The sequence below is a fragment of the Rhodobacter sp. CZR27 genome, from assembly GCF_002407205.1.
Classification (GTDB): Bacteria; Pseudomonadota; Alphaproteobacteria; order Rhodobacterales; family Rhodobacteraceae; genus Cereibacter_A.
This window is the reverse complement of the sequence record NZ_CP023548.1, coordinates 3100001-3155584: the sequence shown is the minus strand read 5'-3', so window position 1 is coordinate 3155584 and position 55584 is coordinate 3100001. Positions and strand designations below refer to the sequence as shown.

57 protein-coding genes, 2 tRNA genes and 1 riboswitch (2 of these 60 only partly in view) are annotated in these 55584 nt (G+C 68.5%); of the genes, 36 read left to right on the top strand and 23 right to left on the bottom strand.

Going from position 1 to position 55584, the window contains the following annotated elements:
• On the bottom strand, positions 1–330 hold the beginning of the coding sequence (locus CK951_RS15325; RefSeq protein WP_096786941.1) for an ABC transporter permease. It extends 492 nt beyond the left edge of the window; 330 of the gene's 822 nt are visible here — the first part of the coding sequence; the start codon lies at positions 328–330; its stop codon lies off the left edge, out of view.
• Between the two features lie 123 nt (positions 331–453).
• Here CK951_RS15325 and cysQ point away from each other — a divergent pair, with 123 nt between their 5' ends.
• The 8 genes from cysQ to CK951_RS15285 all read left to right on the top strand — a co-directional run bounded on the left by cysQ (position 454) and on the right by CK951_RS15285 (position 9657).
• On the top strand, positions 454–1248 hold the full coding sequence (cysQ, locus tag CK951_RS15320) for a 3'(2'),5'-bisphosphate nucleotidase CysQ (RefSeq protein WP_096786940.1): 795 nt from the start codon (positions 454–456) through the stop codon (positions 1246–1248).
• A 3-nt stretch (positions 1249–1251) separates the two neighbouring features.
• Entirely contained in the window at positions 1252–2049 is a 798-nt protein-coding gene (locus CK951_RS15315; RefSeq protein WP_096786939.1) for a 3-deoxy-manno-octulosonate cytidylyltransferase, read from the top strand.
• The gene (locus CK951_RS15310; protein WP_096786938.1) at positions 2046–3350 is read left to right on the top strand and encodes a glycosyltransferase family 2 protein; all 1305 of its coding nucleotides are present in this window, start codon (positions 2046–2048) and stop codon (positions 3348–3350) included. The genes CK951_RS15315 and CK951_RS15310 overlap by 4 nt, the downstream gene beginning before the upstream one ends.
• Before the next feature lie 47 nt (positions 3351–3397).
• Positions 3398–4291, top strand: a complete 894-nt coding sequence (galU, locus tag CK951_RS15305) for a UTP--glucose-1-phosphate uridylyltransferase GalU (protein WP_096786937.1) — start codon at positions 3398–3400, stop codon at positions 4289–4291.
• Between the two features lie 9 nt (positions 4292–4300).
• Entirely contained in the window at positions 4301–5497 is a 1197-nt protein-coding gene (locus CK951_RS15300; protein WP_096786936.1) for a glycosyltransferase, read from the top strand.
• A gap of 103 nt (positions 5498–5600) precedes the next feature.
• The gene (locus CK951_RS15295) at positions 5601–6551 is read left to right on the top strand and encodes a glycosyltransferase family 2 protein (RefSeq protein WP_198402458.1); all 951 of its coding nucleotides are present in this window, start codon (positions 5601–5603) and stop codon (positions 6549–6551) included.
• Between the two features lie 9 nt (positions 6552–6560).
• Positions 6561–8258, top strand: a complete 1698-nt coding sequence (locus CK951_RS15290; protein ID WP_096786934.1) for a beta-1,6-N-acetylglucosaminyltransferase — start codon at positions 6561–6563, stop codon at positions 8256–8258.
• Positions 8259–8265: 7 nt separating this feature from the next.
• The gene (locus tag CK951_RS15285; protein ID WP_332461069.1) at positions 8266–9657 is read left to right on the top strand and encodes a nodulation protein NodH; all 1392 of its coding nucleotides are present in this window, start codon (positions 8266–8268) and stop codon (positions 9655–9657) included.
• A 3-nt stretch (positions 9658–9660) separates the two neighbouring features.
• Here CK951_RS15285 and CK951_RS15280 read toward each other — a convergent pair whose 3' ends face one another.
• From CK951_RS15280 to CK951_RS15245, 8 genes are all read right to left on the bottom strand, one after another.
• A complete protein-coding gene (locus CK951_RS15280) occupies positions 9661–10125 on the bottom strand; it encodes a PTS sugar transporter subunit IIA (protein WP_096786933.1) in 465 nt (154 codons plus the stop codon).
• 33 nt (positions 10126–10158) lie between these two features.
• A complete protein-coding gene (gene hpf / locus CK951_RS15275; protein ID WP_096786932.1) occupies positions 10159–10734 on the bottom strand; it encodes a ribosome hibernation-promoting factor, HPF/YfiA family in 576 nt (191 codons plus the stop codon).
• A gap of 225 nt (positions 10735–10959) precedes the next feature.
• Positions 10960–11721: an LPS export ABC transporter ATP-binding protein gene (lptB, locus tag CK951_RS15270; RefSeq protein WP_096786931.1), complete on the bottom strand. Its 762-nt coding sequence runs from the start codon at positions 11719–11721 to the stop codon at positions 10960–10962.
• A complete protein-coding gene (gene lptA / locus CK951_RS15265) occupies positions 11718–12209 on the bottom strand; it encodes a lipopolysaccharide transport periplasmic protein LptA (RefSeq protein WP_096787292.1) in 492 nt (163 codons plus the stop codon). The genes lptB and lptA overlap by 4 nt, the downstream gene beginning before the upstream one ends.
• A 23-nt stretch (positions 12210–12232) precedes the next feature.
• Positions 12233–12844, bottom strand: a complete 612-nt coding sequence (locus CK951_RS15260) for a hypothetical protein (RefSeq protein WP_096786930.1) — start codon at positions 12842–12844, stop codon at positions 12233–12235.
• A gap of 3 nt (positions 12845–12847) precedes the next feature.
• Entirely contained in the window at positions 12848–13813 is a 966-nt protein-coding gene (locus CK951_RS15255) for an SIS domain-containing protein (RefSeq protein ID WP_096786929.1), read from the bottom strand.
• Positions 13794–14408, bottom strand: a complete 615-nt coding sequence (locus CK951_RS15250; protein ID WP_096786928.1) for a ribonuclease D — start codon at positions 14406–14408, stop codon at positions 13794–13796. The genes CK951_RS15255 and CK951_RS15250 overlap by 20 nt, the downstream gene beginning before the upstream one ends.
• A gap of 33 nt (positions 14409–14441) precedes the next feature.
• Positions 14442–14526, bottom strand: a tRNA-Leu gene (locus CK951_RS15245).
• 152 nt (positions 14527–14678) lie between these two features.
• On the opposite strand from CK951_RS15245, the gene CK951_RS15240 reads away from it, so the two are divergent.
• From CK951_RS15240 to CK951_RS15195, 10 genes are all read left to right on the top strand, one after another.
• Positions 14679–15665 carry a complex I NDUFA9 subunit family protein gene (locus CK951_RS15240; RefSeq protein ID WP_096786927.1) on the top strand — a complete coding sequence of 329 codons (987 nt, stop codon included), beginning with the start codon at positions 14679–14681 and terminating at the stop codon, positions 15663–15665.
• Positions 15666–15682: 17 nt separating this feature from the next.
• On the top strand, positions 15683–16501 hold the full coding sequence (locus CK951_RS15235; protein WP_096786926.1) for an undecaprenyl-diphosphate phosphatase: 819 nt from the start codon (positions 15683–15685) through the stop codon (positions 16499–16501).
• Positions 16502–16651: 150 nt separating this feature from the next.
• A complete protein-coding gene (locus CK951_RS15230; protein WP_096786925.1) occupies positions 16652–18082 on the top strand; it encodes an NAD(P)-dependent oxidoreductase in 1431 nt (476 codons plus the stop codon).
• A gap of 92 nt (positions 18083–18174) precedes the next feature.
• Positions 18175–18897, top strand: coding sequence for a hypothetical protein (locus tag CK951_RS15225; RefSeq protein ID WP_232520640.1), 723 nt, complete (start codon positions 18175–18177; stop codon positions 18895–18897).
• The gene (locus tag CK951_RS15220) at positions 18887–19324 is read left to right on the top strand and encodes a GFA family protein (RefSeq protein ID WP_096786924.1); all 438 of its coding nucleotides are present in this window, start codon (positions 18887–18889) and stop codon (positions 19322–19324) included. Before CK951_RS15225 ends, CK951_RS15220 begins: the two co-directional genes overlap by 11 nt.
• Before the next feature lie 3 nt (positions 19325–19327).
• On the top strand, positions 19328–23866 hold the full coding sequence (gene gltB, locus CK951_RS15215; protein ID WP_096786923.1) for a glutamate synthase large subunit: 4539 nt from the start codon (positions 19328–19330) through the stop codon (positions 23864–23866).
• Between the two features lie 97 nt (positions 23867–23963).
• Positions 23964–24704: a monofunctional biosynthetic peptidoglycan transglycosylase gene (mtgA, locus tag CK951_RS15210; protein WP_096786922.1), complete on the top strand. Its 741-nt coding sequence runs from the start codon at positions 23964–23966 to the stop codon at positions 24702–24704.
• 96 nt (positions 24705–24800) lie between these two features.
• Positions 24801–25466 (top strand): glutathione S-transferase family protein, encoded by a 666-nt coding sequence (locus CK951_RS15205; RefSeq protein WP_096786921.1) that lies wholly within the window; start codon positions 24801–24803, stop codon positions 25464–25466.
• A gap of 54 nt (positions 25467–25520) precedes the next feature.
• Positions 25521–26558, top strand: a complete 1038-nt coding sequence (gene queG / locus CK951_RS15200; protein ID WP_096786920.1) for a tRNA epoxyqueuosine(34) reductase QueG — start codon at positions 25521–25523, stop codon at positions 26556–26558.
• Between the two features lie 113 nt (positions 26559–26671).
• Positions 26672–26842 (top strand): hypothetical protein, encoded by a 171-nt coding sequence (locus tag CK951_RS15195; RefSeq protein ID WP_096786919.1) that lies wholly within the window; start codon positions 26672–26674, stop codon positions 26840–26842.
• Between the two features lie 53 nt (positions 26843–26895).
• On the opposite strand, the gene CK951_RS15190 is transcribed toward CK951_RS15195, so the two are convergent.
• Positions 26896–27762 carry a branched-chain amino acid aminotransferase gene (locus CK951_RS15190; protein WP_096786918.1) on the bottom strand — a complete coding sequence of 289 codons (867 nt, stop codon included), beginning with the start codon at positions 27760–27762 and terminating at the stop codon, positions 26896–26898.
• 151 nt (positions 27763–27913) lie between these two features.
• Between CK951_RS15190 and CK951_RS15185 the strand changes: the two genes are divergently transcribed.
• The 6 genes from CK951_RS15185 (at position 27914) to dxs (ending at position 33134) form a co-directional block, all read left to right on the top strand.
• Positions 27914–28423: a MarR family winged helix-turn-helix transcriptional regulator gene (locus CK951_RS15185; protein ID WP_096786917.1), complete on the top strand. Its 510-nt coding sequence runs from the start codon at positions 27914–27916 to the stop codon at positions 28421–28423.
• Positions 28420–29118, top strand: a complete 699-nt coding sequence (locus tag CK951_RS15180) for a response regulator (protein ID WP_096786916.1) — start codon at positions 28420–28422, stop codon at positions 29116–29118. Before CK951_RS15185 ends, CK951_RS15180 begins: the two co-directional genes overlap by 4 nt.
• A gap of 64 nt (positions 29119–29182) precedes the next feature.
• Entirely contained in the window at positions 29183–30109 is a 927-nt protein-coding gene (locus CK951_RS15175) for a histone deacetylase family protein (RefSeq protein WP_096786915.1), read from the top strand.
• Positions 30106–30345: an exodeoxyribonuclease VII small subunit gene (locus CK951_RS15170; RefSeq protein ID WP_096786914.1), complete on the top strand. Its 240-nt coding sequence runs from the start codon at positions 30106–30108 to the stop codon at positions 30343–30345. Before CK951_RS15175 ends, CK951_RS15170 begins: the two co-directional genes overlap by 4 nt.
• The gene (locus CK951_RS15165) at positions 30342–31211 is read left to right on the top strand and encodes a polyprenyl synthetase family protein (protein WP_096786913.1); all 870 of its coding nucleotides are present in this window, start codon (positions 30342–30344) and stop codon (positions 31209–31211) included. Before CK951_RS15170 ends, CK951_RS15165 begins: the two co-directional genes overlap by 4 nt.
• 9 nt (positions 31212–31220) lie before the next feature.
• Positions 31221–33134, top strand: a complete 1914-nt coding sequence (gene dxs / locus CK951_RS15160) for a 1-deoxy-D-xylulose-5-phosphate synthase (protein WP_096786912.1) — start codon at positions 31221–31223, stop codon at positions 33132–33134.
• Positions 33135–33177: 43 nt separating this feature from the next.
• Here dxs and CK951_RS15155 read toward each other — a convergent pair whose 3' ends face one another.
• Positions 33178–34017, bottom strand: coding sequence for an SDR family oxidoreductase (locus CK951_RS15155; protein WP_096786911.1), 840 nt, complete (start codon positions 34015–34017; stop codon positions 33178–33180).
• A gap of 107 nt (positions 34018–34124) precedes the next feature.
• Between CK951_RS15155 and CK951_RS15150 the strand changes: the two genes are divergently transcribed.
• From CK951_RS15150 to CK951_RS15140, 3 genes are all read left to right on the top strand, one after another.
• Positions 34125–35603, top strand: a complete 1479-nt coding sequence (locus CK951_RS15150) for an AMP nucleosidase (protein ID WP_096786910.1) — start codon at positions 34125–34127, stop codon at positions 35601–35603.
• Positions 35604–35732: 129 nt separating this feature from the next.
• Positions 35733–36020 (top strand): HU family DNA-binding protein, encoded by a 288-nt coding sequence (locus tag CK951_RS15145; RefSeq protein WP_096786909.1) that lies wholly within the window; start codon positions 35733–35735, stop codon positions 36018–36020.
• 76 nt (positions 36021–36096) lie between these two features.
• Positions 36097–36978 (top strand): DMT family transporter, encoded by an 882-nt coding sequence (locus CK951_RS15140; RefSeq protein ID WP_096786908.1) that lies wholly within the window; start codon positions 36097–36099, stop codon positions 36976–36978.
• Here the strand turns inward: CK951_RS15140 and aroC are convergent.
• Positions 36966–38075, bottom strand: coding sequence for a chorismate synthase (gene aroC / locus CK951_RS15135; RefSeq protein ID WP_096786907.1), 1110 nt, complete (start codon positions 38073–38075; stop codon positions 36966–36968). The two genes, CK951_RS15140 and aroC, sit on opposite strands and share 13 nt — an antisense overlap.
• Positions 38076–38188: 113 nt before the next feature.
• A riboswitch (TPP riboswitch) is annotated at positions 38189–38287 on the top strand.
• A gap of 34 nt (positions 38288–38321) precedes the next feature.
• Between aroC and thiB the strand changes: the two genes are divergently transcribed.
• From thiB to CK951_RS15120, 3 genes are read left to right on the top strand one after another with little or no spacing between them, the layout of a single operon-like run.
• A complete protein-coding gene (gene thiB, locus CK951_RS15130; protein ID WP_096786906.1) occupies positions 38322–39305 on the top strand; it encodes a thiamine ABC transporter substrate binding subunit in 984 nt (327 codons plus the stop codon).
• On the top strand, positions 39281–40798 hold the full coding sequence (locus tag CK951_RS15125; RefSeq protein WP_096786905.1) for a thiamine/thiamine pyrophosphate ABC transporter permease ThiP: 1518 nt from the start codon (positions 39281–39283) through the stop codon (positions 40796–40798). Before thiB ends, CK951_RS15125 begins: the two co-directional genes overlap by 25 nt.
• Positions 40785–41480 carry an ATP-binding cassette domain-containing protein gene (locus tag CK951_RS15120; protein WP_096787290.1) on the top strand — a complete coding sequence of 232 codons (696 nt, stop codon included), beginning with the start codon at positions 40785–40787 and terminating at the stop codon, positions 41478–41480. Before CK951_RS15125 ends, CK951_RS15120 begins: the two co-directional genes overlap by 14 nt.
• Before the next feature lie 65 nt (positions 41481–41545).
• Here CK951_RS15120 and petC read toward each other — a convergent pair whose 3' ends face one another.
• The 7 genes from petC to CK951_RS15085 all read right to left on the bottom strand — a co-directional run bounded on the left by petC (position 41546) and on the right by CK951_RS15085 (position 46194).
• Positions 41546–42400, bottom strand: coding sequence for a cytochrome c1 (gene petC, locus CK951_RS15115; RefSeq protein ID WP_096786904.1), 855 nt, complete (start codon positions 42398–42400; stop codon positions 41546–41548).
• Positions 42401–42417: 17 nt separating this feature from the next.
• Positions 42418–43755 carry a cytochrome b gene (gene petB, locus CK951_RS15110; RefSeq protein ID WP_096786903.1) on the bottom strand — a complete coding sequence of 446 codons (1338 nt, stop codon included), beginning with the start codon at positions 43753–43755 and terminating at the stop codon, positions 42418–42420.
• A gap of 12 nt (positions 43756–43767) precedes the next feature.
• A complete protein-coding gene (gene petA / locus CK951_RS15105) occupies positions 43768–44331 on the bottom strand; it encodes a ubiquinol-cytochrome c reductase iron-sulfur subunit (protein ID WP_096786902.1) in 564 nt (187 codons plus the stop codon).
• Positions 44332–44844: 513 nt separating this feature from the next.
• The gene (locus tag CK951_RS15100; RefSeq protein WP_096786901.1) at positions 44845–45453 is read right to left on the bottom strand and encodes a glutathione S-transferase; all 609 of its coding nucleotides are present in this window, start codon (positions 45451–45453) and stop codon (positions 44845–44847) included.
• A gap of 4 nt (positions 45454–45457) precedes the next feature.
• Positions 45458–45766 (bottom strand): hypothetical protein, encoded by a 309-nt coding sequence (locus tag CK951_RS15095; protein WP_096786900.1) that lies wholly within the window; start codon positions 45764–45766, stop codon positions 45458–45460.
• 157 nt (positions 45767–45923) lie between these two features.
• Positions 45924–46049, bottom strand: coding sequence for a type B 50S ribosomal protein L36 (gene ykgO, locus CK951_RS15090; protein ID WP_002722020.1), 126 nt, complete (start codon positions 46047–46049; stop codon positions 45924–45926).
• 70 nt (positions 46050–46119) lie between these two features.
• A tRNA-Val gene (locus CK951_RS15085) sits at positions 46120–46194 on the bottom strand.
• Between the two features lie 145 nt (positions 46195–46339).
• Here CK951_RS15085 and CK951_RS15080 point away from each other — a divergent pair.
• Complete coding sequence (locus tag CK951_RS15080; RefSeq protein WP_096786899.1) at positions 46340–47200, top strand: N-formylglutamate amidohydrolase; 861 nt, start codon at positions 46340–46342, stop codon at positions 47198–47200.
• Here the strand turns inward: CK951_RS15080 and CK951_RS15075 are convergent, their stop codons facing one another.
• Positions 47201–48454, bottom strand: a complete 1254-nt coding sequence (locus tag CK951_RS15075; RefSeq protein ID WP_096786898.1) for a DNA polymerase IV — start codon at positions 48452–48454, stop codon at positions 47201–47203. It lies immediately after the preceding gene.
• Between the two features lie 133 nt (positions 48455–48587).
• Here CK951_RS15075 and CK951_RS15070 point away from each other — a divergent pair, with 133 nt between their 5' ends.
• The 3 genes from CK951_RS15070 (at position 48588) to CK951_RS15060 (ending at position 50429) form a co-directional block, all read left to right on the top strand.
• A complete protein-coding gene (locus CK951_RS15070; protein ID WP_096786897.1) occupies positions 48588–49469 on the top strand; it encodes an SPFH domain-containing protein in 882 nt (293 codons plus the stop codon).
• Entirely contained in the window at positions 49466–49735 is a 270-nt protein-coding gene (locus CK951_RS15065) for an NfeD family protein (protein ID WP_096786896.1), read from the top strand. The genes CK951_RS15070 and CK951_RS15065 overlap by 4 nt, the downstream gene beginning before the upstream one ends.
• 394 nt (positions 49736–50129) lie before the next feature.
• Entirely contained in the window at positions 50130–50429 is a 300-nt protein-coding gene (locus CK951_RS15060; protein ID WP_096786895.1) for a hypothetical protein, read from the top strand.
• 4 nt (positions 50430–50433) lie between these two features.
• Here CK951_RS15060 and pyrF read toward each other — a convergent pair whose 3' ends face one another.
• Positions 50434–51132: an orotidine-5'-phosphate decarboxylase gene (gene pyrF, locus CK951_RS15055; RefSeq protein ID WP_096786894.1), complete on the bottom strand. Its 699-nt coding sequence runs from the start codon at positions 51130–51132 to the stop codon at positions 50434–50436.
• Positions 51133–51235: 103 nt separating this feature from the next.
• Between pyrF and CK951_RS15050 the strand changes: the two genes are divergently transcribed.
• The gene (locus CK951_RS15050; protein ID WP_096786893.1) at positions 51236–52123 is read left to right on the top strand and encodes an ROK family protein; all 888 of its coding nucleotides are present in this window, start codon (positions 51236–51238) and stop codon (positions 52121–52123) included.
• A 9-nt stretch (positions 52124–52132) separates the two neighbouring features.
• Here the strand turns inward: CK951_RS15050 and CK951_RS15045 are convergent, their stop codons facing one another.
• Positions 52133–52366 (bottom strand): hypothetical protein, encoded by a 234-nt coding sequence (locus CK951_RS15045; protein WP_096786892.1) that lies wholly within the window; start codon positions 52364–52366, stop codon positions 52133–52135.
• Positions 52367–52642: 276 nt separating this feature from the next.
• On the opposite strand from CK951_RS15045, the gene clpB reads away from it, so the two are divergent.
• The gene (clpB, locus tag CK951_RS15040; RefSeq protein ID WP_096786891.1) at positions 52643–55255 is read left to right on the top strand and encodes an ATP-dependent chaperone ClpB; all 2613 of its coding nucleotides are present in this window, start codon (positions 52643–52645) and stop codon (positions 55253–55255) included.
• 56 nt (positions 55256–55311) lie between these two features.
• Here the strand turns inward: clpB and CK951_RS15035 are convergent, their stop codons facing one another.
• Positions 55312–55584 carry the 3' portion of a fasciclin domain-containing protein gene (locus CK951_RS15035; RefSeq protein ID WP_096787289.1) on the bottom strand. 201 nt of this gene lie beyond the right edge of the window, so 273 of the gene's 474 nt are visible here — the last part of the coding sequence; the start codon falls outside the window, past its right edge — the gene reads right to left on this strand; it ends in the stop codon at positions 55312–55314.

Genomic DNA, 55584 nt, shown 5'->3' with positions numbered 1-55584 from the left:
GTTCATCGGCGCGTGCTTCATCATCGCCGAGGTCGGGCCATCCGCCTTGAGGACGGCGCCGATCGCCTTCACGTGGGTCATGTACATGAAGATGCCGGACATCATGAACAGCAGGTAGTTGCCGCGGATCGCGGCGCCCCGCAGGCCGACCATCTCGAAGATCAGGTAGAAGACGACGACCATCAGGATCGTCTGCGCCAGGTTGAGCAGCAGGCCAACCACGGCATTGCCGTGTGACTGCCGGATCGAGCGCACGGCGGAATGGAAGATCAGTTCGAGCAGGGCAAGGCCCGAGCCGATCGCCGTTGCACGTCTCTGCGACCGGAACATCGTCTACCCGAACCTCGCATGCCGACGGAGTTCCGTCGCTTCTGCCATGGAAACCTTGCCGTTTCCCTGCGGAGCGATGATAAGGACGCAGACGCCGCCAATCAACACGCGCGAGGGTGCCGCATGAATTACCAAGAGCTCGTCCCGCTGATTCGCCGTCTCGCGCTCGAAGCCGGCGACCGGATCATGGAGGTCTACAACGGCCCCGACTTCGAGGTGAAGGCAAAGTCGGACACAAGCCCGGTAACCGAGGCGGACGAGGCCGCGGACGCGCTGATCTCGGCCGGGCTGCGCGCGGCCTGTCCGGACATCCCGCTGATCACCGAGGAGCAGGCGGCCTCGCACGCGCTGCAGGCGAAGACCTTCCTGATCGTCGATCCGCTGGACGGAACCAAGGAATTCGTCCAGCGTCGCGGCGACTTCACCGTGAACATCGCCTATGTCGAGGAGGGCGTTCCGGTTCTGGGCGTGGTCTATGCCCCCGCAAAGGGCCGGCTGTTCTACACCCAGCCCGACGGCACCTCGGTCGAGGAGGCGGGCGCGCTCGACAAGCAGAAGCCGGGCAACCTGCGCCGCCTTTCGGTCTCGACGCCGGACAACGGGGCGCTGATGGTGGTTGCCTCGAAATCGCACCGCGACAAGGCGACCGACGACTACATCGCGAAATATGCCGTGAAGGACATGACGAGCGCGGGATCCAGCCTGAAGTTCTGCCTCGTGGCGAGCGGCGAGGCCGACCTTTATCCGAGACTCGGCCGGACGATGGAATGGGACACCGCGGCCGGCGATGCCGTCCTGCGCGGCGCCGGCGGCCATGTCGTGCGCTTCGACGACCACACGCCGCTCGGCTATGGCAAGCAGGGCTGGGACAACCCGTTCTTCATCGCCTACGCCCCCGGCGTCACGCTGAAGGCCTGAAGCATGTCCGTCCTGATCGCCATTCCCGCCCGCTATGCCTCGACCCGCTACCCCGGCAAGCCGCTCGTCACCCTGCGCGACCCGGACGGCACCGAGAAATCGCTGATCCGGCGCAGCTGGGAGGCCGCGATGGCCGTGCGCGGCGTTGACCGCGTGGTGGTCGCCACCGACGACGAGCGTATCCGCGCCGCGGCGGAAGGGTTCGGCGCCGAGGTGGTGATGACCTCGCAGGCCTGCCGCAACGGCACCGAACGCTGCGCCGAGGTGACCGCGCTGTTGCCGGGCCACGAGATCGTGGTCAACCTGCAGGGCGATGCGCCGCTGACCCCGCCGTGGTTCATCGAGGACCTTGTGGCGGGGCTGCGCGACGATCCCTCGGCCGATGTGGCGACGCCGGTGCTGCGCTGCGACGGGCGGGCGCTGAACGGCTTCCTCGCCGACCGCCGCGCCGGCCGGGTGGGTGGCACGACGGTGGTCTTCGGCGTGACGCGCCACGCTCTCTACTTCTCCAAGGAAGTGATTCCCTACACCGGCAGGACCCATGCCGACGACGAATGGACGCCGGTCTTCCACCACGTCGGCGTCTATGCCTACCGGCCCTCGACACTCTCGGTCTATCCGCAGTGGCCGGTCGGCCCGCTGGAGGAACTGGAGGGGCTGGAGCAGCTCCGCTTCCTCGAGAACGGCCGCCGCGTGCTCTGCGTCGAGGTCGAGGCCCGCGGCCGGCAGTTCTGGGAGCTGAACAACCCCGAGGACGTCGCACGCATCGAGGCGATGCTGGCCGAGATGCAGGCGGGATGAAAGCCAGCCTGATCGTGGTCAGCCGCGGCCGGCCCGATCTGCTGGCCCGCGCCGTCACCGCCATCAGGCAGCAGGATCATCCCTGCTTCGAACTGGTGGTCGTGGCGGACGCGCCGGGGCTGGCCGCGCTGCCCGACCTGCCGATCAAGCGGGTGGCCTTCGACGCGCCCAACATCTCGGCGGCGCGCAACGCGGGCATTGTCCGGTCGGCGGGCGAGGTGGTGGCCTTCCTCGACGACGATGCGGTGCCCGAGCCGACCTGGCTCTCGCGCCTCGTGGCGCCCTTCGAGAATGCGCGCGTTGTGGCCTCCGGCGGCTTCGTGCGCGGGCGGAACGGGATCTCGTTCCAGTGGCGCGCCGCGGCCGTGGATCGCTGCGGGATCGATCATCCTCTCGCCGTGGATCCGCAAGGCGTCACGCTCTGCGCCCCCCGTGGCGATCTCGTGCCGCGGGTGCAGGGCACCTGCGCCGCCTTCCGCCGCAAGAGCCTGCTGTCGGTTGGCGGGTTCGACCCGGCCTTCCGGTTCTATCTGGACGAGACGGATCTTTGCCGGCGACTTGGCCCCGCGGGCCTGACGGCCATCGTGCCGCTGGCGCAGGTCCATCATGGATTCGCCGCCGGGCCGCACCGCCGGGCCGACCGCGTCCCCGCCTCGCTCTTCGAGATCGGCGCGAGCAGCCTCGTCTTCCTGCGGCGCCATGCCGCGGTGTCGGATTGGCCCGAGGCGGTGGCGGCGCTGAGAACTTCCCAGCGCCTCCGTCTGGTCCGCCACATGGTTTCGGGCCGGCTGGAGCCCGGGGACGTCCGCCGCCTGATGCGGACCCTCGACGCCGGGCTGGAGGAGGGGCGGAGCCGTCCGCTGGCGCCACTCGCGCCGCTGCCCGACACCGGGCCGCCCTTCCTGCACTTTCCCGGCACGGGGCCGCGGCCGGGACGGGTTCTTGGCGGATCGCCCGTCCTGGGGCGCAAGCTGTTGGCGGAGGCGCGGAAAGCGGTGGCCGAGGGCTGCGTGGTCACCCTGTTCCTGCTGGACGCCACCGCCCGTCCGCACCGCCACGCCTTCCATCCCGATGGCTTCTGGCTGCAGTCCGGCGGCCTGTTCGGCCCAGCGCTGCGCGACGGGCCCCGCCTGCGCCTCCGGAGCCGCCGGCAGCGCATCGCGGAAGAGCAACTGCGCCTTTCCGAGACGAGACCCATCAATTTTTGCGGCAATCGGTCGAATTGCGGGAACTTTCCTTACCGGCACCAAATTGCCGACACATCGCCGCTGTATGGTGCGGCCCGTTCCAACTCCGTGTAGTTTGCACGGTGCCTGCGGATCAGGGCAGGCGAACCAGAGTGAGAGCTATGACAACAAAAAAGGTTACCAAGGCCGTCTTTCCAGTTGCGGGACTCGGGACGCGCTTTTTGCCGGCAACCAAGTCGATTCCGAAAGAGATCATGACGCTGGTCGACCGCCCCCTGATCCAATATGCGATCGACGAGGCGCGGGCGGCCGGCATCAAGGAATTCATCTTCGTCACCTCGCGCGGCAAGAGCGCGCTGGAGGATTACTTCGACAACGCCCCCGAGCTTGAGGCCGCCCTTCAGAAGCCCGGCAAGGAGCACCTGCTCGAGGTGCTCGAGCAGACGAACATGGAAAGCGGGGCCATCGCCTATGTGCGCCAGCACAAGCCGCTTGGCCTTGGCCATGCCGTCTGGTGTGCCCGCCGCCTGATCGGTGACGAGCCCTTCGCGGTCATGCTGCCCGACGACGTGATCGCGGCCGAGAAACCCTGCCTTCAGCAGATGGTCGAGGCCTACGAGCAGACCGGTGGCAACATGGTCGCCGCGATGGAGGTGCCGCCCGAGAAGGCCTCGGCCTATGGCGTGCTCTCGGTCGAGGAGGACATGGGCTCGATCGTCAAGGTCAACGGCATGGTCGAGAAGCCGAAGGTGAACCCGCCGTCGAACCTTGCCGTGATCGGTCGCTACATCCTGTCGCCCAAGATCCTGAACAACCTCAACCGCAAGAAGGAAGGCGTGGGGGGCGAGATCCAGCTGACCGACGCGATCGCGGAAGAGATCGAGGGCTCGGGCAAGGTCTACGGCTTCCGCTTCCGCGGCCAGCGTTACGACTGCGGCTCCAAGGCGGGCTTCCTGCAGGCGACGGTGGCCTTCGGGCTTGCGCGGCCGGACCTGCGCGACGAGTTCTCGGGCTATCTGCACGACATGATGGCGCTGGAGAAGGCGGCTCAGTAAACATCCGTCATGGCGCGGCTTCTCGACCTGACGCGGCTTGCGTCGCGCCATGGCCGGGGGCCGCTCACCGGGGTCGACCGCGTCGAGGCGGCCTATCTTGACGAACTGCTCGCGCGGGACGAGCCGGCCTTCGGCCTTCTGCGCGTGCCCCTCGGGTATCTCCTCATCGACCGTAGCGGCATGATCGCCCTGCGCGACCGAATGGGCGGGCGGCCCACCGGGCCGTCCGATATTCCGGGGCGGCTGCTGCGCCTGCGCCAGCCGGCCCGTGCGCGGCTCGAAGCCGATCTTCGTCGCCTTGCATTGGATGGCTGCCCGCCGTGGCGGCTCGCGTCGATGCTGCGCCGCCACCTGCCGCAGGGCGCGTCCTATCTCAATACCGGGCATTCGAACCTGACGGACAAGGGCCTCCGCCGGCTGCGGGCGGCCGGCGTTCGGATCGCGGTCTTCGTGCATGACGTCATCCCGCTGGATCATCCCGAATTTGCCCGGGCCGGAGTCCCGGCCGTCTTCGCGCGCAAGATCGCGGCGGTCTCGGCCCATGCCGATCTTGTGATCCACAGCACCGCGGACGCGCGCCGACGCACCGAGGCGCGCCTGCCACGGGTGCCGGCCGGGATCGTGGCGCCCCTGGGCGTAGGTCCCCTTCGCCCCGACCCCACATCCCTGCCGCCGGGCCTGCCGCCGCCGCGCCCCTACTTCGTGGCGCTCGGGACGCTGGAGCCGCGGAAGAACCATGCGCTGCTCCTCGATGTCTGGGACGCGCTGCATGCCCGCCTGCCCGAAGCCGATGTGCCCGCGCTGCTGATCCTCGGCACGCGCGGCTGGGCGGATCCGGCGCTGTTCCGCCGCCTCGATGCCGGACCCTGGCGCGGGCGTACCGTCTTCGAGTGGCCGGGCTTGGGCGACGGGGCGGTGGCCAGCCTTCTTGCCGGCGCGGAGGCGCTGCTGTTCCCGAGCTTCGCGGAAGGGTTCGGCCTTCCCCCCGTCGAGGCGGCGGCGCTGGGCGTGCCCGTCCTGAGCAGCCCGCTGCCGGCGATCCGCGAAACATTGAGCGACTATCCCGTTTACCTTGATCCGGCCGACCGGTATCTTTGGACCGAGACGATCGCGGCGTGGGGGCAACGGCGCCGCGGCCAGCGGGGACCGGGGCGGCCCGCGCCGACATGGGAGGATCATTTCCGGATGGTCTTCTCCTGCGTCTAGGGGCGCCTCGACGACGGGGCACAGGCTCCGGGACGAGGGGCGCTTGGGTATCATCACCACATACAGGCTGAGGCTCGCCCGCAGGACGCGGCTTCTGCGTGCAATGCGCCGGAGCTTCGAGTTGCGCCAGGTGACCTTCCGCGCCGGCGGGGTCAGGGGCGACGACATCCTGCTGTTCAGCACGCTGCGGAACGAGCGGATCCGTCTGCCGTGGTTTCTCCGCTACTACCGCGAGCAGGGCGTGAACCACTTTTTCATCGTGGACAACGACTCGACCGACGGCTCGCGCGAGTATCTGGCCGAACAACCGGACGTCTCGCTATGGCACACGGCGAAAAGCTACAAGCAGGCGCGGTTCGGCATGGACTGGCTCAACTGGCTGCTCCGCCGGCATGGCGACCGCCACTGGTGCCTGACGGTCGACCCGGACGAGTTCCTCGTCTTCCCGTTCTGCGACACGCGGCCGTTGCGGGCGCTGACCGACTGGCTGGAGGCCTCGTCGATCAAGTCCTTCAGCGCGATGCTGCTGGACATGTATCCCAAGGGTCCGATCGGCGCCCGCCCCTACCGCGAAGGTCAGGACCCGTTCGAGATCGCCTGCTGGTTCGACAGCGGCAACTACACCGTCTCGCGCAATGCGTTTTTCGGGAACCTGTGGATCCAGGGGGGGCCGCGCGCCCGGGCGTTCTTCGCTGACCGGCCGGGCCGGGCGCCCGCGCTGAACAAGATCCCGCTGGTGAAATGGAGCAGGCGCTACTGCTACGCCAGTTCCACCCACATGCTGCTGCCCCGGGGGCTCAATGCCGTCTTCGACGAATGGGGTGGCGAGAAGGCTTCGGGCGTGCTGCTCCACGCCAAGTTCCTCGACACCTTCGCTGCCAAGGCCGAGGAGGAGATGCAGCGCCGCCAGCACTTTGCCAACAGCCACGAATACCGCGCCTATCACGAGGGGCTGAGCCGCAGCCCCGACCTCTGGTGCAAGTGGAGCGAGAAATACCTGAACTGGCGCCAGCTCGAGATCCTCGGGCTGATGTCCAAGGGCAACTGGGCCTGAGGGGGCACAGTGGCCACGGGCTTCATCATGCTCTGCCACACCGCCTTCGACCGGGCGGCACAGGTCGCACGGCACTGGGCCCGGCACGGCTGCCCGGTCGTGATCCATGTCGACAGCCGCGTGCGCCCGCAGGGCCACGAGAAGCTGAAGCGCCTGCTGGCCGATGTGCCCGACATCCGCTTCTGCGCACGGCATCCCTGCGAATGGGGCTCATGGGGCCTCGTCGCGGCAACGCTCTCGGCGGCCGAGGTGATGCTGCGCGACTTCCCGCAGGTGAGCCATGTCTATCTTGCCTCCGGCTCGTGCCTGCCGTTGCGGCCGGTGGCGGAGCTTGTGCGCTATCTGGAAGAGCGTCCGCACACGGACTTCATCGAATCCGTGACGACCGGGGATGTCGGCTGGACGGTCGGCGGCCTCGACGCCGAGCGGTTCACGCTGCTCTTTCCATTCTCGTGGCGCAGGCGGCGCAAGCTGTTCGACAGCTTCGTCCGGCTGCAGCGGCGCATCGGCTTCCGCCGCCGCATCCCCGACGGGCTGGTGCCGCATCTGGGCAGCCAGTGGTGGTGCCTGACGCGGGCGACGCTGCAGGCCATCGTCGAGGACCCGCGGCGTCCGGTCTTCGACCGCTACTTCCGCCGCGTGTGGATCCCGGATGAAAGCTATTTCCAGACCCTGGTCCGCCTGCATTCCTCCCATGTCGAGAGCCGCTCGCTGACGCTGTCCAAGTTCGACTTCCAAGGCAAGCCGCACATGTTCTACGACGACCACCTGCAGCTTCTTCGCCGGTCGGACTGCTTCGTCGCCCGCAAGATCTGGCCGCAGGCGAACCGGCTTTACCGCAGTTTCCTGTCCGACGGTGCAGGCGTCCAGCCCGCGGCAGAGCCGAACCCGGCCAAGATCGACCGGCTGTTCTCGAAGGCGGCCGAGCGTCGGACCCGCGGGCGCGCCGGCCTCTACATGCAGAGCCGGTTTCCCAACCCCGAGTGGGAGAACGGCAAGACCGCCGCGCCCTATTCGGTCTTCGCGGGCTTTGCCGAGGTGTTCGAGAACTTCGAGCCCTGGCTGGGCAAGGTCGCAGGCACCCGGGTGCACGGCCACCTGTTCGCCCCCCTGCGCGCGGAATTCGCCGGCGGCGAGACCGTCTACAACGGCGCGCTGTCGGATTCGGCCGCGCTTCGGGATGCCAATCCCCGCAGCTTCCTCACCAACCTCATCTGGAACACCCGGGGCGAGCGGCAGTGCTTCCAGTTCGGCCCCGCCGACGGGCAGGAGATCCTGCCCTTCCTCGTCGGCGACCCGAATGCCCAGATATCGGTCATCTCGGGGGCATGGGCCGTGCCGCTGTCCCGGTCGCCGCGCGACTTCGCCGACATCCGGCGCGAGGCGGCGCGGCTTCAGAAGATCGAGAGCCATGCCCTCGGCATCTTGCGCGCGACATGGGCCAAGGCGCGGGTGCGGATCTGGACACTCGCCGATTTCGTCGAAAGCCCGGCCGAGCCGTTGCAGGCCATCATCGACGAGATCACGCCGCGCTCGGCGCGCCGGCTGGCCGAGGCGCCACGGCTGGCCGATCTGTCCGGCTTCGGCGAGTTCCTGCAGAAGCTGCGCAACGAGGGCATGCAGCCGGTGCTGATGGGCGACTTTCCGTCCTCGGCGGATGCCCTGCCGGCCGTCCCGCGCCGTGCGCGCCCCTATCTGGTGAAGTGAGACCCGCGTGTTCGACAGTTTCGTGATGCTTGCCGGGATGCGCACCGGCTCGAACTTCCTCGAGGCCAATCTCAATGCGCTGCCCGGCGTGCGCTGCCACGGCGAGCTGTTCAACCCGCATTTCATCGGCAGCAAGGACTGCACGGCGCTCTTCGGCCACGACCTGACGAGGCGCGAGGCCGATCCGCTTGGCTTTCTGGCGCGCGTGCGGGCCGAAACGCGCGGCCTCTCCGGCTTCCGCTACTTCCACGACCACGATCCGCGGGTGCTGCCCGCGGTGATGGAAGACCGCCGCTGCGCCAAGATCGTGCTGACGCGCAACCCCGCGGAAAGCTACGTCTCGCTGAAGATCGCGCGCGAGACCGGCCAGTGGAAGCTGACGGATGCGACGCGGCTGCGTGCGGCCACCGTCGTCTTCGACGCGGCCGAGTTCGAGGCGCATCTGGAGGCGGCGCAGGCGTTCCAGATGCAGGTGATGCGGGGGCTTCAGCTGTCCGGGCAGACCGCCTTCTACCTCGACTACGAGGACCTGTCCGAGGTCGAGGTGCTGAACGGCCTCGCCCGGTTCCTTGGCGTCGATGGCCGGCTTTCCGCGATCGACGGGACCCTGAAGAAGCAGAACCCCCAGCCGATCCGCGACAAGGTCGCCAACCCGGACGAGATGGCCGCGTCGCTGGCGCGGCTCGATCGTTTCAATCTCAGCCGGACGCCGAATTTCGAGCCTCGGCGGGGCGCCGGCGTGCCGGGCTTCGTCGCCGGCGGGCCGCTGCTCTACATGCCGGTCCGCGGCGGACCGGAAGGGGCGGTGCGGCGCTGGCTCGAGGGCTTCGGCGGCCCGCTGGCCGAGGAGTTCAGCCAGAAGACGTTGCGCCAGTGGAAGAAGGCGCACCCGGGGCACCGCAGCTTCACGGTGCTGCGTCATCCGCTGGCCCGCGCCCATGCGGGGTTCCGCGACCAGATCCTGACCGGCAGGCTGCCCGAGATCCGCCAGGCGCTGAACCGCATCCACAATCTGGACCTGCCGCCGCCGGACGCGGCCGGGGCGATGGAGGCGGCGGCCTTCCGTGAGGCCTTCCTTGGCTTCCTGCGCTTCCTCAGGCTGAACCTCTCGGGCCAGACCGGGATGCGCGTGAGCGCGCACTTCGCCTCGCAGGGCAATGTGCTGCAGGGCATGGCGCAGATCCAGGTGCCGGATCTGGTCGTGCGCGAGGAGCGGATGGGCGAGGCCCTGGCCTATCTGGCGGCAGAGGCCGGATGCGAGGCGCCCCCGGTTGCTCCGGAGGCCGATGCCGGGCCGCATCCGCTGGCGTCCATCTGGGGCCGCGATCTGGAGGATGCCGCGCGCGAAGCCTATGCGCGCGACTATGCGACCTTCGGCTTCGGCTGCTGGCGGGCCTGAGGCTCAGGCCGCCTGGGGCGCGCGGGTCTCGGTCAGGATGGCGTGCAGCTTTGCCGGGTCGGAGTTCGCCCGCAGCTTGGTGCAGACCGAGGCGTCTCGCATGGTGCGCGACACCAGGGCCAGCGCCTTCAGGTGATCGACCCCCGAATCCTTGGGCGCAAACAGCGCAAAGACCAGATCGACCGGCTGGCGGTCGACGCTGTCATAGTCGAGCGGTTTCTCGAGGCGCAGGAAGACCCCGACGATCCGGTCGAGGTCCTCGAGCCGCGCATGGGGCAACGCGATGCCGTGGCCCACGCCGGTGGGCCCGAGGCTCTCGCGCTCCTGCAACCCATCGATGGCGACGGCGGCGTTCAGGCCATAGGCAGAAGCGGCGAGCTCTCCCAGTTCCTGGAAGAGACGCTTCTTGCTGGTGATCTGACTCAGAACCCGAACGGCTTGCGGCATCAACAGTTTGGATAGTTCCATGGGCGGTCGCTTGTCCTGCGCCTCGGGCGCGCGCTATTTGCTGTTGCGCGGGTCGATCCAGCCGATGTTCCCGTCATCCCGACGGTAAACGACGTTCACCCCGCCATGACCTTCATTGCGGAAGACAAGCATGTTGTGGCCCGCAAGTTCCAGCTGCATCACGGCTTCGCCCACGGTGATCGAAGGAACCTTCGTCTCCATCTCGGCAATCACCATCGGCTGAAGCGTGTCGGGCTCTCCATCCTCGGCTCCCTCGGATCCGGCGAGGATATAGGAGGAACCCGGGCCGAATTCAACCGGCGCCGTTCGGTCACGGTGATGGTCCCGCAGGCGGCGCTTGTAGCGGCGCAGCTGCTTGTCCATCTTCTCGCGGCAGCTTTCGAAGGCGGCGTAGATCTCGGTCGCGCGGCCGGTCGCCTGCGCCGTCAGGCCGGTGGAAAGGTGGATGGTCGCCTCGCAGACATGTTCATGCGCAACGCGCGAAAAGACGACGGTCGACTCGGTCGGGCGCTGGGCATATTTTTCGATCACCTCGCCAAGCTCGGACTTGACGTGGGTCTGCAGCGCTTCACCGATGTCGATCTGTTTCCCGCTGATCTGGTATCGCATGATTCCTCCTATTGACGGCAAGGCCAGTCCGCCCCGTACCGGGGTGCCCGCCGATCTGCTATTGCGGATGCGCGCAAACGCCGGGACTTCAAGGGGCCGGGCCGGTACGCGGGGCCTCTGGAAAGCGGCGACGAGGGCGGGTTCTGCACGCATCAAGGCCAATTGGCTGCTTTTGAATTGCCATTGTCAACAGCAACTGCATCGCCCCGGCCGGAGGGGTGGGTGTCAGGAAATGCGGAAGTTCTGCCCGAGATAGACGCGCCTGACCATTTCGTCGCGGACGACCTCGTCCGTCGTGCCGCTCATCAGCACGGTGCCGTCGTGAAGGATGTAGGCGCGATCCACGATTTCCAGCGTTTCCCGCACGTTGTGATCGGTGATCAGCACGCCGATACCGCGGTTCTTCAGCGCGTGGACCAGCTGGCGGATCTCGCTCACCGCGATCGGATCGACGCCGGCGAAGGGTTCGTCCAGCAGCAGGTAGCGCGGATCTGCGGCAAGACAGCGCGCGATCTCGACCCGGCGCCGCTCGCCGCCCGACAGCGCCAGCGCCGGCGCCCGCCGCAGATGGGCGATGGAAAACTCCCCCAGAAGCTCCTCGAGCCGCTCGCGCCGGGTGTGGGGGTCCTTCTCGATGATCTCGAGGACAGCCAGGATGTTGTCCTCGACCGAGAGGCCGCGGAAGATCGAGACCTCCTGCGGCAGGTAGCCGATGCCCAGCCGCGCCCGGCGGTACATCGGCAGCGCGGTCACGTCGCGCCCCTCGATCAGCACCTGTCCGCCCTCGGGCGTGACCAGGCCGGCGATCGCGTAGAAGCAGGTCGTCTTGCCCGAGCCGTTGGGGCCGAGCAGCGCCACCACCTCGCCGCGGTCGAGATGCATCGTCACGTCGCGGATCACCGGGCGCCGGCGATAGCTTTTCCGCAGGCCCACGACCTGCAGGCCGGTCTCGCCACGGGTGACGACGAATTCGGGCTTCACGTTCATGGCGCCTTGCCCGGCTGGAAGACGGTCTGAACGCGGCCCTCCATCCGGCCGGTCCCGGCCTTGAGGTCGATGACGAGGCGCTGCCCGGTCAGGGTGTTCTGGCCCTGCGTCAGCAGGACGTTGCCGGTCATCACCACCTCGCCGCTGTCGATCGTATAGACCGCCTCGGCGGCCTCGGCCGCTTCGCGCTCGTTGGCAAGCGTCACCCCGCCCGAGGCGTGCAGCCGCCTGATCGCCCCGCCCTCGGGGGTGTATTCCACCCGCACCGATTGCGCGGCAAGGCGCATCGGACCCTGCGCCACGCGCACATTGCCCGAGAAGACGGCCGTGCCGTCGGCCTGATTGACCTGAAGCTGGTCGGATTCGATCTCGACGGGCAGCGAGGTGTCCTGCTTCAGCCCGCCGCCGAACGCCACCTCGGCCCCCTGCGCCAAGGCGGCCGCCGCCGGCAGCCAGACTGCCGCCGCCACCGCCAGAATCGTCCTCATCACGCCCATCGACATCGGGTCCATCACCTCTGCGGATCGTATACCAGCTTCACCCGATTCCCGAAGGTCAGCACATAGGTGCCGGGCGCCTCGGCGCTCTCGTTCAGCCGCATCGAGCCGGCGGCAATCTGGCCCAGCGGTCCCGTCGCGGCAAGGGCGCTGTCCGAGCGCACGTCGGTCTCGTCCAGCGCCGCCGTCAGTGCGTCGGTCGTGATGCGGTATCCGGTAGAGGTGTCGAATTCCACGCCACCGCCGAAACGCAGCAGCCGCGCCTCGCCGTCAAGCGCGCCGGTTCCCGCCACCATCCCGGCCGAGGCGCCGTCCGGCGTCTCCAGCCGCGCGCGGACCGAGACGGCGCGGCCTTCCTCGCCTTCGGCCTGTCCGGGACGCGCTTCGTCGGCCTCGACCGTCAGTGCCGCGCCGTCGCTCGTGGTTCCGGCCCAGGTCGGCGCCGTCATGCGCGGCTCGCGCACGCGGTCCTCGACGTCCACATCGGCATAGGGGATGGCGTCGGAGGGATCGATGGTGCGCGCGACCAGGAAAAGTGTCGACAAGATGGCCAGCGCAGCGAGCGGCAGGAGAATCTTCAGCCAGGCCACCAGCCGGGAATGAAGGTTGTCGTGCCGCGCGTTCATGGCTCAGGCCACCCCGGCGCGCAGGCAGTCGTGGATGTGGATGAGGCCCAAGGCCGCGCCGGTGCCCTCGGGATCGACGACGAAGAGCGAGGTGATCTTCTTCGCGTTCATCACCGCCACCGCCTTCTCGGCCAGCGCGTCGGGCGCGATGGTGCGCGGGTTGCGCGTCATCACCTCGTCAACGCTGTGCGAGAGCAGCCCGTCCAGATGCCGGCGAAGGTCGCCGTCGGTGATCACGCCCTCGAGCCGGCCGTCCGGGCCGGTCACGCCCAGCACACCGAAGCCCTTCTGGCTCATGGTGATCAGCGCCTCGCCCATCGGCGTGCCCGAGGGCACCAGCGGCAGGGTGCGGTGCATGAGGTCCGAGACCTTCGCCAGCCGCGCGCCGAGCTTGCCGCCGGGATGGAAGACGCGGAACTGGTCCGGCGTGAACTGGCGATGCTCCATCAGCGCGATGGCGAGCGCATCGCCGAGCGCCAGCGTCATGGTGGTGGAGGAGGTGGGAACGATGCCGTTGCCGCAGGCTTCGGGCGCGGCGGGCAGCACCAGCGCCACGTCCGCCTGCCGAAGCAGGGTGGACTGCGCCCGGCTCGCCACGCCGATCAGCGGAATGTCGAAGCGGCGGGTATGGGCGATGATGTCGGCCAGCTCCGGCGTCTCGCCCGAGTTCGACAGCACCAGCGCCACATCCTCGCGCGTCACCATGCCGAGGTCGCCGTGGCTCGCCTCGGCGGGGTGGACGAACTGCGCGGGCGTTCCGGTGCTGGCCAGCGTCGCCGTGATCTTCCGCCCGATATGGCCCGACTTGCCCATCCCCGAGACGATCACCCGGCCGCGGGCGCGCAGGATCGTGTCCACGGCATCGGCGAAGCTCTGCCCGAGGCTTTCGCCCAGCATGGTCAGCGCCTCGGTCTCGGCCGCGATCACCCGCCGCGCGGTGGCGAGGAAATCAGTGGTGGAAGAGGTCATTCGGTTCGTCCCAGCCCATCAGGTCCAGCTCTGCCCGCGTGGGCAGGAAATCGAAGCAGCGCTGCGCCAGCTCCATCCGGCCCTCGCGGCGCAGGCGGATCTCCAGCTCGTCCTTCAGCCGGTGAAGGTGAAGCACGTCGGAGGCCGCGTAATCCTTCTGCGCCTCGCTCAGTTCTGCAGCGCCCCAATCCGAGGTCTGCTGCTGCTTCGAGACGTCGACGCCCACCAGATCCATCAGCAGGTATTTCAACCCGTGGCGATCGGTAAAGGTCCGCACCATCTTCGAGGCGATCTTGGTGCACCAGACCGGCGCCGTCCGCACGCCGAAGGCCTGCTTCAGCGCGGCGATGTCGAAGCGGCCATAATGGAACAGCTTGATGGTCGCAGGATCGGTCAGCAACCGCTCGAGGTTCGGCGCGCTGGCCTGCCCGATGGCGATCTGCACCAGATGCGCGTTCCCGTCGCCCGAGGACAGCTGCACGAGGCAGAGCCGGTCGCGGCGGGGGTCGAGCCCCATCGTCTCGGTATCGATCGCGACAACAGGACCAAGGTCGAGCCCGTCCGGCAGGTCGTTCCGATAGAGATGGATTGTCACTGTCTGATCCCTCGAATTGGCACGAAGGATCGATGGTGCCCAGGAGAGGACTCGAACCTCCACGCCTTGCGGCACACGGACCTGAACCGTGCGCGTCTACCAATTCCGCCACCTGGGCCGGTGTCGTGGAGGGCGATTTACAGGGGGGATTCGGGAGTGTCAACAGGCTGTCACGAAAAATCGTGAACTTGATTGTCGCTTGTTCCAGCGGCCCCGGAAAGTTATGGGAGAGGGCAATCTTTGATGACCATGCCGGGGTGAGGACGGAAGATGAGCAAGCTCGTGACGATCTATGGCGGTTCTGGCTTCGTCGGTCGCTACATCGTCCGGCGGATGGCGAAAGAGGGCTGGCGCGTGCGCGTGGCCGTCCGCCGTCCGAACGATGCGCTGTTCGTGAAGCCCTATGGCGTCGTAGGCCAGGTGGAGCCGGTGTTCTGCAACATCCGCGACGACGCCTCGGTGCGCGCCGTGATGCATGGCGCGGATGCGGTCATCAACTGCGTTGGGATCCTTGCCGAGAGCGGCCGGAACCGCTTCCAGGCGGTGCAGGCCGAGGGTGCGGCGCGCATCGCCCGCCTTGCGGCCGAGCAGGGGGTTCAGAGCCTCGTCCACATTTCCGCGATCGGGGCGGATGCCGATGCGGCCAGCGTCTACTCCCGCACCAAGGCGGCAGGCGAGGCGGGCGTGCTCTCGGCCTTCCCGCGCGCCGTGATCCTGCGGCCCTCGGTGATCTTCGGACCCGAGGATGACTTTTTCAACCGCTTCGCGAAGATGGCCCGGTTCAGCCCGGTGCTGCCGGTCGTCGGTGGCGACACGAAGTTCCAGCCGGTCTTCGTCGATGACGTGGCGCAGGCCGCGGTGGCGGGCGCGACCGGCCGCGCCGCGCCGGGCATCTACGAACTGGGTGGACCCGATGTTGAACCCTTCCGCGACCTCATGAAGATGATGCTGCGGGTGATCGAGCGCCGGAAGCTGATCGTGAACGTGCCCTTCGGCGTGGCCCATCTGCTCGGCGGTGCGCTCGATCTGGTGCAGAAGCTGACGCTGGGGCTGATCTCGAACGGCACGCTGACCCGCGATCAGGTGCGCAACCTCGGCCGTGACAATGTCGTGGCGCCGGGCGCGCGGGGGCTGGCCGATCTCGGCATCCAGCCGACGGCGCTCGAGGCGGTCCTGCCGGAATATCTCTGGAGCTACCGGCCCTCCGGCCAGTATGCCTCGATCAAGGCCTCGGCCAAGAACTTGCGGAAGACCTGAAGAGCGGACAGGCGGCCATGGTGGAACCGACAACTTTGGTCGCCCTGTTTCTGGGGCTGCTGGAAGGGCTGACCGAGTTCATTCCGGTCTCCTCGACCGGGCACCTGCTGCTTGCCGGCCATTTCCTCGGCTTCCACAGCGCGGGACGGACCTTCGAGGTGGTGATCCAGCTTGGCGCGGTTCTCGCGGTGCTGACCGTCTATGCGGGGCGGCTGTTCTCGGTCGTCCGGGCGGCGCCGCGGGATCCGCTGGCCTTCCGGTTCCTGGTCGCGGTGCTGCTCGCCTTCCTTCCGGCCGTCGTCGTGGGCGTCCTCGCGCACGGGTTCATCAAGACCGTCCTGTTCGAGACGCCCATCCTGATCGCGGTGATGCTGGTCGTCGGCGGGATCATCCTGCTGTTCGCCGACCGCATGGCGCCGGCGCCGCGCTACAACGACGTGATGGAGCTGCCGCTGAACGTCGCGCTGAAGATCGGCCTGTTCCAGTGCCTCGCGATGATCCCCGGCGTGTCGCGCTCGGGTTCTACCATCGTGGGGGCGCTGCTTCTGGGCACCGGCAAGCGGGCGGCGGCCGAGTTCTCGTTCTTCCTGTCGATGCCGACGATGGCGGGCGCCTTCGCCTACGACCTCTACAAGAACCGCGACGTCCTCGACCCCGGGGCGCTGGGCGAGATCGCCGTGGGGTTCGCGGCCGCGTTCATCTCGGGCGTGGTGGTGGTGCGCTGGGTACTCGGCTATGTCAGCCGGCATGGCTACGCACTCTTCGGCTGGTGGCGAATCATCGTGGGTTCTCTCGCCCTTGCGGCGCTGACGGCGGGTTGGGCGGGCGTTAGGTAAGTCCTACTGACCTTTATGTGACAAAAAACATCCCACAGGTTCTCTCTACCGCGAAGAAACCGCCAAATAGGTCAGTCATGCTGACTTTTATCGCTCCGACCCCTGCTGTAATAGGTGCGCACCCGCAGACGGTCCGAGGGAGGGCGCAGCATGGCAAAAGAACGGATGCTCCAGTTCGTCAGCACGACGAGGGAGACACCCGAGAAACGTCCCGCCAACCTCCGGGCGCAGGACTTCCATGAGATCTATCGCGAATTCGCCGATGCCAAGGCCGCCGAGCAGTCGAGCCGCTGCAGCCAGTGCGGCGTGCCGTTCTGCCAGAGCCACTGCCCGCTGCACAACAACATCCCCGACTGGCTGCGCCTGACCGCGACGGGCCGGTTGCAGGAAGCCTACGAGCTCAGCCAGGCCACCAACACCTTCCCCGAGATCTGCGGCCGCATCTGCCCTCAGGATCGGCTGTGCGAAGGCAACTGCGTCATTGAGCAATCGGGGCACGGCACCGTCACCATCGGTGCGATCGAGAAATACATCACCGACACGGCATGGGAAAACGGTTGGGTCACGCCCGGTCGCCCGACGATCGAGCGTGCCGAATCCGTCGGCATCATCGGCGCGGGCCCGGGCGGCCTCGCCGCCGCCGATGCGCTGCGCCGCCGCGGCCTGCAGGTCACGGTCTATGACCGCTACGACCGCGCGGGCGGCCTGCTGACCTACGGCATCCCGGGCTTCAAGCTGGAAAAGGACGTCGTCCTGCGCCGGGTCGAGCAACTGGAACAGGCCGGCGTGCAGTTCGTGATGAACTGCAATGTCGGGGTGGACATCTCGTTCGACGCGATCCGCGGCCAGCATGACGCCGTTCTGATCGCCACGGGTGTCTACAAGCAGCGCGAGATCTCGGCTCCGGGCGTGGGGGCGGGCGGCGTCGTGCAGGCGCTCGACTACCTGACCGCCTCGAACCGCCGCGGCTTCGGCGACGAGATCGACGAGGCGGCCGGGCTCGATGCAAAGGGCAAGCGCGTGGTGGTCATCGGCGGCGGCGACACGGCGATGGACTGCGTCCGCACCGCGATCCGGCAGGGCGCGCAGAGCGTGAAGTGCCTCTATCGCCGCGACCGGGCGAACATGCCCGGCTCGCAGCGCGAGGTGGCGAATGCCGAGGAGGAAGGCGTCGAGTTCGTCTGGCTTGCCGCGCCGCGCGGCTTCACCGGCACGGGCAGCGTCGAGGGCGTGATGGTGCAGAAGATGCGCCTGGGCGAGCCGGATGCGTCGGGCCGCCAGATGCCCGAGGTGATCGAGGGCGCCGACTATGTCGAGCCGGCGGAACTTGCGATCATGGCGCTGGGCTTCGAGCCCGAGGATCTTCCGACGCTCTGGGGTGTTCCGGAGCTTGCGGTGACGCGCTGGGGCACGATCAAGGCGGACTTCCGCACCCATGCGACCAGCCTTCCCGGCGTCTATGCCGCGGGCGACATCGTGCGGGGCGCGAGCCTTGTCGTCTGGGCGATCCGCGACGGCCGCGAGGCCGCCGATGCGATCCTCGACTATCTGGCGCAGCCGGCCGTCGCGGCGGCGGAGTAACGCGGCGCAGCAAGGCGTCCGCCCGGACCGCGGGCGGACGGGGCGATCCGGGGGCAGGAGCCGCCCGGACGCGGTTTCACGGGACCCTGGGCATGACGCTTGCGACGAAGATCCTGGCAGGAGGGCTGGCGCTGGCCGTGGTCGCGCCCGCTGCCGCGCAGACCTTCACGCCGCCCGAAGGCTGCACCGCCTTCATGACCGTGCAGTCGCGCGGCTGCCGCGTCTCGCACCACTTCCGCTGCGAGCAGGATCCGCCCGGCGACCAGTGGCGGGTGGACTTCGACCAGGACGGCATCTTCTTCTCGTCGCGCATCGACCACGAGGCGCAGTGGGTCGAAAGCTACGAGATGTTTCCGACGGTGAAGCAGGTCCTCGAGCCCAACCCCGAGGATCCGGCGTCGTTCTCCGAGCTTCTCGGCGGCGCGGACAGCTACGCCTTCGGCCTTCGCCGCGACACCGGCGAGCGCAGCCGGGTCACCGGCTTCGACCGGCTGACCGGGCGCAGCTTCACCATCGACGGGATCGTGCTGCAGGAGACCGAGTTCGAGTTCTCGGAAACCAGCATCGGCGGCACCGTGCTGCGCAGCGCCCGGGGCCACGAATACATCCACCCGGAATGGCGACTGTTCTTCGCCGGCCCGACCCAGTGGGATTCCGGCGAGGGCACCTCGATCCCCGTCGACGGCAGCCCGGTGGAGTTCGTTTTCCCGGGTGAGCCCGGTTTCCTGTCCACCGAACCGCTCTTCGATTGCGACGCGATCCTGTCGCAGGCGACCGAGGGCGGCCTGCTCCAGAGGGTGAGCCATGAGCCCTGACCGGACCGGACATTGCCTTTGCGGCGCCGTGCGCCTTTGCGTGAGCGAGCCGAGCCACGAGCTTGGCGCCTGCCACTGCGAGATGTGCCGGCGCTGGACCGGATCGGCCTTCCTGACGCTCGCGGTGCCCGAAGCGGCGATGCGCGTCGACGGGGCCGAGCACGTCCGGCACTACGCCTCGTCCGGCTGGGCCGAGCGCTGCTTCTGCGACACCTGCGGCTCGACGCTCTGGTATCGCCTGACGGCGCCCGGGATGCCGCGCGATTATTACATGGCGGCGGGACTGCTGGACGACCTGTCCGGGATGCGCCTTGCCCACGAGATATTCATCGACCGGAAGCCCGAGGCCTTCGCCTTCGCCGGTCCGACCCACCAGATGACGGAAGCCGAGTTCCTTGCGCAGCTTCCAGCCAGCCCAGAGGAGTGAGCGATGACGACCTACGATGAAGCCTGGGTGAAAGCCGAAGAGGCGAAGCGGACCTGGCTGGCGGAGAACGGGCTTTACAAGGCCGATGACGAGCATGCCTCCTGCGGAGTGGGTCTCGTCGTCTCGATCTCGGGCAAGCCGTCGCGCAAGGTGGTCGAGAACGGCATCGCCGCGCTCAAGGCCGTGTGGCACCGTGGTGCGGTGGACGCCGACGGCAAGACCGGCGACGGCGCGGGCATCCACGTCCAGATCCCGGTCAAGTTCTTCTACGACCAGATCCGCCGCACCGGGCACGAGCCCGACATGCACAAGCTGGTTGCCGTCGGGCAGGTCTTCCTGCCGCGGACGGACTTCCAGGCTCAGGAGCGTTGCCGGACCATCGTGGAGACCGAGGTCCTGCGCATGGGCCACTACATCTACGGCTGGCGTCACGTTCCGGTGGACACCTCGGTCCTCGGCGAGAAGGCCAACGCGACGCGGCCGGAGATCGAGCAGATCCTGATCCGCTGCGAGAAGGACATCGACGAGGAACAGTTCGAGCGCGAGCTTTACATCATCCGCCGCCGGATCGAGAAGGCGGCGCAGGCGGCCTCGATCCAGGGCGTCTATCTGTGTTCGCTGTCGTGCCGGTCGATCATCTACAAGGGGATGATGCTGGCCGAGCAGGTCGCGACCTTCTACCCCGACCTGCAGGACGAGCGGTTTGAAAGCGCCTTCGCGATCTACCACCAGCGCTATTCGACCAACACCTTCCCGCAGTGGTGGCTGGCGCAGCCGTTCCGCATGCTCGCCCACAACGGCGAGATCAACACGCTGAAGGGCAACATCAACTGGATGAAGAGCCACGAGATCCGCATGGCCTCCTCGGCCTTCGGTGACGCGGCCGAGGACATCAAGCCGATCATCCCGCAGGGTTCGTCGGACTCCGGCGCCCTCGATGCGGTGTTCGAGGTCATGGTGCGTTCGGGCCGGTCGGCGCCGATGGTCAAGACCATGATGGTGCCCGAAGCCTGGTCCAAGACCACGACCGACATGCCGAAGGCATGGGCGGACATGTATGCTTATTGCAACGCGGTGATGGAGCCGTGGGACGGCCCGGCTGCGCTTGCGATGACCGACGGCCGCTGGGTCTGCGGCGGGCTCGACCGCAACGGCCTGCGCCCGATGCGCTATGTCGTGACCGGCGACGGCCTGCTGATCGCTGGCTCGGAAGCCGGCATGGTGCCGGTGGACGAGATGAGCGTGCGCGAAAAGGGCGCGCTGGGGCCGGGGCAGCTGATCGCCGTCGACATGGCCGAGGGCAAGCTTTACCGCGACGCGGAACTGAAGAACACGCTGGCCTCCTCGCAGCCCTTCGGCGAGTGGATCGAGAAGGTCGTGGACCTGAACGCGATCCTGAAGGACGTGCCCGAGCAGCGCATGTTCGACGCGAAGGAACTGCGCCTGCGCCAGATCGCGGCGGGCTTCACCGTCGAGGAGATCGAGCAGGTCCTCGTGCCGATGGCCGAGGACGGCAAGGAGATGATCGCCTCGATGGGCGACGACACGCCGCCCGCGGTGCTCTCGTCGGTCTATCGGCCGCTTTCGCACTTCTTCCGGCAGAACTTCAGCCAGGTCACCAACCCGCCCATCGACAGCTTGCGTGAAAGCCGGGTGATGAGCCTCAAGACCCGGTTCGGCAACCTGAAGAACGTGCTCGAGGAGCATTCCAGCCAGACCGAGATCCTGATCCTCGAAAGTCCGTTCATCGCGAACTCGGAATTCGACGCGATGCTCCAGCAGTTCGGGGCGGATGTGGCGACCATCGACTGCACCTTCCCGGCCGGCCATCACCACGACGCGCTGCGCCTGGGGCTGGAGCGTATCCGCGCCGAGGCCGAGGATGCCGTGCGCTCGGGTGCCGCGCACCTCGTGCTGACCGACCAGAACCAGGGCCCGGATGCGGTGCCGATGCCGATGATCCTCGCGACCTCGGCGGTGCATTCGTGGCTGACCGGCAAGGGCCTGCGCACCTTCACCTCGATCAACGTGCGCTCGGCCGAGTGCATCGACCCGCATTACTTCGCGGTGCTGATCGGCTGTGGCGCCACCACGGTGAACGCCTACCTCGCGCAGGACACCATCGCCGACCGGATCGAGCGCGGCCTGCTGGACGGCAACCTCAACGACGCCATGCGCCGCTATCGCGATGCGATCAACGCGGGGCTGCTGAAGATCATGTCGAAGATGGGGATCTCGGTGATCTCCTCTTATCGCGGCGGCCTGAACTTCGAGGCCGTCGGTCTTTCGCGCGCCATGGTGGCCGAGTACTTCCCCGGCATGCACAGCCGGATCTCGGGCATCGGCACCTCGGGCATCCAGCACAAGCTGGAGCAGATCCACGCCAAGGGCTGGCTCGGCGGTTCGGATGTGCTGCCGATCGGCGGCTTCTACAAGGCGCGGCGCTCGGGCGAAAAGCATGCCTGGGAAGCCTCGACCATGCACATGCTGCAGCAGGCCTGCGACCGGGCGAGCTATGACCTCTGGAAGCAGTTCTCGGCCGCGATGCGGGCGAACCCGCCGATCCACATCCGCGACCTGCTGGACATCAAGCCTCTCGGTCGGCCGGTGCCGATCGAGGAGGTCGAGTCGATCACCTCGATCCGCAAGCGGTTCGTGACGCCGGGCATGTCGCTGGGCGCGCTTTCGCCCGAGGCGCACAAGACGCTGAACATCGCGATGAACCGGATCGGCGCGAAATCCGACTCAGGGGAAGGCGGCGAGGACCCGGCGCACTTCCTGCCGGAGCCGAACGGCGACAACCCCTCGGCCAAGATCAAGCAGGTCGCCTCAGGCCGCTTCGGCGTGACCGCCGAATACCTGAACGCCTGCGAGGAACTCGAGATCAAGGTCGCGCAGGGCGCGAAACCGGGCGAGGGCGGCCAGCTTCCGGGCATGAAGGTGACCGAGCTGATCGCGCGGCTCCGCCACTCGACGCCGGGCGTGACGCTGATCTCGCCGCCGCCGCACCACGACATCTATTCGATCGAAGACCTCGCGCAGCTGATCTACGACCTGAAGCAGATCAACCCGCGCGCCAAGGTCACGGTGAAGCTGGTGGCGGCGTCGGGCGTCGGCACCATCGCGGCGGGCGTGGCCAAGGCCAAGGCCGACGTGATCCTGATCTCGGGCCACAACGGCGGCACCGGGGCCTCTCCGGGCACCTCGATCAAATACGCGGGCCTGCCGTGGGAGATGGGCCTGACCGAGGCGCATCAGGTTCTGGCGATGAACAACCTGCGCGAGCGGGTGACGCTGCGGACCGACGGCGGTCTTCGGACGGGGCGTGACATCGTCATGGCGGCGATGATGGGGGCCGAGGAATACGGCATCGGCACCGCCGCGCTGATCGCGATGGGCTGCATCATGGTCCGCCAGTGCCAGTCGAACACCTGCCCGGTGGGCGTCTGCACCCAGGACAAGAAGCTGCGCGAGAAGTTCACGGGGAGCGCGGACAAGGTGGTGAACCTGATCACCTTCTACGCCCAGGAAGTGCGCGAGATCCTCGCCTCGATCGGCGCGCGCTCGATGGACGAGATCATCGGCCGGGCCGACCTGCTGAACCAGGTCAGCCGCGGGGCGGCGCATCTCGACGACCTCGACCTCAACCCGCTGCTGATCTCGGTCGACGGTGCGAACCGCATCACCTACGACCGCTCGAAGCCGCGCAATGCGGTGCCGGACACGCTCGACGCCGAGATCGTGAAGGACGGCGCGCGCTTCTTCGAGGACGGCGAGAAGATGCAGCTCAGCTACGCCGTGCGGAACACCCACCGCACCATCGGCACGCGGGCGTCCTCGCATATCGTGCGCAAGTACGGGATGCGGAACAACCTGCAGCCCGACCACCTGACGGTGAAGCTGACCGGCTCGTGCGGCCAGTCGCTGGGGGCGTTCGCGACCAAGGGGCTGAAGATCGAGGTGGCGGGCGACGCCAACGACTACGTGGGCAAGGGCCTGTCGGGCGGCACCATCGTCGTCCATCCGATGATGGAAAGCCCGCTGGTTGCGGCTGACAACACCATCATCGGCAACACCGTGCTCTACGGCGCGACCGACGGCTACCTGTTCGCCGCCGGCCGCGCGGGCGAGCGCTTCGCGGTGCGGAACTCGGGCGCCAAGGTGGTGGTCGAGGGCTGCGGTTCGAACGGCTGCGAATACATGACCGGCGGCGTTGCGGTCATCCTTGGTCGGATCGGCGCGAACTTCGGCGCGGGCATGACGGGCGGCATGGCCTATCTCTACGACCCGAAGGGCGTGGCCGAGGACTTCATCAACCTCGAGACGCTGGTGACCTGCGCCGTCAGCCACCCGCACTGGAAGGCGCAGCTGAAGGACCTGATCGAGCGCCACGTGAAGGAGACCGGCAGCCGCCACGCCGCCCGCATCCTCGCCGACTGGGAGGCAGAGCGCCGCAACTTCCTGCAGGTCTGCCCGAAGGAGATGCTGGTGCACCTGCCGCATCCGCTGTCGGACGAGCCGCAGGCGGTTCCGGCGGAATGACCCCTCGGGCCCCCGCTTCCGGGCGGGGGCCCGCATCCGCGCAGGTGCCTCCACCGGCGCTTGACCCCTGCCGGCGCTTCGTGTCCAAGCTCGCCGCATGACCGCACGCAAGACTTCCCGCCGCAAGGCCGCAGCGCCTCCGCCCGAGCCGGAGGCGCCGCCGCGCCCTCTCCGTCTGGCGCTCGTGCGCCGGTGGCTGATCACTGCCGTCGGCTGGGTCGCGGTCTCCGGCGTGCTTGTCGTGTTCCTCTTCGGCCTCGTGAACCCGCCCACCACGCCCTACATGCTTGGCGAGAGCATCCGGCTCGGCAGCGTCGAGCAGGAATGGGCCGACTGGGACGAGATCGCCCCGGTCATGGCGCGCTCGGTCGTGGCGGCCGAGGACGCCAATTTCTGCCTGCACTGGGGCTTCGACATGGCGGCGATCCGCGCAGCCATCGACGAAGGCGGCAACCGCGGCGCCTCGACCATCTCGCAGCAGGTCACCAAGAACGTCTTCCTGTGGCATGGCCGAAGCTGGGCGCGCAAGGCGCTCGAAGCGGTGCTGACGCCGCTGGTCGAACTGATCTGGACCAAGCGGCGCATCCTCGAAGTCTATCTTAACGTCGCCGAATTCGACGAGGGCGTGTTCGGCGTCCGCGCGGCGGCGGACCACTATTTCGGCGTCGAGCCGGCGAAACTGACGCCGCTTCAGGCGGCGCGGCTGGCGGCGGTGCTGCCCGATCCGAAGACCCGCTCGGCGTCGAACCCGGGTCCGGTGGTGCGCAGGCGCACCGGTGCTATCATGGACGGCGCCAGCACCATCCGCGCCGACGGGCGCGCCGGCTGCTTCGAATAGGGGCCGGTGCCGGGGCATCGGGATGTGCGGGATTGCATCCTGCCGTCCTTCGCGGCATTGAAGAGGAACCCCCGTCTTCGAAAGATGACATTTGCGATGAACCGCCTCTATCACGTTCCGCTTTCCCCGTTCTGCCGCAAGGTCCGCCTGACGCTTGCCGAGAAGAAGATCGAGGTGGAACTGGTCGAGGAACGCTACTGGGAGCCGTCGCCCGACTTCCTGCGCCGCAACCCGGCCGGCAAGGTCCCGGTGCTGCGTCTGGAAGGCAAGGTCCTGTCCGAGAGTCAGGCGATCTGCGAATACATCGAGGACGTCTTCCCGCAGCCGCCGCTGATGCCGCGCGACAGCGACGGGCGGTTCGAGGTGCGCAGGCTCTGCTCGTGGTTCGATGACAAGTTCCACGACGAGGTGACCTCGAAGCTGCTCTACGAGCGGGTGAACAAGAAGCTGATGGCGCAGGGCTACCCGGATTCGAAGAACGTCAAGTTCGGCTCGAACCGGATCAAGTATCACCTCGACTACATGGCATGGCTGCTGGATCAGCGGCGCTGGCTGGCGGGCGACGTGATGACGCTGGCCGACTTCACCGCGGCGGCGCATCTCTCGTGCCTCGACTACATATCGGACGTGGACTGGAACCGGCATGCGGTGGTCAAGGACTGGTATGCCAAGATCAAGTCGCGCCCGGCGTTCCGGACCCTGCTGGCCGATCAGGTGCCGGGCTTCCCGCAACCCGCCCATTACGCCGATCTGGATTTCTAGGCCGGCCCGCCGCGGCAAGGGGCACCCGCGACCGCTCTGGATGGTTCACCCGGCATGACACTGCAGGATCCTGCCGCAACGAAGGCCGCGCTGCACGCTCGCGCGATCGAGGAAGGTTTCTCGGTCATGGGCATCTGCGCGCCGGATGCCGTGCCCGAGGCCGCAGGCCGGCTGCGCGCCTTTCTGGAAGCCGGCCGGCATGGCCAGATGGGCTGGATGGCCGAGCGCGAGGGCTGGCGCGGCTCGGCCGCGGCTCTGTGGCCCGAGGCGCGGTCAGTCGTGATGCTGGCCGAGGTCTATACGCCCGACACCGATCTGCGTGCCGTCCTCGCCCAGCGGGACCGCGCCGCGATCAGCGTCTATGCGCAGGGCAAGGATTACCACGACCTGGTGAAGCGGCGGCTGAAACGGCTCGGGCGCTGGCTGGTGGCCGAGACGGGGGCCGGGATCAAGGTCTTCGTGGACACCGCCCCGGTGATGGAGAAGCCCTTGGCGCAGGCGGCGGGGCTTGGCTGGCAGGGCAAGCACACCAACCTGCTCAGCCGGGATCTGGGCAACTGGTTCTTCCTTGGCGCGATCTTCACCACGCTGGACCTGCCGAAGGATGAACCGGCGCGCGAGAACTGCGGCTCGTGCCGGGCCTGTCTCGACGCCTGCCCGACGGCGGCCTTTCCGGCGCCCTTCCAGCTCGACGCCCGGCGCTGCATCTCATACCTGACCATCGAGCATCGCGGGCCGGTGGCCGAGGATCTGCGCCCGCTGCTGGGCAACCGGATCTATGGCTGCGACGATTGCCTCGCCGCCTGCCCGTGGAACAAGTTCGCCGTTGCGGCGCGCGAGATCGGCTATGCCGCCAAGGTGGGGGCGCCGCCGCTTGAGGAGCTGGCAAGGCTGGACGATGCTGCCTTCCGGGAGCGGTTCGCCGGCAGCCCGATCAAGCGGATCGGTCGTGATCGCTTCGTGCGCAACGTGCTCTATGCGATCGGCAATTCCGGCGAGGCTCGGCTGCGGCACGTGGCCGAGGCGCTGGCTGCGGATCCCGACGAGGCCGTGGCCGACGCGGCGCGCTGGGCCGCGGCACGGCTGGCCTGACCCTGCGGATCCGCCGGCTTCCGCTCCGATGAGCGGTGCGTCGCCGGGAGTGCTTGGTGGTTCAGCCGACTCGCCCTATATTCCGGCGGTCTGAGAACTCGAGGAGGACAGACATGAGCCGTCACCTTGCTGACAAGCGCACCCCTTCGGATGGCGGACGGGTGAAGAACTTCCTGCGCCTCGCGCGCGGGCCGCGAACCCCATGGCACCGGGACGAGGGCCGCCCGGCTGGCAACCGCCGCCTGATGGAATTCCTGCGGATCGCGCGCGGCCGCGAGGCCTGAGCCTTCCGCAGACGGACATGCGGGGCGCGCCCACCGGCGCGCCCCCTGTCATGTCAGGACCGGACCAGTTTCTCGTAGTCGGTCGCGATCTCGCGGGTGAGGGCGCCCACCTCGAAGGTGTAGTCGCCGATCTGCCCGACCGGGGTGACCTCGGCCGCGGTGCCGGTCAGCCAGCACTGCTCGAAGCCCTCAAGCTCCGACGCCTCGATGTAGCGCTCGTGCACGGTGATGCCCTTGTCGCGCAGCATCCCGATCACGGTCTGCCGGGTGATCCCGTTCAGGATCGCGTCCGGCAGCGGGGTGTGAACCTCACCGTTCTTCACGAAGAAGATGTTGGCGCCGGTCGCCTCGGCAACATAGCCGCGGTAGTCGAACATCATCGCGTCCGAGCAGCCCTTCGCCTCGGCGGCGTGCTTGGACATGGTGCAGATCATGTAGAGGCCCGAAGCCTTCGCCGCGCTCGGGATCGTCTCGGGCGAGGGGCGCTTCCACTTCGAGATGTCGAGCTTCGCGCCCTTGAACTTGGCGTCGCCGTAGTAGTTGCCCCAGGACCAGACCGCGACCGCCATGCGGATCGGGTTGCGGGACGAGGCGACGCCCATGTCCTCGCCCGCGCCGCGCCAGGCGAGCGCCCGGACATAGGCATCCGTAAGCCCGTTGGCCTCCAGCGTCGCCTTCTTCGCAGCCTCGATCTCCTCGACCGAATAGGGCAGCGGCATGTCCAGCAGTTCGCCGGACTTCCGCAGCCGCTCCGAGTGTTCCACCGACTTGAAGATCTTGCCGTTGTAGCAGCGCTCGCCCTCGAACACCGACGAGGCGTAGTGCAGGGCGTGGGTCAGGATGTGGACCTTCGCGTCCCGCCACTCCACCAGCTTGCCATCCATCCAGATCTTGCCGTCGCGATCGTCATATCCCGCCATGTCACTCTCCTGGTCCTGCGCTTTGCGAAAATTGCGCACGATAGGTCCGATACGGGCATAAAGTTGCGCAAATGACGGGCTGTCGGTAACAGTTGAGTCTTGGAAAGTCAACAAGGCTGACATAAAATCTGCCCCGGCAAGGGAGGCGAACATGGCCGAAGGGGGACCGGGACCGGGGGGAGGCGAATCGCTCCTGTTCCTGACCGACGAGCAGCTGAGGAAGGGGATCGAGGCGATGTTCTTCGCCTACCGCGGCTTTACCGCCGATCCCGACCGGATTCTCGAGGGGCTCGACTATGGCCGGGCGCACCACCGGGCGATGCACTTCATCCACCGCAGCCCGGGGACGACGGTAAACAACCTGCTCTCGATCCTGGGCGTCACCAAGCAGAGCCTGAACCGGGTGCTGAGGACGCTGATCGACGACGGTCTGGTGGAAAGCCGGGTCGGCCGAGTGGACAAGCGCGAGCGTCACCTTTACCTCACGCCCAAGGGGACCGAGCTGGAGCGCATGCTGTCCGATGCCCAGCGGGCGCGGATGCGCGCGGCCTATCGTGCGGCCGGTCCCGCGGCGGTGCAGGGGTTCCGGCAGGTGCTGGAGGCGATGATGGACCCGGAATTGCGCCGCCAGTATCAGACGCTGAAGGAGGGCGGGGGTTGAGCGAGCCTCAGGCGCATCTGCTGGTGGTGGACGACGACGAACGGATCCGGGGCCTTCTGCAGAAGTTCCTGATCCGAAACGGCTTCCTCGTCTCGATCGCACGGGATGCCGCTCAGGCGCGGCGGCTTCTGGATGGGCTGGAGTTCGACCTGATCGTGCTCGACGTCATGATGCCGGGCGAGGATGGCGTGGCGCTGACCCGCTCGCTGCGCGACGATCTCGCCACGCCGATCCTGCTGCTGACCGCGCGCGGCGAGACTGCGCACCGCATCGAAGGGCTGGAGGCGGGGGCGGACGACTACCTCTCCAAGCCCTTCGAGCCGAAGGAGCTTTTGCTGCGCATCAACGCCATCCTGCGGCGGGTGCCCTCGGCCCGGCCGGAGATCGGCCCGAAGGTTCTGCATCTCGGCGATGTCCGCTATGATCTGGAACGCGGCGAGTTGTGGCGCGGCACCGAGCCGGTTCGCCTGACCGCGACCGAGGCGGCGCTGATGCGGATCTTCGCGGCCCAGCCCGGCGAGGCGGTGAGCCGCGAGAAGCTGGTGGGCGACCTTGGCCGCGACGACAGCCAGAGCCAGGAGCGGGCGGTGGACGTGCAGATCACGCGCCTGCGCCGGAAGATCGAGGTCGATCCCCGCCAGCCGCGCTATCTGCAGACCGTCCGCGGCTCGGGCTACATGCTCGCCCCGGACTGAGCGCGGGGTTGCCAGCCCCGGCCTTTGCCCGCAGGCTTCGGACCGGCGGATGGAGGAGGACGGAATGACGGTGGCATGGTTCACGCACCCGGCCTTTGCGGAGCATGCGACTCCCGAAGGTCATCCCGAGCGGCCCGAGCGCATGGCGGCGGTCGCCGCGGGGCTTGACGGGCTGCCGCTCGACCGGCGCGAGGCGCCGGTGGGCGACTGGGACGAGGTGCTGCGGTGCCACCCGCAAGCCTATGTCGACCGGATCCGGGCGGCCGAGCCCGCGATGGGCGCGGTGGCGCTCGACCCCGACACGTGGATGGCGCCGGGCTCGCTCGAGGCTGCATTGCGCGGCGTGGGCGGCGCCTGTGCTGCGGTCGATCTGGTGCTGTCGGGCGAAGTGGCGTCGGCCTTCGTCGGCTGCCGGCCGCCCGGCCACCATGCCGAGCGTGAGCGGCCGATGGGTTTCTGCCTGTTCGGCAACGTGGCGATCGCGGCGAAGCGCGCGCTGGACCACCACGGGCTCGGCCGCGTGGCCATCGTCGATTTCGACGTCCACCACGGCAACGGCACGCAGGATCTGCTGTGGGACGAGGACCGCGTCCTCTTCGTCTCCTCGCACCAGATGCCGCTTTATCCCGGCACCGGAGCGGCCGACGAGAACGGCGCCCATGGCCAGATCCTGAACGTGCCGCTTCGCCCGGGCACTGGCGGGCCAGAGATGCGCGAGGCCTACGAGGCGCAGGTCCTGCCGCGGCTCGACGCCTTCCGGCCGGAATTGATTCTCATCTCGGCAGGCTTCGACGCCCACGCGGCCGACCCGCTGGCCGGCCTCAACTGGCGCGAATCCGACTTCCGGTGGCTGACAGGGCGCCTTTGCGACGTGGCTGCGGCGCATTGCGGCGGGCGGGTGGTCTCGACACTCGAGGGTGGATATGATCTGGCTGCCCTTGCCGCGAGCGTCGCGGCCCATGTGGGCGTCCTTCTGGAGCGGAGCGCATGACGGAAAAGCCGGTGGCGGAGATGACGTTCGAAGAGGCGATGGCGGCGCTGGAAGCCGTCGTCACGGCCTTGGAGAAGGGCGATGTGCCGCTCGACGATTCCATCGCGCTTTACGAGCGTGGCTCTGCGCTGAAAGAGCATTGCGCGAAGAAGCTGAAGGCCGCCGAGGACAAGGTCGAGATGATCCGCGCCGCCGAAGGGCGGGCGACGGGAACGGTTCCGGCGGAGGGATTGTGAGCTTTTCCAGTTCGTTGAATGATGCAGCCGCGCGGGTGCAGGCGCGGCTTGATGCGGCCCTTGCGGATCGCGAGGACCTGCCGGTGGTGCATGCCATGCGCTATGCCGTTCAGGGCGGCAAGCGGCTGCGCGGGTTCCTCGTGCTCGAGGCCGCGCGCCTGCACGGCATCGCCCCGGACGCCGCGGTCAGCGCCGCGGCGGCGATCGAGGCCGTCCACGCCTACAGCCTCGTGCACGACGACATGCCCTGCATGGACGATGACGACCTGCGCCGCGGCCTGCCGACGGTCCACAAGAAATGGGACGAATGCACCGCCGTGCTCGCGGGCGACGCGCTCCAGACCCTCGCCTTCGAACTGCTGGCCGATCCGGCGCTCGGGCCCGCCGAGGTGCGGATCGAGCTGGTGGCGACGCTCGCCCGGGCCTCGGGCGCAGAAGGCATGGTGCTCGGCCAGGCGCTCGACATCGCGGCCGAAACCGCCGCGGCGCCCCTGACGCTGGAGCAGATCACCCACCTGCAGGCGGGCAAGACCGGCGCGCTGATCCGATGGTCGGCCGAAGCCGGCGCCATTCTCGGGCAGGCCGACCGCGAGCCGCTGCGCCGATACGCCACGGCGCTCGGGCTTGCGTTCCAGATCGCCGACGACATTCTCGATGTCGAGGGCGATGCGGAAAAGGCCGGGAAACGACTCCAGAAGGATGCGGAGGCGGGGAAGGCCACGTTCGTCTCGCTTCTCGGGCTCGACGGTGCGAAGGCGCGCGCCCGGGCTCTGGTGGACGAGGCCGAGGCGGCGCTTGCCCCCTACGGCACGGATGCAGGAACATTGATCGAGGCCGCGCGCTTCGTCATATCGCGTGAAAGCTGAAGGAAGACCATGACCGACAGACCCCGCACGCCGACGCTCGACCGGGTGACCCTTCCGGTCGATCTCAAGGGCCTCACCGACCGTGAATTGCACGACCTTGCCGACGAATTGCGCGCCGAGACGATCTCGGCCGTGTCGGTGACGGGTGGACACCTCGGCGCGGGCCTTGGCGTGGTGGAACTGACGGTCGCGCTGCATGCGGTCTTCGACGCGCCGCGCGACAAGATCATCTGGGACGTGGGCCACCAGTGCTACCCGCACAAGATCCTGACCGGCCGGCGCGACCGCATCCGCACGCTGCGGCAGGGCGGGGGGCTCTCGGGCTTCACCAAGCGGTCGGAAAGCCCCTATGACTGCTTCGGCGCGGGGCATTCCTCGACCTCGATCTCGGCAGCGGTGGGCTTTGCCGCGGCGCGCGAACTGGGCGGTGACACGGGAGATGCCATCGCGATCATCGGCGACGGCTCGATGTCGGCCGGCATGGCCTTCGAGGCGCTGAACCACGGCGGCCACCTGAAGAAGCGGGTCATCGTCATCCTGAACGACAACGAGATGAGCATTGCGCCCCCGGTCGGTGCGCTGTCCTCGTATCTCTCGCGGCTCTACGCCGGCGCGCCGTTCCAGGACTTCAAGGCCGCCGCCAAGGGCGCGCTGGGCCTGCTGCCCGAGCCGTTCCAGGAAGGCGCCCGCCGCGCCAAGGAGATGCTGAAGAGCGTCACCGTGGGCGGCACCCTCTTCGAGGAACTGGGCTTTTCGTATGTCGGGCCGATCGACGGGCACGATCTTGACCAGCTTCTGCCGGTGTTGCGCACGGTGAAGAGCCGGGCGAGCGGGCCGGTGCTGATCCACGTCATCACCAAGAAGGGCAAGGGCTATGCCCCGGCCGAGGCCGCGCGCGACCGTGGCCACGCCACCAACAAGTTCGACGTGCTGACCGGCGCGCAGGTCAAGGCGGTCTCGAACGCGCCGTCCTACACCAAGGTCTTTGCGCAGAGCCTGATCAAGGAAGCCGAGACCGACGAGCGCATCTGCGCCGTCACCGCCGCCATGCCGGACGGGACCGGCCTCAACCTGTTCAGCGACCGCTTCCCGAAGCGCTGCTTCGATGTGGGCATCGCCGAGCAGCATGCGGTGACCTTCTCGGCCGGCCTCGCGGCGGGCGGGCTTCGGCCGTTCTGCGCGATCTACTCGACCTTCCTGCAGCGCGGCTATGACCAGATCGTGCATGACGTGGCGATCCAGCGCCTGCCCGTGCGCTTCGCCATCGACCGGGCGGGGCTGGTAGGCGCCGACGGCGCGACCCATGCCGGGGCGTTCGACGTGGCCTTCCTCGCCAACCTGCCGGGCATGGTGGTGATGGCGGCGGCGGACGAGGCGGAACTCGTCCACATGGTCGCGACGGCGGTCAAGCATGACGAAGGCCCGATCGCCTTCCGCTTCCCGCGAGGCGACGGTGTGGGCGTCGAGATGCCGGCGAAGGGCGTGCCGCTTGAGATCGGCAGGGGGCGCGTGGTGCGCGAAGGCAGCCGCGTGGCGCTGCTGTCCTTCGGCACCCGGCTCTCCGAGGTGCAGGCCGCCGCCGAGGCGCTGGCGCAGCGCGGCATCTCGCCCACCGTGGCCGATGCGCGCTTTGCCAAGCCGCTCGACCGCGACCTGATCCTGCAGCTCGCGGCGCATCACGAGGCGCTGATCACCATCGAAGAGGGCGCCATCGGCGGCTTCGGCAGCCATGTCGCGCAGCTTCTGGCCGAGGAAGGCGTGTTCGACCGTGGCCTTCGCTATCGTTCGATGGTGCTGCCCGACATCTTCATCGACCAGAACAGCGCCGAGGCGATGTATGCCGTGGCCGGCTTGAACGCCGCCGACATCGAGCGCAAGGTGCTGGAGACGCTGGGCGTCGCGGTCGTCGCCAAGCGCGCCTGACGCGCGCCCTACCCGATCAAGGCCCCGCTTCGGCGGGGCCTTTCTATTCCTCGGCGGAAAGGATCGCCCGGAGGCCCGAGCGGTAATCGGGGTGAATGAGCCGGATGCCGAGATCGCGCTTGATCCGGTCGTTCCGGACCCGCTTCGATTCCGCATAGAAGCTGCGCGCCATCGGCGTCATCTCGGCCTCGGCATAGGGCACCTCGGGCGGCGGCGGCAGGCCAAGGAGTTCGGCGGCGTAGCCCAGCACATCCTCGGGCGGGGCGGGGTCATCGTCGCAGACGTTGTAGATGGCCCCGGGCGAGGGCTGGAGCATCGACGCTCGAAGCACCTGCGCGATGTCGTCGACATGGGTGCGGCTGAAGACCTGTCCCGGCTTGATGATCCGCCGCGCGGTGCCGTCGCGCACCTTCTCGAACGGGCCGCGACCGGGGCCGTAGATCCCCGCCAGCCGGAAGATGTGCAGCGGCAGTCCGAGCGCACGCCACTGCGCCTCGGCCTCGACCCGGGCCCGGCCGCGCTCGGTCGAGGGGGTCAGCGGCGTGTCCTCATCGACCCAGCCGCCCCCGTGGTCGCCGTAGACGCCGGTGGTGGAGAGATAGCCCACCCACTCTGGCCGGGCCTCTGCCATTCGCGAAGCGTGGACGGCAAGGAAGGGATCGCCCTCCGGTCCCGGCGCGGCCGAGGCCAGCACATGCGTCGCCGCATCGAGCGCCGGGCCGATGTCGCAGGGCCAGATCAGCGGCTCCACGCCCTGCCGGCGCAGCGCCTCGGCCTTGCCGGGGGTGCGGGTGGTGCCGATCACCTGCCAGCCTTCGGGAACAAGTCGGCTGGCCAGCGCCTGCGCGGAATAGCCGTGTCCAAGGGAGAGAAGCGTCTTCATGGCGCCACTATCGGCAGGGGACGCAGCGGCCGCAAGGGGCGAGCGGGCTTGATCCGCCACGCCGAGCCTGTGCATCCTGCCCTCAGGCAGCGACAGAAAGATCGACCGTGACCGATACGCCCCTTCCGCTTCTCACACCCGCCCTGACGCGGCACGAAAGCTTCACCGATCCGGCCGAAGCGGTGCGCCGGCTGGAAGATCTCTACGCGGAAGCGACGGCCTTCCTGTCCAGCCATTTCAGCGCGGCCGCAACCTCGGGCCGGCCCTCGGGCCGGGTGCGCGCGCATTACCCCGAGATCCGCCTGACCACGACCAGCTTCACCCGCGCCGACAGCCGGCTGAGCTTTGGCCATGTCGCGCAGCCGGGGACCTATTCGACCACCGTCACCCGGCCCGACCTGTTCCGGAACTACCTGATCCAGCAGATCGGGCTGCTGGTGCAGAACCACGGCGTGCCGGTCGAGATCGGCGTCTCACGCACGCCCATCCCGGTGCATTTCGCCGTGGCGAACGACCCGCATGTCGCCGTGCCGCAGGAGGGTGTGCTGAACTTCGCGCTGCGCGACGTCTTCGACGTGCCGGACCTTGCCACCACCAACGACGACATCGTGAACGGGACGCGGCTGAGGCATCCCGACGGCTCGCTGCCGCTGGCACCCTTCACCGCGCAGCGGGTGGATTATTCGCTGGCGCGGCTGACGCATTACACCGCGACCAACCCGCGGCATTTCCAGAACCACGTCCTGTTCACCAACTACCAGTTCTACGTGGACGAGTTCGAGGCCATCGCGCGGGCGGCGTTGGCCGATCCCGACTCGGGCTACAGCTCGTTCGTGGGGCCGGGCGACCAGGAGATCACCGACCCGGGCGAGCCGCTGATCGTGCTGCCCCGCCTGCCGCAGATGCCGACCTATCACCTGAAACGCCCGGACGGGCAGGGGATTACGCTGGTCAACATCGGCGTCGGCCCCTCGAACGCCAAGACTGCGACCGACCATATAGCGGTTCTCCGGCCGCACGCCTGGATGATGGTGGGGCATTGCGCGGGCCTCAGGCATTCGCAGAGCCTCGGCGATTTCGTGCTGGCCCACGCCTATCTGCGCGAGGATCACGTTCTCGACGACGACCTGCCGGTCTGGGTGCCGATCCCGGCGCTGGCCGAAATCCAGATCGCGCTCGAGGACGCGGTGGAGGAGGTGACCCAGCTCGAGGGTTACGAGTTGAAGCGGATCATGCGGACGGGCACCGTCGCCACGATTGACAACCGCAACTGGGAATTGCGCGACCAGTCCGGGCCGGTGCACCGCCTGTCGCAGTCGCGCGCCATCGCGCTGGACATGGAAAGCGCGACCATCGCGGCCAACGGCTTCCGTTTCCGCGTGCCCTATGGGACGCTTCTCTGCGTGTCGGACAAGCCGCTGCATGGCGAGCTGAAGCTGCCGGGCATGGCAAGCGATTTCTACCGCACGCAGGTCACGCGCCACCTGCGCATCGGGATTCGCGCAATGGAAATGTTGAGGGAAACACCGATCGAGCGCATCCATAGCCGAAAGTTGCGCAGCTTCGAGGAAACGGCCTTCCTCTAGGCGAGGTGACGCGGGGGAAATCCGGCAAAAGGGCTTGATTTATGCTGCGAAACAAGGTGTAGCCCTTGAATTCGCCCCCAGAGGCAGGAACAGACCCCGTGTCCAGCGGGGCAAGACCAGGAGACTCTCATGTCGAAACCGATGACCAAGACGCAGCTTGTCGCGACCCTCGCCGACGAGATGGGCGCCGACAAGAAGACGGCGGGCGCGGCGCTCGACGCGATTGCTGCCATCGTGGCGCGCGAAGTGGCGGCCGGCGGTGCGGTCACGCTGCCGGGCCTCGGCAAGGTCGTCTGCCGCGAGCGGCCGGAGCGTCAGGTTCGCAACCCCGCCACCGGCGAGCAGGTGACCAAGGCCGCCGACAAGCAGGTGAAATTCACCATCGCCAAGGCGCTGAAGGACAGCGTGAACGCCTGAGCAGGCCACTGGCGCGCTTCACCCGGGGTCGCCGTTCGGCGGCCCTTTTTCTTTGAGACGGCAAGCGGAGGGCGGAATGGATCTGCGCAGCATCGCGATGGGCCTGGCCTTCGCCTTCATGTGGTCCTCGGCCTTCGCATCGGCCCGGATCATCGTGGCCCAGGCCCCGCCGCTGGGGGCGCTTTCACTGCGGTTCCTGATCTCGGGCCTGCTGGCGCTGGCGATCGGCGCGGCGCTCGGCCAGAGCGCCCGGCTGAACCGCGCGCAATGGCGCGGCGTGGTGATCTTCGGGCTGTGCCAGAACGCGCTTTATCTGGGCGTGAACTTCGTCGCCATGCGCTGGGTGAGCGCGAGCTTCGCGGCCATCGTCGCCTCGACCATGCCGCTGCTGGTGGCGCTGGCAGGCTGGCTGATCTTCCGCGAGCGCCTGCGGCCGCTGACCGCCCTGGGCCTTGTCGCCGGGATGACGGGCGTCGCGCTGATCATGGGCACGCGGCTGTCGGGCGGCGAGGATCTGCTGGGTTTCCTGCTTTGCGCCATCGGCGTGATCGCATTGACGGCGGCCACCCTGACGGTGCGGGTGGCCTCCTCGGGCGGGAACCTGCTGATGATCGTGGGGCTGCAGATGCTGGTGGGGGCGGCCGCGCTGGCCCCGGTGGCGGTGCTGACGGAAGGCGCGCCCGAAGTCCGCTGGAGCGCGAGCCTCGTGCTGGCCTTCGCCTATACCACGCTGGTGCCGGGCTTGCTTGCCACCTGGATCTGGTTCCTGTTGGTCGGGCGCATCGGAGCGGTGCGGGCGGCGACCTTCCACTTCCTCAACCCGTTCTTCGGGGTGGCGGTGGCGGCCGTGCTTCTGGGCGAGCGGATGGGGATCTGGGATGCCGTGGGCGTCGTGGTGATCGCGGCCGGCATCCTCGCGGTGCAGATGTCGAAGATGCCGGAGCGTCAGGCGCCCTGACCGATCCGGCCGCGCGCCCCGCCGGTCTGGCCACGGTCCAGCAGCAGATGGTCGAGCAGCACGCAGGCCATCATCGCCTCGCCCACCGGGACGGCCCGGATGCCCACGCAGGGATCGTGGCGACCCTTCGTCACCACATCGACCTCCCGGCCCTCGACATTGACCGAGCGGCGCGGGGTGAGGATCGACGACGTGGGCTTCACCGCGAAGCGCACCACCACGTCCTGTCCCGTCGAAATCCCGCCGAGGATGCCGCCCGCGTGGTTCGACAGGAACTGCGGACCATTCGGCCCCATGCGGATCTCGTCGGCATTGGCGCTGCCGGTGAGCGTGGCTGCCGCCATGCCCTCGCCGATCTCGACCCCCTTCACGGCGTTGATCGACATCATCGCTGCGGCAAGGTCGCTGTCGAGCTTGCCATAGATCGGCGCACCGAGGCCCGCCGGCACGCCCGAGGCCCGCACCTCGACGATGGCACCGACCGAGTCATGCGCCTTGCGCAGGTCGTCGAGATAATCGCTCCAGCGGGCGGCGGTTTCGGCATCCGGGCACCAGAACGGGTTGCGCTCGATCTCGGAGGCGTCGAACCGGGCGGGGTCGATGCCATGCGGGCCGATCTGGACCATGTAGCCGGTTATCCTCAACTCTGGCACCAGCGCGGCCAGCGCCGCCCGGGCAATGCCGCCCGCGGCGACCCGCGCCGCCGTCTCGCGCGCCGAGGAGCGCCCGCCGCCGCGATGGTCCCGCAGGCCGTATTTCCAGTGATAGGTGATGTCGGCATGGCCGGGCCGGAAGCTCTGGGCGATATCGCCATAGTCCTTCGAGCGCTGGTCGGTGTTCTCGATCATCAATTGGATCGGCGTGCCGGTGGACCGGCCCTCGAAGGTGCCGGAGAGGATGCGGACCTCGTCAGGCTCCTGCCGCTGGGTGGTGAAGCGGCTCTGCCCGGGCTTCCTGCGGTCCAGCCAGTGCTGGATTGCGGCAGGCTCGATGGCGATGCCGGGCGGGCAGCCGTCCACCGTGGCGCCAAGCGCGGGGCCGTGGCTCTCGCCCCAGGTGGTGACGCGGAAGAGGTGGCCGAAGGTGTTGAAGCTCATGGCGATGTCCCCGTTTGGGCCGAGCCATAGGACAGAAGCCGCCGCCGGGGAACCGGATTCTGCGCCGCAATCCCGCCTTTGTCCTTGCGGCGGCGGGGCGGGCCGATATGGTCGGTGATACCTCGGGGTGCCCGGAAGGGCTGAGATGCGCAAGCGAACCCGTTGAACCTGACCCGGTTAGGACCGGCGGAGGGAAGGTGCATGGATCCTCCATCCCGACTCCGCCCGACGTGAGAAGAGGATGCGATGAAACTTCCTGTGCTTGCTGCGGGTTTCGTGCTGACGGCCACTGTGGCGGCCGCCGAGACCCCCGTGTTGACCGTGCTGACCTATGACAGCTTTACCTCGGAATGGGGCCCCGGCCCGGCGGTCGAGACCGCCTTCGAGGCTGTCTGCGGCTGCGACCTGCGCCTGATCGGCGCGGGTGACGGTGCGGCGCTGCTCGCGCGCGTCCAGCTGGAGGGCGCACGGACCGAGGCCGATGTGGTGCTGGGCCTCGACACCAACCTGACCGCCGCGGCGGCGGCCACGGACCTCTTCGCACCGCATGGCATCGAGGCGACGCTCGACCTGCCGGTGGCGTGGCAGGACCCGCTGTTCCTGCCCTTCGACTGGGGCTGGTTCGCCTTCGTCCACAAACGCGACATGGCCAAGGTTTCGGCCTCGTTCGAGGAACTGGCGGCGTCGGATGCGACGATCGTGATCCAGGACCCGCGCAGCTCGACCCCCGGTCTCGGGCTGCTGATGTGGGTCAAGGCAGCCTACGGCGACCGCGCAGCCGGGATCTGGCAGGGGCTGGCCGACAACATCGTGACCGTCACGCCCGGCTGGTCCGAGGCCTATGGCCTGTTCCTCGAGGGCGAGGCCGACATGGTGCTGAGCTACACCACCTCGCCAGCCTATCACCTGATCTCCGAGAAGGACGACAGCAAGGCCGCCGCCGCCTTCGCCGAGGGGCACTATCTGCAGGTCGAGGTCGCGGGCAAGCTCGCCTCGACCGATCAGCCGGAACTGGCCGACCGCTTCCTGCGCTTCCTGCTGGAAGAGCCGGTGCAGTCGGTGATCCCCACCACGAACTGGATGTATCCGGCCAAGCGGCCGCAGGCCGGGCTGCCCGCGGGCTTCGACACGCTGGTGCAGCCCGCCCGTTCGCTGCTGCTGCCGCCCGAGGAGGCCCGGGCCCTGCGGCAGGGGGCGCTGGCCGAATGGCAGTCCGCGCTCTCGCGCTGAGCCTCGGCGCGGCGCTGGTTGCGCTGACGCTGGGGCCGCTCGCGCTGGTGTTGGCGCGGGCGGGCGATGCTGCGGGCCTCGGCCCGGCGGACTGGGCGGCGGTGCGCTTCACGCTGACCCAGGCGGCGCTGTCGGCCGTGGTGTCGGTCGCGCTGGCGGTGCCGGTCGCGCGCGCCTTGGCGCGGCGGCGCTTTCCGGGGCGCGGCCTGCTGATCGCCCTGCTGGGCGCGCCCTTCCTGTTGCCGGTCATCGTGGCGGTCCTGGGCCTGCTGGCGGTCTTCGGACGCTCGGGCCTGCTGAACCGCGGGCTGGAGGCGCTGGGCCTGCCGCCCGTGTCGGTCTACGGCCTGCACGGCGTGGTGCTGGCCCATGTCTTCTTCAACATGCCGTTTGCGGTGCGGCTGATCCTGCAGGGGTGGCTGGCGATCCCGGCCGAGCGGTTCCGCCTCGCCGAGTCGCTTGGCCTCACACCCCGCGATGTCGGGCGCCATCTGGAGCGGCCGATGCTGCGCGAGGTGCTGCCGGGGACCCTGCTCGTGATCTTCGTCATCTGCCTGTCGAGCTTCGCCGTGGCGCTGACGCTGGGCGGCGGGCCAGGGGCGACGACGGTCGAGCTTGCGATCTTCCAGGCGCTGCGCTTCGAGTTCGACCTTGGGCGGGCCGCGCTGCTGGCCACGCTGCAGTTCGCGATCTGCGCGGCGGCGGTGCTGTCCGCCGGGGCGGTCGCGTTGCCGGCCGGGTTCGGCGCCGGTCTTGACCGGAAGCCCGTGACCCTCGCCCCCGGCGGCTGGAGACGCTTCGCCGATGCCGTGACACTTTCCGCCGCGGCGGCCTTCCTGATCCTCCCCTTGGGGATGGTGGTCGCCCGCGGGGTGCCGGGCTTGCTGTCGCTGCCGCCCGAGGTCTGGGCGGCGGCCGGCCGGTCGCTTGCCGTAGCGCTCCCATCGGCGCTGCTGGCGGTGTCGGGGGCGCTGGTGCTCGCGCTGGCCGCACCCGCCTTCGGGCTGGTGGCGACGCTTCCGCTGGCGGCCTCGTCTCTCGTGCTGGGCACGGGCCTCTTCCTTGCCGCCCATCCCTTCGTGAACCCGTCGCGCATTGCCCTTCCGGTCACGATGCTGGTGAACGCCGTGCTGTCGCTGCCCTTCGCCTTCCGCATCCTCGCGCCCGAGGCCCGCGCGCTGCAGGCGGACTACGGGCGGCTGGCGGCGGCGCTGGACTTGAGGGGATTGGCGCGGCTGCGCTGGCTGACGTTGCCCCGCCTGCGCCGGCCGCTGGGCTTCGCGCTGGGCGTGTCGGCGGCGCTGGCGATGGGGGATCTGGGCGTCATCGCGCTCTTTGCGGGCGAGGGCGGGGCGACGCTGCCCTTGCTCGTCCAGCGGCTGATGGGCGCCTACCGGATGGAGCAGGCGGCTGCTGCGGCACTCCTGCTGGTGCTGACCAGCTTCGCCCTGTTCTGGGTCTTCGATCGTGCGGGGCGCCATGCTTCGGCTTGACTCCCTGCATGTCGTGATCGACGGGTTCGAGCTTCGCGCCGACTGGCAGGCCGAGGCAGGCGAGCGCATCGCCGTCATCGGCCCCTCCGGCGGTGGCAAGTCCACGCTGCTGATGACCATTGCGGGATTCATCGCCCCGGCCGACGGGCGCGTCCTGTGGCGGGGCGAGGATCTGACGCCGCTTCCGCCAGGTCGGCGGCCGGTCAGCGTGCTGTTTCAGGACCAGAACCTGTTTCCCCACCTGTCGCTGCGGCAGAACCTCGGTCTGGGCATATCGCCGGCGTTGCGGCTCGGACGCGAGGACCGGGCGCGGATCGACGAGGCGCTGGAGCAGGTGGGGCTGGGCGGGCTGGGCACGGCCCTGCCCGGGCGGCTGTCGGGCGGGCAGCAGGGCCGCGCCGCGCTGGCGCGTGCCCTGCTTCGCGCGCGGCCCATCCTGCTGCTGGACGAACCCTTCGCGGCCCTCGGGCCCGCGCTCAAGGCCGAAATGCTGGCGCTGGTGGAGGAGATCGCGACGGACACCGGTGCGCTGGTCCTGATGGTGACGCACGATCCCGCCGATGCCCGCAGCTTTGCGGACCGCACCGTTCTGGTCGCCGATGGCCGGGCCGATGCGCCGCGGCCCACGGCGGGGCTGTTTGCCGACCCGCCACCGGCGCTGCGCGACTACCTCGGCCGCTGACGAGGGCTGCGCGCAAATGAAAAGGGCCCCGCCGAAGCGGGGCCCATCGCTTGCCTGATCAGGGATCAGGCGCTTTTCTTCTTGTCGCCCTTGACGGTGGACCAGACCCGCTTGTTCGTCAGGTAGAGCAGGACCGAAAGCACCGTGAGGAACACCACCGCGGTCAGCCCGGCCTGCTTGCGCGCCATCAGCTTCGGCTCGGCCGCCCACATCAGGAAGGCGGAGACGTCCTCGGCCATCGACGAGACGCTGGCGTCATGCCCGTCGGCATAGGTCACGAGGTCGTCCATCAGCGGAGGCGGCATGGCGATCCAGCTGCCCGCGACCTTCTTCACGCCGTTCGCGTCCTTGCAGCTGTCCGGCACGCCGCCGTTCTGGAAGGCCACGTTGTAGTAGAAGCCCTCGGGCTCGTTGCCCTCGGCGCAAGCCGGGGTCTCTTCGAAGCCAGTCAGGACCGAATAGATGTATTCCGGCCCGCCCATGCCGTTGAAGAGCTGGCTGAGGCCCGTGCCCATCGGGCCGTGGAAGCCCGCGCGGGCCTTGGCCATCAGGCTCAGGTCGGGCGCGTTCTCGAGCGCCGAAACCGGGAAGTGGTCGGTCGGCTTGCCCTCGCGGTCCTCGCCGGTTTCCTCGTCGACGACGGTGAACTGGGTGGCGTAGGCGCGGACCTGATCGGCCGGCAGCTCGGGGCCGCCGTCGTCAGCCAGCGTCCGGATCGGGACATACTTCATCCCGTGGCAGGCTGAGCAGACCTCGGTATAGACCTGAAGGCCGCGCTGCAGCTGGTGCTGGTCGAAGGTGCCGAACGGACCCTCGAAGGCGAAGTCAACGTCCTTGATGTGGCCGCCGCCGGCCGCCATCGCCACGCCGCCCGACAGGGCGAGCGCCGTGGCGGCTGTGAGGGTGAATGTGCGGATCATCGTCAATGTCCTTTCCCTTACTCGGCCACGACGGTCTTCGTGCCGCCGGTTGCCGGCGAGTAGTGGGCGTTGAAGTCTTCCTCGATGGTCGCGGGCGCAGCCACCGGTTTCTCGATCGCTCCCAGGACCGGCAGGATCACCAGGAAGTAGGCGAACCAGTAGGTCGAGGCGATCAGCGAGATCCAGTCGTAGGGGAAGGTGGTCTGCTGCGCACCAACCCAGGTCAGCACCACGAAGTCCACCACCAGAAGCCAGAAGTAGGTCTTGAACATCGGGCGGTAGCGGCCCGAGCGGACCGGCGAGGTGTCAAGCCACGGCGCGAGCGCCATCACGAGGATCGCGCCGAACATGGCGAGCACGCCGAAGAACTTGGCGTCGACGATGCCGAAGGTGATGAACTGCACGATCTGCACCACCCAGACGTCGGCGGTGAAGGCGCGCAGGATCGCGTAGAACGGCAGGAAGTACCATTCCGGCACGATGTGGGCCGGGGTCGAGAGCGGGTTCGCCTCGATGTAGTTGTCGGGGTGGCCGAGGTAGTTCGGCATGAAGCCGACGATGGCGAAGAACACCAGCATCACGACCGCGAGCGCGAACAGGTCCTTGATCACGAAGTAGGGCCAGAACGGAAGGGAGTCCTTCTGGGCTTCGGTCTTGGACGTGCGGCGCACTTCGACGCCGGTCGGGTTGTTGTTGCCGGTCGAGTGGAAGGCCCAGATGTGCAGCGCAACAAGCGCGGCGATCACGAAGGGCAGCAGATAGTGCAGCGAGAAGAAGCGGTTGAGCGTCGCGTTGTCCACGGCGGGCCCGCCAAGCAGCCAGGTCTGGATCGGCGCGCCGATGCCCGGGATCGCACCGAACAGGCCGGTGATCACGGTGGCGCCCCAGAACGACATCTGGCCCCACGGCAGCACGTAGCCCATGAAGGCGGTGGCCATCATCGCGAGGTAGATCAGCATGCCGATGATCCAGGTGATCTCGCGCGGGGCCTTGTAGCTGCCGTAGTAGAGGCCGCGGAAGATGTGCAGATACACCGCGATGAAGAACAGCGAGGCGCCGTTCGCATGCAGGTAGCGCAGCATGTGGCCGCCGTTCACGTTGCGCATGATGTGCTCGAGCGAGGCGAAGGCCAGGTCGACATGCGGCGTGTAGTGCATCGCCAGGATGATGCCGGTGACGATCTGCAGCACGAGGCAGAAGGTCAGCACGATGCCCCAGATCCACATCCAGTTCAGGTTCTTGGGCGTGGGGATCATGATGGTGTCGTAGAGCAGCCCGACGATGGGCAGCCGGCGGTGCAGCCACTGCTCGGCGCCTGTCCTGGGCTCGTAATGGTCGTGGGGGATTCCGGACATGACTGGCGTTCCTTACCCGAGCTGGAGAGTGGTTTCGTCGATGAACTTGGCGAGGGGGATCGGCAGGTTCTGCGGAGCGGGACCTTTGCGGATGCGGCCGGCGCTGTCGTAGTGCGAGCCGTGGCAGGGGCAGAACCAGCCGCCGAAGTCACCCGAGACGCCGCCGATCGGCACGCAGCCGAGGTGGGTGCACACGCCCCACATCACCAGCCATTCGCCGGCTTCGTCGAGGGTGCGGTTCTGGTCCGTCGCCTCGGCGCCGGCGTCGATGTTGGCGTTGCGGGCATTCGTGTCCACCAGCTCGCCGAGCTGGACCGAGCGGCCGAGTTCGATGTCGGCTTCGGTGCGGCGGCGGATGAAGATCGGCTTCCCGAGGAACTTGACCGTGAGCTGGACCCCCGGCTCCACCGCGCTTACATCAACGAAGATGGAGGCGAGAGCCTGCACGTCCGCCGAGGGGTTCATCTGATTGATCAGAGGCCAGACGGCAGCGCCCGTGGCCACTGCCCCGGCACCCGCCGTGGCGTAGTACAGGAAATCCCTCCGGGTGCCTGCGTGATCTTCTGCGTTTGACACGAGAACTTCTCCCTTCCTCGGGCCGCTGCAGGCCCACAAGATGACGGGGCCGCGATGCGCACGCAGCCTTGCCTGTCGCCTTCTAATTCCCATGCGGCGTTGCGTCCAGCGGACAAACAGGCGCAGCACGCTTTTCGCGGGCGCGCCGGATGCCTGTCCGGAGCCCATCCGGGGCAGCTCTCTGCCCCATGATTCAGCACGGAAAAAGCGCGGGGGCCGGGGCGCCGCCGGGCGGTCGCCGCGGGCCCGGCCGCCGCCCGCGTGGCGGCAGTCCGGCACATCCTGGGGTTGCAAATCTTGAAATGTTCGTAATCTAGATCGACCGCTTCGGCGGCCGCAGGCTGCGGGCCGGCGGCGCCGCGATGCCGTTCGGAAGCCCTCGCTGGGGAAGGCGAGGCGCGGAAATGGGTCCGGACGGATCGGCGATTCGACTCCTGTCCCGGCTTCGCGGCAGGTGGGCGTCGCGGCAGCGGCGGACCGGGTCGGCCTGTGGCGGAGCGCCCCGATTCCCCCTCAGGCGACGGGAACGGTGGCCATCATCGAGGGGCGGGCGGAGAAACCGGCTTCCCACTCGGCCAGCCCGGGCCTGCTCTTGCGCCAGTCACGGGTGCCGTGGCGGAAGTCGAGATAGGCCAGCGCGCAGCCCATCGCGATCTGGCCGATGTCGAGCGGGCCGCGGAGCTGGCTCAGCCAGCGGGCCTCGACCGCATCAAGCGCGCGGGCGATCTTGTTCCACTGGCCCTCGACCCAGGGTTCGTGGCGCTTTTCCTCGGGGCGGGTCCGCACCTCGTAGACCATGAGCACGGCGGCTTCGAGCATCCCGTCCGCCGTCGCCTCCAGCGTCAGCGCATCCCAGAGCCGCGGCGGCTGCGGGTAAAGCCCCGCCGATGCCAGCGAATCGAGGTAGCGGCAGATCACCCGGCTGTCGTAGAGCGCCGGCCCCTCGTCGCGCCCCAGCACGGGGATCTTGCCCAGCGGATTGAGCGCCAGCGGCAGGCTTCCCGGATCCACCGGGGTGCCGCCGGCAGGGACACGCTCCACCCGGTCGAGAAGGCCCGTCTCGTGCAGGACCACATCGACCTTGCGCACGAAGGGAGAGGTAGGCGAGGCGTAGAGGCGCATGCGCTTACAGTCTCCGGATGCGCAGCCGGCCAAGCCAGGCCGCGTCGATCTCGACCCCGCCGCCCTGCCAGAGCACGGTGCGCCGCATGCGGCCGGCGGCATTGGTCTGCCGCACGCCATGCGCGGCCCGGTCGAGCGGCCGGTGGATCGCCAGGCCGTCGTGCAGATCCTCCAGGGCGTCCTCGGCGCGCTGGTCGGTCCGACCGATCGCAAGGGACTGCCGGGCGACGGCGCGGCGGACGAGCCACACGGCCCCGGCGATGGCGCCGGTGCGAAGGGCGATGACGGCAAGCGGAGCGAGCGGCAGCGGCATGGCGACCTCCTGAAACGGAAGACAGATGGTAGGGCGCCGGGCGGCGGCTGGCAACGGCGATGGCCCGGGGGCGGACATGACAAAGGCCGCCACGGGTGCATCCCGGGCGGCCTTCCTGTCCCTCGATCGCAATGATCGGCCCTGTCGGGCGCAGCGATCAGCCCTGACGGGCCTTGTAGCGCTTCTGCGTCTTGTTGATCACGTAGACGCGGCCCTTGCGGCGCACGACCTGGCAGTCGCGGTGGCGCAGCTTGAGCGAGCGGAGCGAGTTCGCAACCTTCATCTCTCTTCTCCCTTTCGCGGCGCGCGTGCGCCTTGAAAAAAACGATGCCCCCGAACCGGGGGCGGTGAAATGGTGGGCGGTACTGGGATCGAACCAGTGACCACTACGATGTCAACGTAGTGCTCTACCGCTGAGCTAACCGCCCACTCTGACAGTGGCACCACAACCCGGTCCGGAAGACCGGGGCGTCACCCCGTCGGTGCGCTGCTCTATAAATAGAGTCGGCGGGGTGTTCAAGGGGTTTTGAAGCGCTAGAAAATGAAGCACTATCGGGCGGTGAAGGAAGCCAGATGACCCCGGACGCCTATACGCTGATCCGCCCGGAAAGGCGCGACACTTCCGTGATCTTCTCCTCGCCCCACAGCGGGCGGGATTATCCGTCATCCCTTGTGGCCCGGACGATTCTCGACGAACGCACCATGCGTTCGTCCGAGGATGCCTTCGTGGACGAACTCTTCCGTTCGGCGCCGATGGCCGGCGCGCCGCTGCTGGCGGCGCGGGTGCCGCGGGCCTATGTCGACATGAACCGCGCCGCGGACGAGCTTGACCCGGCGCTGATCGAGGGGATCTCGCGCGCGCCGCACAATCCGCGCGTCAGTTCGGGCCTCGGGGTGATTCCCCGCGTGGTGGCGAACGGGCGGCCGATCTACCGGGGCAAGATGCCGCTCGGCGAGGCCGAGGGGCGGATCGCGCGCTACTGGACGCCCTACCATGCCGCCCTGCGCGACCTGATCGAGGAAAGCCTCACCCTCTTTTCCGAGGCCGTGCTGGTCGATTGCCACTCGATGCCGCACGAGGCGATCGAGACCCATGCCCGACCGGGCCAGCCGACGCCCGAGGTCGTGCTGGGCGACCGCTTCGGCGCCGCCGCGAGTCGTGCGGTGGTGGACCGGATCGAGGCCGCCTTCGTCTCGGCCGGGCTTCGCGTGGTGCGCAACGCCCCCTTTGCCGGCGCCTATATCGCGCAGGCCTATGGCCGCCCCTCGCGCAACCAGCATGTGGTGCAGATCGAGGTCGACCGCTCGCTCTACATGGACGAGGCGCGGATCGAGCGCAGCGCCCGCTTCCCCGCCTTCTCGGCGCTGATGTGCGGGGTTGTGTCCGAGATCGCCGCGCTGGGCCGCCCGACCCTGCCGCTGGCCGCCGAGTGATCAGCGCAGCGACCGGCCCTTGATGATCGCGTCGCGCCCGAAGCGGGCGCGGATGGCATCCGTGGCGCGCTCGGCCGCCCGGCGCCGCACCGCCTCGGGGTCAAGCAGGTCTCCGGTCAGGTCGGCCGACGCCGCGGTGCCCAGATCGGCAATGCCTACGCCGATCAGGCGGAACGGCCCCGGCGTGCGCGCGGCATCGAACAGCGCCCGCACCTCGCGATAGATCCGGTCGGCCGATTGCGTGGGATCGGACAGCGCATGCCGCCGCGATACCAGACGGAAATCCGCGCGCTTGAGCTTCAGCGTCACGGTGCGTCCGGCCAGCCCCTTCGCCTTGGCGCGATCCGAGACCTGCTCGGCCAGTCGCCACAGATGGCCGTCGAGGATGTCGGGATCGCCCGTATCCTCGTGAAAGGTCGTCTCCTTCGAGATCGACTTCAGCTCGTGGGCCGGCGCCACCCGCCGGTGATCCTCGCCGCGTGCCAGATGCCAGAGCCGCTCGCCCATCTGGCCGAAGCGCAGCAGCAGGTCCTGCCGCTCCCACCGCCGCAGGTCGTCGATGGTGCGGATGCCGGCCTGTTCCAGCGCGGTCTGCGTGGCGGTGCCCACGCCCCAGATGATGCGGACCGGCTTCGTCCGCAGGAATTCCTCCGTCTCTGCCCTGCCGATCACCGAGAAGCCGCGCGGCTTGTCGAGGTCCGAGGCGATCTTGGCGAGGAACTTGTTGTGCGACAGCCCGATCGAGCCGGTGATGCCCAGTTCGGTCTCGATCCGCCGCACGAGGCGGGCAAGCAGCACCGCCGGAGGCGCGCCATGCAGCCGGGCCGTGCCGGACAGGTCGAGGAAGGCCTCGTCCAGCGACAGCGGCTCGATTGCGGGGGTCAGCTCCTCCATCAGTGCGCGGATCTGGCGCGAGACGCCGGCATAGACCTCCATCCGCGGCTTGACGACCACGGCCTCGGGGCAGAGCTTCAGCGCCTGGAACATCGGCATGGCCGAGCGCACGCCTGAGATCCGCGCAATGTAGCAGCAGGTCGAGACCACGCCGCGCGTGCCGCCGCCCACGATTACCGGAAGGTCCCGAAGCTCGGGCCGGTCGCGCTTCTCGACGCTGGCATAGAAGGCGTCGCAGTCCATGTGGGCGATGGACAGCCCGGCCAGTTCCGGATGGGCCACCACGCGGGGCGAGTGGCAGGCGGGACAGCGGCGGCCGTCGTCGAAGGTCCTGAGGCAGTCTCGGCAGAGCGCGGGCATGATGGCGTGACCATACCACTGCCTGCCCGGCCTGCGGTAGATCGTCAGCCTTCCCTTTACCCTTCTTCGCCATCCTTGCGCCGTTCGGGGCTTCGCGGCATCAAGGACCGGGGGCGATCATCGGGGAGTTGACATGGAACCGGGCGATTTCACCGGCGGCAACGCCGTCCTGCTGGCGCTCGCCGCCTTCATCATCCTTTGCATCTTCCTCGGCGTGCGGATCGTGCCGCAATCCGAGAAGCATGTGGTGGAACGCTTCGGCCGGCTGCGCGCCGTGCTGGGGCCGGGGATCAATTTCGTGGTGCCCTTCCTCGACGTGGTGGCCCACAAGATCTCGATTCTCGAGCGGCAACTGCCCAACGCCATGCAGGATGCGATTACCGCCGACAACGTGCTGGTGAAGGTGGAGACCAGCGTCTTCTACCGCATCACCGAACCTGAAAAGACCGTCTACCGCATCCGGGACGTGGATGCGGCCATCGCGACCACAGTGGCCGGCATCGTGCGGAGCGAGATCGGCAAGCTGGAGCTTGACCAGGTGCAGTCGAACCGCGCCGACCTGATCGCCAAGGTGCGCGAGCAGGTGGCGGCCATGGTGGACGACTGGGGGATCGAGGTGACGCGGGCCGAGGTGCTGGACGTGAACCTCGACGATGCCACGCGGGCGGCGATGTTGCAGCAGCTGAACGCCGAGCGCGCGCGGCGGGCGCTGGTGACCGAGGCCGAGGGACGCAAGCGCGCCGTGGAACTCAACGCCGACGCCGAGCTTTACGCGGCCGAGCAGGAGGCCAAGGCGCGCCGGGTGCTGGCGGATGCCGAGGCCTATGCCACCGGCGTGATCGCCGAGGCGATCCGCGAGAACGGGCTTGAGGCGGCGCAGTATCAGGTCGCCCTGAAGCAGGTCGAGGCGCTGACCGCGGTCGGCAAGGGGGACGCCAAGCAGCTGATCGTCGTGCCGGCCTCGGCCATGGATGCCTTCGCGGATGCGTTCAGGATGCTGAAGGGACGCGGATGATCTGGTCGGTATGGTGGGCGTGGGTCGTCGGTGGCCTTCTGGTCGGCATGATCGAGCTTCTGGTGCCGGGCTTCGTGTTCCTCGGCTTCTCGGGCGGCGCCATCGCGACGGGTGTGCTCGTCTGGCTGGGCCTTGAGGCGGGCCTTCCGGCGCTTCTGCTGATCTTCGCGCTGATATCGCTGGCGATCTGGCTCGTGCTGCGCCGGCTCTTCGGCCTTCCGGGAGGGTCCGTGAAGGTCTGGGACCGGGACATCAACGACGACTGAGTGGCCGCCATCCTCCGTCTGTAACGAGTGGCGGTTCCCGGCATGGTCGCTGGTCTGGGGATCGGGGCCATCGACCGGCCGGCCGTCCTCCGCACCGGCTACTCCGGAAGGGTGGGTCGACGTCGGGACATCACTGTCGACTGAAAGGCCGCCTTTGGCCGCCCCTGACAAGAGGCGGTTCCCGGCAGTGCCGGTGGCCGGGGATCGGGAACGTCGGAAATCGGCCGGCCGTCATCCGCACCGGCCGGCTTTCAAAATGACCGGTGAGGGTCCGGCACCGGGAGTGCGACGACCGGGCGGCGGTCTTTCGCCGTCCGCACCGGGCGGCAGGGCGGGACGCGGAACCGCGCCTGCGGATCTTCGTTGCTTTCGCAAAAGAGAGAAGGAGGATCTCATGTCTGACTACCGTCGCGATCCCGGCCCGACCGAACGACCCGTAGCTGCCCGCTCGAATACCATGTGGTATGTGATCGGCGGGGTGATCGTGCTGCTGCTTGTGCTGTGGTTCGTGTTCGGCGGCTCGAGCGCCACCGACGACGCCACGGTCGACACCGTGCCGCCGGCCGCCGAGACCACCGAACCGGCTACCACCCCGGCCGTTCCGGATGCAACCACGCCCGCACCGGATGCCACGGCGCCGACCACTCCCGCCCCCGGCACCACCACGCCGGCCACCCCGGCGCCGGCGGACTGACGCGTCAGCCGCGGGCCGCCAGTTCCGCCTGAACGGCGAGGGCAGCGGCCCGCGGATCCTCGGCCTGCCAGATCGGCCGTCCCACCACGATGTGATCGGCCCCGTCCGCGATGGCTTGCGCGGGCGTGGCCACCCTTTTCTGATCGCCCGGCGCGGCGCCCGCGGGCCGGACGCCCGGGGTCACGATGAGCCGACCGGCCGCCTGCGGCAGCGCCCGGATGGCCGCGGCCTCCTGCGGACTGGCGATCACCCCGTCCGCCCCGGCATCGAGCGCCCGCACGGCACGCTCCAGCGTGATTTCGGCGATATCGCCCGGGCGGATCAGGTTTGCGTCTAGATCGGCGCGGTCGAGCGACGTCAGGATGGTCACCGCCAGGATCTTGAGCCCGCTGCCCGCGCGTCCTTCGGCCGCCGCACGCACCACCTGCGGGTCGCCGTGCACGGTCAGGAAGTCGAGGTCGAAGCGTGCGAAGCCTCGCACCGCCGCCTCGACCGTCGCGCCGATGTCGAACAGCTTCATGTCGAGGAAGACGCGCTTGCCGTGCTCCTGCTTCAGCTCGTTCGCCAGGGCCAGCCCTCCGCCAGTCAGCATCCCGAGGCCGATCTTGTAGAACGACGCGGCCTCGCCGATGCGCTGGGCAAGCTCCAGCCCCTGCACCACATTCGGCACGTCGAGTGCCACGATCAGGCGGTCGTCGGCCATGGTGTCTCCTGCTTGCAAGCGGTCGGGCGCGTGATGCGGCTGCGGCGCCTCGCTGTCAAGCGCGGGCATTCCGTCCGGCCCCGGCGACTGCTATCAGGCAGCCATGCTCGTTGCCTTCGACATAGGCGGATCCCGCATCCGTGCCGCCCGCGCGCTGGCCCCCGACGATCTGGAGCCGCTGGGCGAGGCGCCCATGCCGCAAGCCTTCGCGGGCTTCGTGGCGGCGCTCATGGGCCTGCTGCCTGCCGGGGCGCGGTCGGTCGCCATCTCCATCGCCGGGGTGGTCGATCCCGAGGACGGTCGCATCACCGCGGCGAACCTGCCTGCGGTGACCGGCCGCCGGCTCGCCGCGGATCTGGAAGCGGCGCTGGGCCGCCCGGTCTGGATCGGCAACGACGCCGACTGCTTCGTGCTGACCGAGGCGCTGCGTGGCGCTGGCCGGGGCCATCGGAACGTCTTCGGGATCATCCTCGGTAGCGGGGTCGGCGGGGGGCTGGTTCTGGACGGGCGACTCGTCACCGGGGCCGGCGGCTTTGCCGGCGAGTGGGGACATGGCACCGTGCTGAACGAGCGGCCGCTGGGGCGGGACGTTCCGCATCTTGGCTGCGGCTGCGGGCTTCACGGTTGCGTGGACACTGTCGGGGGTGCCCGGGGGATCGAACGGCTGCACCGGCACCTGTCGGGCAGCGAGGCAAGCAGCCGCGAGATCCTGTCGGCGTGGCGCGCGGGCGAGGTGGCCGCGGCGGTGACGGTGGAGACGTGGCTCGACCTTGTTGCCGGTCCGCTCGCGCTGGTCCTGAACGTCGTCGGCGCGTCGGTGGTCCCTGCGGGTGGCGGGCTGGCCAGTGACCGGACGCTGGTGGCTGCCCTCGACGGGGCGGTGCGGCAGCGCCTGCTTCGCCGCACGGCCTCGCCGCTGGTGGTTCCGGCGGCGCATCCCGAACCCGGTCTGGTGGGCGCGGCGCTGGCCGGATGGCAGGCCTTCGGCTGAACCGCTGCCTCAGGCTGCCCGCACAAGCGGTGCCTCGTGCCGCGCGAGGAACAGGGTCGTCGCACTTTCGATCAGGCGCCGGCGCAACGGGCGTGCAGCGCGGGCGGGCTCGGTCGTGAAGATCCGCCGGACATAGGGAACCGGGCGCGCGGCGTCCTTGACCAGCAGGGCCACCGTCGCTTCGACCTGTCCGAAATCGCGGGCGTAACGCGCTTTCTCGATGGTGGCGGAGAGGATGCGCATCTTCTGTCTCCTCGTCAGGACCGCGGCCCTTGGGCGCGATCGGGATCATGGGGCACCGGCGGGCTGTCCCGGGCAGGATCATGTGCCGCGCCAGCAGGTTGGCTTGTGGATAAATCCACGGAAGGGCCTCGGGTTCCGCCGGGCCTTGGTCTTCGACGCATCGGGGCGAGCCTTGAATTCATGGGCGGTCACGACCACCTCTGGCTCGAGACCCGGGATGGGCCGTGCCGACAGTCGGGCGGTCATGCGCCGGGGGCTTTGTGAGAGGAGTAACCGATGAACCTGGAAAAGTTCACGGAGCGGTCGCGTGGGTTCCTGCAGGCTGCCCAGACCATCGCAATGCGCGAGAGCCACCAGCGTCTGGCCCCCGAGCATCTGCTGAAAGCCCTGATGGATGACGATCAGGGGCTGGCGTCCAACCTGATCCGCCGCTCGGGTGGTGAGCCGCAGCGCGTCGCCGAGGCGGTGGAACTGACCATCGCCAAGCTGCCCAAGGTCACAGGCGACGCGCAGCCCTTCATGGATCCGGGCCTCGTGCGGGTGCTGGACGAGGCGGAGAAGGTCGCGAAGAAGGCGGGCGACTCGTTCGTGCCGGTCGAGCGCATCCTGATGGCGCTTGCCATGGTGCCGTCGAAGGCCAAGGACGCGCTGGATGCCGGTGCCGTGACGGCGCAGAAGCTGAACGCCGCGGTCAACGACATCCGCAAGGGGCGGACTGCCGACACGGCCTCGGCCGAGGAAGGCTATGACGCTCTGAAGAAGTATGCGCGTGACCTGACGCAGGCGGCGCGCGACGGCAAGATCGACCCGATCATCGGTCGCGACGACGAGATCCGCCGCTCGATGCAGATCCTGTCCCGGCGCACCAAGAACAACCCCGTGCTGATCGGCGAACCCGGCGTCGGCAAGACCGCCATCGCGGAAGGATTGGCGCTGCGCATCGTGAACGGCGACGTGCCGGAAAGCCTGAAGAACAAGCGGCTCCTGTCGCTCGACATGGGGGCGCTGATTGCAGGCGCGAAGTATCGCGGCGAGTTCGAGGAACGGCTGAAGGCCGTGCTGAACGAGGTCACCTCGGCCGCGGGCGAAATCATCCTGTTCATCGACGAGATGCACACGCTGGTGGGCGCGGGCAAGTCCGAAGGCGCGATGGATGCCGCGAACCTGATCAAGCCGGCTCTGGCGCGGGGCGAGCTGCACTGCATCGGCGCGACCACGCTCGACGAATATCGCAAGCATGTCGAGAAGGACGCAGCCCTTGCCCGCCGCTTCCAGCCGCTGATGGTCGAGGAGCCGACGGTCGAGGACACGATCTCGATCCTGCGCGGCATCAAGGAGAAATACGAGCTTCACCACGGCGTCCGGATCGCCGATGCCGCACTGGTGGCAGCGGCCACGCTGTCGCACCGCTACATCACCGACCGCTTCCTGCCCGACAAGGCCATCGACCTGATGGACGAGGCGGCCTCGCGCCTGCGGATGGAGGTGGATTCGAAGCCCGAGGAACTCGACGCGCTGGACCGCCAGATCCTGCAGGCGCAGATCGAATCCGAGGCGCTGAAGAAGGAGGATGACGCGGCGTCGAAGGACCGGCTGGCGAAACTGGAGAAGGACCTGTCCGAGATGACCCAGCGCGCCGCCGAGATGACGGCGCAGTGGCAGGCCGAACGCGACAAGCTCGATGTCGCACGCGACCTGAAGGAGCAGCTCGACCGTGCCCGCGCCGAACTGGAGCAGGTCAAGCGTGACGGCAACCTCGCCCGCGCGGGGGAGCTGTCCTATGGCGTGATCCCTCAGCTTGAGAAGAAGCTGGAGGAAGCCGAGGCGCGCGAGGGCGACCTTCTGGTCTCGGAAGCTGTCCGTCCCGAGCAGATTGCCGAGGTGGTGGAACGCTGGACTGGCATCCCGACCTCGAAGATGCTCGAGGGCGAGCGCGAGAAGCTTCTCAAGATGGAAGAGGAGTTGGGGCGTCGGGTCATCGGCCAGCGCACTGCTCTGACGGCGGTGGCGAACGCCGTGCGGCGCGCGCGCGCGGGGCTGAACGACGAACGCCGGCCGCTGGGCAGCTTCCTGTTCCTCGGGCCCACGGGGGTCGGCAAGACGGAACTGACCAAGGCCGTGGCCGAATATCTCTTTGACGACGACCAGGCGATGGTCCGCATCGATATGTCGGAGTTCATGGAGAAGCACTCGGTCGCCCGGCTGATCGGCGCGCCTCCGGGCTATGTCGGCTACGACGAGGGTGGGGTGCTGACGGAAGCCGTTCGCCGCCGGCCCTATCAGGTCGTGCTGTTCGACGAGGTGGAGAAGGCCCACCCCGAGGTGTTCAACGTGCTCTTGCAGGTCCTTGATGACGGCGTGCTGACCGATGGTCAGGGCCGGACGGTGGACTTCAAGCAGACGCTGATCATCCTGACCTCGAACCTCGGGGCCTATGCGCTGAGCCAGTTGCCGGAGGGAGCCGATCCGGCGCCCGCCCGTGCGGCGGTGATGGAGGCGGTGCGCGGTCACTTCCGCCCCGAGTTCCTGAACCGTCTGGACGAGATGGTGATCTTCGACCGGCTGAGCCGCGACGACATGGTGCACATCGTCGAGATCCAGCTTCGCCTGCTGGAAAAGCGCCTCGCGACTCGCAAGGTCGCGCTGGAGCTTGATCCTGCGGCCAAGCAGTGGCTCAGCGACGAGGGCTACGACCCGGTCTATGGCGCACGTCCGCTGAAGCGGGTGATCCAGCGCCACCTGCAGGACCCGCTGGCCGAAATGATCCTGGCCGGCGACATCCTCGACGGCTCGACCGTGAAGGTCAGCGCGGGGGTGGACGGGTTGATCATCGGCGACCGAGTGTCGTCCTCGCGTCGGGAACTGCCGCAGGACGCGGTCGTCCACTGATCCGATCCGCTTCGCAAGATCAGGCCCGCCTCCCGACAGGAGGCGGGCCTTGACCGTCAGCTCTCCGGCATCAGCACGCCATCGATCACGTGGATCACGCCGTTCGAGGCGTCAACGTCGGGCTGCGAGATCGCGATGCCGTTCACCTTCGGCCCACCTTCAAGCGACACGGTCAGCTCGCCCCCCTCGACCGTGGCGGCCTTCATGCCTTCCGTGAGATCCGAGGACATCACCTCGCCCGGAACGACATGATAGGTCAGGATCTCTGTCAGCTTCGCCTTGTTCTCGGGCTTCAGCAGATCCTCGACCGTGCCCTGCGGCAGGGCGGC

Bases quoted from the DNA above. Each gene is read 5' to 3' on its own strand.
- CK951_RS15065 (WP_096786896.1), top strand. From the start codon at position 49,466: ATGATCTGGTCGGTATGGTGGGCGTGGGTCGTCGGTGGCCTTCTGGTC.
- ykgO (WP_002722020.1), bottom strand. From the start codon at position 46,049: ATGAAGGTTGCGAACTCGCTCCGCTCGCTCAAGCTGCGCCACCGCGAC.
- CK951_RS15080 (WP_096786899.1), top strand. From the start codon at position 46,340: ATGACCCCGGACGCCTATACGCTGATCCGCCCGGAAAGGCGCGACACT.
- CK951_RS15310 (WP_096786938.1), top strand. From the start codon at position 2,046: ATGAAAGCCAGCCTGATCGTGGTCAGCCGCGGCCGGCCCGATCTGCTG.
- CK951_RS15155 (WP_096786911.1), bottom strand. From the start codon at position 34,017: ATGAAGACGCTTCTCTCCCTTGGACACGGCTATTCCGCGCAGGCGCTG.
- CK951_RS15145 (WP_096786909.1), top strand. From the start codon at position 35,733: ATGTCGAAACCGATGACCAAGACGCAGCTTGTCGCGACCCTCGCCGAC.
- CK951_RS15120 (WP_096787290.1), top strand. From the start codon at position 40,785: ATGCTTCGGCTTGACTCCCTGCATGTCGTGATCGACGGGTTCGAGCTT.
- CK951_RS15280 (WP_096786933.1), bottom strand. From the start codon at position 10,125: ATGGAACTATCCAAACTGTTGATGCCGCAAGCCGTTCGGGTTCTGAGT.
- CK951_RS15185 (WP_096786917.1), top strand. From the start codon at position 27,914: ATGGCCGAAGGGGGACCGGGACCGGGGGGAGGCGAATCGCTCCTGTTC.
- CK951_RS15295 (WP_198402458.1), top strand. From the start codon at position 5,601: ATGCGCCGGAGCTTCGAGTTGCGCCAGGTGACCTTCCGCGCCGGCGGG.
- CK951_RS15255 (WP_096786929.1), bottom strand. From the start codon at position 13,813: ATGACCTCTTCCACCACTGATTTCCTCGCCACCGCGCGGCGGGTGATC.
- dxs (WP_096786912.1), top strand. From the start codon at position 31,221: ATGACCGACAGACCCCGCACGCCGACGCTCGACCGGGTGACCCTTCCG.
- CK951_RS15300 (WP_096786936.1), top strand. From the start codon at position 4,301: ATGGCGCGGCTTCTCGACCTGACGCGGCTTGCGTCGCGCCATGGCCGG.
- CK951_RS15095 (WP_096786900.1), bottom strand. From the start codon at position 45,766: ATGCCGCTGCCGCTCGCTCCGCTTGCCGTCATCGCCCTTCGCACCGGC.
- CK951_RS15060 (WP_096786895.1), top strand. From the start codon at position 50,130: ATGTCTGACTACCGTCGCGATCCCGGCCCGACCGAACGACCCGTAGCT.
- queG (WP_096786920.1), top strand. From the start codon at position 25,521: ATGACACTGCAGGATCCTGCCGCAACGAAGGCCGCGCTGCACGCTCGC.
- CK951_RS15260 (WP_096786930.1), bottom strand. From the start codon at position 12,844: ATGAACGCGCGGCACGACAACCTTCATTCCCGGCTGGTGGCCTGGCTG.
- cysQ (WP_096786940.1), top strand. From the start codon at position 454: ATGAATTACCAAGAGCTCGTCCCGCTGATTCGCCGTCTCGCGCTCGAA.
- lptA (WP_096787292.1), bottom strand. From the start codon at position 12,209: ATGAGGACGATTCTGGCGGTGGCGGCGGCAGTCTGGCTGCCGGCGGCG.
- CK951_RS15175 (WP_096786915.1), top strand. From the start codon at position 29,183: ATGACGGTGGCATGGTTCACGCACCCGGCCTTTGCGGAGCATGCGACT.
- pyrF (WP_096786894.1), bottom strand. From the start codon at position 51,132: ATGGCCGACGACCGCCTGATCGTGGCACTCGACGTGCCGAATGTGGTG.
- CK951_RS15045 (WP_096786892.1), bottom strand. From the start codon at position 52,366: ATGCGCATCCTCTCCGCCACCATCGAGAAAGCGCGTTACGCCCGCGAT.
- CK951_RS15100 (WP_096786901.1), bottom strand. From the start codon at position 45,453: ATGCGCCTCTACGCCTCGCCTACCTCTCCCTTCGTGCGCAAGGTCGAT.
- clpB (WP_096786891.1), top strand. From the start codon at position 52,643: ATGAACCTGGAAAAGTTCACGGAGCGGTCGCGTGGGTTCCTGCAGGCT.
- galU (WP_096786937.1), top strand. From the start codon at position 3,398: ATGACAACAAAAAAGGTTACCAAGGCCGTCTTTCCAGTTGCGGGACTC.
- hpf (WP_096786932.1), bottom strand. From the start codon at position 10,734: ATGCGATACCAGATCAGCGGGAAACAGATCGACATCGGTGAAGCGCTG.
- aroC (WP_096786907.1), bottom strand. From the start codon at position 38,075: ATGAGCTTCAACACCTTCGGCCACCTCTTCCGCGTCACCACCTGGGGC.
- thiB (WP_096786906.1), top strand. From the start codon at position 38,322: ATGAAACTTCCTGTGCTTGCTGCGGGTTTCGTGCTGACGGCCACTGTG.
- CK951_RS15050 (WP_096786893.1), top strand. From the start codon at position 51,236: ATGCTCGTTGCCTTCGACATAGGCGGATCCCGCATCCGTGCCGCCCGC.
- CK951_RS15195 (WP_096786919.1), top strand. From the start codon at position 26,672: ATGAGCCGTCACCTTGCTGACAAGCGCACCCCTTCGGATGGCGGACGG.
- CK951_RS15315 (WP_096786939.1), top strand. From the start codon at position 1,252: ATGTCCGTCCTGATCGCCATTCCCGCCCGCTATGCCTCGACCCGCTAC.
- CK951_RS15230 (WP_096786925.1), top strand. From the start codon at position 16,652: ATGGCAAAAGAACGGATGCTCCAGTTCGTCAGCACGACGAGGGAGACA.
- lptB (WP_096786931.1), bottom strand. From the start codon at position 11,721: ATGAACGTGAAGCCCGAATTCGTCGTCACCCGTGGCGAGACCGGCCTG.
- CK951_RS15170 (WP_096786914.1), top strand. From the start codon at position 30,106: ATGACGGAAAAGCCGGTGGCGGAGATGACGTTCGAAGAGGCGATGGCG.
- CK951_RS15125 (WP_096786905.1), top strand. From the start codon at position 39,281: ATGGCAGTCCGCGCTCTCGCGCTGAGCCTCGGCGCGGCGCTGGTTGCG.
- petC (WP_096786904.1), bottom strand. From the start codon at position 42,400: ATGATCCGCACATTCACCCTCACAGCCGCCACGGCGCTCGCCCTGTCG.
- CK951_RS15240 (WP_096786927.1), top strand. From the start codon at position 14,679: ATGAGCAAGCTCGTGACGATCTATGGCGGTTCTGGCTTCGTCGGTCGC.
- CK951_RS15190 (WP_096786918.1), bottom strand. From the start codon at position 27,762: ATGGCGGGATATGACGATCGCGACGGCAAGATCTGGATGGATGGCAAG.
- CK951_RS15235 (WP_096786926.1), top strand. From the start codon at position 15,683: ATGGTGGAACCGACAACTTTGGTCGCCCTGTTTCTGGGGCTGCTGGAA.
- CK951_RS15225 (WP_232520640.1), top strand. From the start codon at position 18,175: ATGACGCTTGCGACGAAGATCCTGGCAGGAGGGCTGGCGCTGGCCGTG.
- CK951_RS15220 (WP_096786924.1), top strand. From the start codon at position 18,887: ATGAGCCCTGACCGGACCGGACATTGCCTTTGCGGCGCCGTGCGCCTT.
- CK951_RS15205 (WP_096786921.1), top strand. From the start codon at position 24,801: ATGAACCGCCTCTATCACGTTCCGCTTTCCCCGTTCTGCCGCAAGGTC.
- CK951_RS15070 (WP_096786897.1), top strand. From the start codon at position 48,588: ATGGAACCGGGCGATTTCACCGGCGGCAACGCCGTCCTGCTGGCGCTC.
- gltB (WP_096786923.1), top strand. From the start codon at position 19,328: ATGACGACCTACGATGAAGCCTGGGTGAAAGCCGAAGAGGCGAAGCGG.
- mtgA (WP_096786922.1), top strand. From the start codon at position 23,964: ATGACCGCACGCAAGACTTCCCGCCGCAAGGCCGCAGCGCCTCCGCCC.
- CK951_RS15140 (WP_096786908.1), top strand. From the start codon at position 36,097: ATGGATCTGCGCAGCATCGCGATGGGCCTGGCCTTCGCCTTCATGTGG.
- CK951_RS15075 (WP_096786898.1), bottom strand. From the start codon at position 48,454: ATGCCCGCGCTCTGCCGAGACTGCCTCAGGACCTTCGACGACGGCCGC.
- petB (WP_096786903.1), bottom strand. From the start codon at position 43,755: ATGTCCGGAATCCCCCACGACCATTACGAGCCCAGGACAGGCGCCGAG.